At 62.1% G+C, this 57,366-nt stretch carries 49 protein-coding genes (2 of these 49 running past the window's edge); 20 read left to right on the top strand and 29 right to left on the bottom strand.

The features are described 5' to 3' along the window. From AC1Q67_RS21495 to AC1Q67_RS21475, 5 genes are all read right to left on the bottom strand, one after another. On the bottom strand, nt 1-407 hold the 5' portion of the coding sequence (locus tag AC1Q67_RS21495; RefSeq protein WP_492237409.1) for an ABC transporter ATP-binding protein. The gene continues 337 nt to the left of window position 1, outside the view; only the first 407 of its 744 coding nucleotides appear in the window; the start codon lies at nt 405-407; its stop codon lies beyond the left edge, outside the window. After that, a complete protein-coding gene (locus tag AC1Q67_RS21490; RefSeq protein WP_024573770.1) occupies nt 404-1,333 on the bottom strand; it encodes a branched-chain amino acid ABC transporter permease in 930 nt (309 codons plus the stop codon). Before AC1Q67_RS21490 ends, AC1Q67_RS21495 begins: the two co-directional genes overlap by 4 nt. A 1-nt stretch (nt 1,334) precedes the next feature. Next, nucleotides 1,335-2,189 carry a branched-chain amino acid ABC transporter permease gene (locus AC1Q67_RS21485; RefSeq protein ID WP_006019625.1) on the bottom strand — a complete coding sequence of 285 codons (855 nt, stop codon included), beginning with the start codon at nt 2,187-2,189 and terminating at the stop codon, nt 1,335-1,337. A gap of 106 nt (nt 2,190-2,295) precedes the next feature. After that, entirely contained in the window at nt 2,296-3,513 is a 1,218-nt protein-coding gene (locus AC1Q67_RS21480; RefSeq protein ID WP_492237410.1) for an ABC transporter substrate-binding protein, read from the bottom strand. Between the two features lie 249 nt (nt 3,514-3,762). After that, nucleotides 3,763-5,169 carry an aminotransferase-like domain-containing protein gene (locus AC1Q67_RS21475; RefSeq protein ID WP_492237411.1) on the bottom strand — a complete coding sequence of 469 codons (1,407 nt, stop codon included), beginning with the start codon at nt 5,167-5,169 and terminating at the stop codon, nt 3,763-3,765. A gap of 125 nt (nt 5,170-5,294) precedes the next feature. On the opposite strand from AC1Q67_RS21475, the gene AC1Q67_RS21470 reads away from it, so the two are divergent. The 3 genes from AC1Q67_RS21470 (at nt 5,295) to AC1Q67_RS21460 (ending at nt 8,972) form a co-directional block, all read left to right on the top strand. Next, nucleotides 5,295-6,578 (top strand): hydroxymethylglutaryl-CoA reductase, degradative, encoded by a 1,284-nt coding sequence (locus AC1Q67_RS21470; protein ID WP_492237412.1) that lies wholly within the window; start codon nt 5,295-5,297, stop codon nt 6,576-6,578. Between the two features lie 55 nt (nt 6,579-6,633). Continuing rightward, a complete protein-coding gene (locus AC1Q67_RS21465; RefSeq protein ID WP_492237413.1) occupies nt 6,634-7,854 on the top strand; it encodes an ABC transporter substrate-binding protein in 1,221 nt (406 codons plus the stop codon). Nucleotides 7,855-8,198: 344 nt separating this feature from the next. Beyond that, the gene (locus AC1Q67_RS21460; protein ID WP_492237414.1) at nt 8,199-8,972 is read left to right on the top strand and encodes a ferredoxin--NADP reductase; all 774 of its coding nucleotides are present in this window, start codon (nt 8,199-8,201) and stop codon (nt 8,970-8,972) included. A gap of 99 nt (nt 8,973-9,071) precedes the next feature. On the opposite strand, the gene AC1Q67_RS21455 is transcribed toward AC1Q67_RS21460, so the two are convergent. After that, nucleotides 9,072-9,989, bottom strand: coding sequence for a response regulator (locus tag AC1Q67_RS21455; protein WP_492237415.1), 918 nt, complete (start codon nt 9,987-9,989; stop codon nt 9,072-9,074). Further along, a complete protein-coding gene (locus AC1Q67_RS21450; RefSeq protein WP_492237416.1) occupies nt 9,979-13,365 on the bottom strand; it encodes a hybrid sensor histidine kinase/response regulator in 3,387 nt (1,128 codons plus the stop codon). The genes AC1Q67_RS21455 and AC1Q67_RS21450 overlap by 11 nt, the downstream gene beginning before the upstream one ends. Nucleotides 13,366-13,525: 160 nt before the next feature. On the opposite strand from AC1Q67_RS21450, the gene urtA reads away from it, so the two are divergent. From urtA to AC1Q67_RS21415, 7 genes are all read left to right on the top strand, one after another. Then, complete coding sequence (urtA, locus tag AC1Q67_RS21445; protein ID WP_492237417.1) at nt 13,526-14,788, top strand: urea ABC transporter substrate-binding protein; 1,263 nt, start codon at nt 13,526-13,528, stop codon at nt 14,786-14,788. Between the two features lie 108 nt (nt 14,789-14,896). Further along, on the top strand, nt 14,897-15,823 hold the full coding sequence (gene urtB / locus AC1Q67_RS21440) for an urea ABC transporter permease subunit UrtB (protein ID WP_024573779.1): 927 nt from the start codon (nt 14,897-14,899) through the stop codon (nt 15,821-15,823). A gap of 13 nt (nt 15,824-15,836) precedes the next feature. Further along, entirely contained in the window at nt 15,837-17,045 is a 1,209-nt protein-coding gene (gene urtC / locus AC1Q67_RS21435; RefSeq protein WP_492237418.1) for an urea ABC transporter permease subunit UrtC, read from the top strand. Between the two features lie 9 nt (nt 17,046-17,054). Continuing rightward, nucleotides 17,055-17,810 (top strand): urea ABC transporter ATP-binding protein UrtD, encoded by a 756-nt coding sequence (gene urtD / locus AC1Q67_RS21430; RefSeq protein ID WP_024573781.1) that lies wholly within the window; start codon nt 17,055-17,057, stop codon nt 17,808-17,810. 11 nt (nt 17,811-17,821) lie between these two features. Then, nucleotides 17,822-18,511: an urea ABC transporter ATP-binding subunit UrtE gene (gene urtE / locus AC1Q67_RS21425; protein ID WP_024573782.1), complete on the top strand. Its 690-nt coding sequence runs from the start codon at nt 17,822-17,824 to the stop codon at nt 18,509-18,511. Nucleotides 18,512-18,543: 32 nt separating this feature from the next. After that, nucleotides 18,544-19,773: a formamidase gene (gene fmdA, locus AC1Q67_RS21420; protein ID WP_492237419.1), complete on the top strand. Its 1,230-nt coding sequence runs from the start codon at nt 18,544-18,546 to the stop codon at nt 19,771-19,773. An 89-nt stretch (nt 19,774-19,862) separates the two neighbouring features. Next, entirely contained in the window at nt 19,863-20,201 is a 339-nt protein-coding gene (locus tag AC1Q67_RS21415; RefSeq protein WP_492237420.1) for an FmdB family zinc ribbon protein, read from the top strand. A gap of 18 nt (nt 20,202-20,219) precedes the next feature. Here AC1Q67_RS21415 and AC1Q67_RS21410 read toward each other — a convergent pair whose 3' ends face one another. From AC1Q67_RS21410 to AC1Q67_RS21360, 11 genes are all read right to left on the bottom strand, one after another. Further along, entirely contained in the window at nt 20,220-21,815 is a 1,596-nt protein-coding gene (locus AC1Q67_RS21410; protein WP_492237421.1) for a class I adenylate-forming enzyme family protein, read from the bottom strand. A gap of 30 nt (nt 21,816-21,845) precedes the next feature. After that, nucleotides 21,846-22,508 carry an ATP-binding cassette domain-containing protein gene (locus AC1Q67_RS21405; RefSeq protein WP_492237422.1) on the bottom strand — a complete coding sequence of 221 codons (663 nt, stop codon included), beginning with the start codon at nt 22,506-22,508 and terminating at the stop codon, nt 21,846-21,848. Then, the gene (locus tag AC1Q67_RS21400; protein WP_492237423.1) at nt 22,505-23,254 is read right to left on the bottom strand and encodes an ABC transporter ATP-binding protein; all 750 of its coding nucleotides are present in this window, start codon (nt 23,252-23,254) and stop codon (nt 22,505-22,507) included. The genes AC1Q67_RS21405 and AC1Q67_RS21400 overlap by 4 nt, the downstream gene beginning before the upstream one ends. Then, the gene (locus AC1Q67_RS21395; RefSeq protein WP_492237424.1) at nt 23,251-24,240 is read right to left on the bottom strand and encodes a branched-chain amino acid ABC transporter permease; all 990 of its coding nucleotides are present in this window, start codon (nt 24,238-24,240) and stop codon (nt 23,251-23,253) included. The genes AC1Q67_RS21400 and AC1Q67_RS21395 overlap by 4 nt, the downstream gene beginning before the upstream one ends. Next, entirely contained in the window at nt 24,240-25,136 is an 897-nt protein-coding gene (locus AC1Q67_RS21390) for a branched-chain amino acid ABC transporter permease (protein WP_492237425.1), read from the bottom strand. Before AC1Q67_RS21390 ends, AC1Q67_RS21395 begins: the two co-directional genes overlap by 1 nt. Before the next feature lie 88 nt (nt 25,137-25,224). Continuing rightward, nucleotides 25,225-26,526, bottom strand: a complete 1,302-nt coding sequence (locus AC1Q67_RS21385; protein WP_492237426.1) for an ABC transporter substrate-binding protein — start codon at nt 26,524-26,526, stop codon at nt 25,225-25,227. Between the two features lie 288 nt (nt 26,527-26,814). Then, nucleotides 26,815-27,621: a FadR/GntR family transcriptional regulator gene (locus AC1Q67_RS21380; protein WP_024573791.1), complete on the bottom strand. Its 807-nt coding sequence runs from the start codon at nt 27,619-27,621 to the stop codon at nt 26,815-26,817. 232 nt (nt 27,622-27,853) lie between these two features. Next, nucleotides 27,854-28,627, bottom strand: a complete 774-nt coding sequence (locus AC1Q67_RS21375; RefSeq protein ID WP_492237489.1) for a heme ABC transporter ATP-binding protein — start codon at nt 28,625-28,627, stop codon at nt 27,854-27,856. A 17-nt stretch (nt 28,628-28,644) separates the two neighbouring features. After that, entirely contained in the window at nt 28,645-29,739 is a 1,095-nt protein-coding gene (locus AC1Q67_RS21370; RefSeq protein ID WP_492237427.1) for a FecCD family ABC transporter permease, read from the bottom strand. Then, the gene (locus AC1Q67_RS21365; protein ID WP_492237428.1) at nt 29,736-30,728 is read right to left on the bottom strand and encodes a heme/hemin ABC transporter substrate-binding protein; all 993 of its coding nucleotides are present in this window, start codon (nt 30,726-30,728) and stop codon (nt 29,736-29,738) included. The genes AC1Q67_RS21370 and AC1Q67_RS21365 overlap by 4 nt, the downstream gene beginning before the upstream one ends. Then, complete coding sequence (locus AC1Q67_RS21360; RefSeq protein ID WP_492237429.1) at nt 30,725-30,943, bottom strand: hemin uptake protein HemP; 219 nt, start codon at nt 30,941-30,943, stop codon at nt 30,725-30,727. The genes AC1Q67_RS21365 and AC1Q67_RS21360 overlap by 4 nt, the downstream gene beginning before the upstream one ends. 244 nt (nt 30,944-31,187) lie before the next feature. Between AC1Q67_RS21360 and AC1Q67_RS21355 the strand changes: the two genes are divergently transcribed. The 3 genes from AC1Q67_RS21355 to hutX all read left to right on the top strand — a co-directional run bounded on the left by AC1Q67_RS21355 (nt 31,188) and on the right by hutX (nt 34,547). Then, nucleotides 31,188-33,557 (top strand): TonB-dependent hemoglobin/transferrin/lactoferrin family receptor, encoded by a 2,370-nt coding sequence (locus AC1Q67_RS21355; protein WP_492237430.1) that lies wholly within the window; start codon nt 31,188-31,190, stop codon nt 33,555-33,557. A 150-nt stretch (nt 33,558-33,707) separates the two neighbouring features. Continuing rightward, nucleotides 33,708-34,043: a heme-degrading protein HmuQ gene (gene hmuQ, locus AC1Q67_RS21350; RefSeq protein ID WP_024573797.1), complete on the top strand. Its 336-nt coding sequence runs from the start codon at nt 33,708-33,710 to the stop codon at nt 34,041-34,043. A 3-nt stretch (nt 34,044-34,046) separates the two neighbouring features. Next, nucleotides 34,047-34,547, top strand: coding sequence for a heme utilization cystosolic carrier protein HutX (hutX, locus tag AC1Q67_RS21345; RefSeq protein ID WP_492237431.1), 501 nt, complete (start codon nt 34,047-34,049; stop codon nt 34,545-34,547). A 175-nt stretch (nt 34,548-34,722) separates the two neighbouring features. Here the strand turns inward: hutX and AC1Q67_RS21340 are convergent, their stop codons facing one another. Together AC1Q67_RS21340 and AC1Q67_RS21335 are read right to left on the bottom strand one after the other, a co-directional pair. Then, nucleotides 34,723-37,935, bottom strand: a complete 3,213-nt coding sequence (locus tag AC1Q67_RS21340) for an efflux RND transporter permease subunit (RefSeq protein ID WP_492237432.1) — start codon at nt 37,933-37,935, stop codon at nt 34,723-34,725. A gap of 151 nt (nt 37,936-38,086) precedes the next feature. Next, a complete protein-coding gene (locus tag AC1Q67_RS21335) occupies nt 38,087-39,262 on the bottom strand; it encodes an efflux RND transporter periplasmic adaptor subunit (protein WP_492237433.1) in 1,176 nt (391 codons plus the stop codon). 224 nt (nt 39,263-39,486) lie between these two features. Here AC1Q67_RS21335 and AC1Q67_RS21330 point away from each other — a divergent pair, with 224 nt between their 5' ends. Then, nucleotides 39,487-40,083, top strand: coding sequence for a TetR/AcrR family transcriptional regulator (locus AC1Q67_RS21330; protein WP_492237434.1), 597 nt, complete (start codon nt 39,487-39,489; stop codon nt 40,081-40,083). On the opposite strand, the gene AC1Q67_RS21325 is transcribed toward AC1Q67_RS21330, so the two are convergent. Beyond that, nucleotides 40,080-40,895 (bottom strand): HpcH/HpaI aldolase/citrate lyase family protein, encoded by an 816-nt coding sequence (locus tag AC1Q67_RS21325; protein ID WP_492237435.1) that lies wholly within the window; start codon nt 40,893-40,895, stop codon nt 40,080-40,082. The two genes, AC1Q67_RS21330 and AC1Q67_RS21325, sit on opposite strands and share 4 nt — an antisense overlap. 63 nt (nt 40,896-40,958) lie before the next feature. Then, nucleotides 40,959-42,461 (bottom strand): FAD/NAD(P)-binding protein, encoded by a 1,503-nt coding sequence (locus AC1Q67_RS21320; protein ID WP_492237436.1) that lies wholly within the window; start codon nt 42,459-42,461, stop codon nt 40,959-40,961. A gap of 152 nt (nt 42,462-42,613) precedes the next feature. On the opposite strand from AC1Q67_RS21320, the gene hemC reads away from it, so the two are divergent. Then, nucleotides 42,614-43,582 carry a hydroxymethylbilane synthase gene (gene hemC / locus AC1Q67_RS21315; protein ID WP_492237490.1) on the top strand — a complete coding sequence of 323 codons (969 nt, stop codon included), beginning with the start codon at nt 42,614-42,616 and terminating at the stop codon, nt 43,580-43,582. Here hemC and hemE read toward each other — a convergent pair. Then, complete coding sequence (gene hemE, locus AC1Q67_RS21310) at nt 43,579-44,625, bottom strand: uroporphyrinogen decarboxylase (RefSeq protein WP_492237437.1); 1,047 nt, start codon at nt 44,623-44,625, stop codon at nt 43,579-43,581. The two genes, hemC and hemE, sit on opposite strands and share 4 nt — an antisense overlap. A 286-nt stretch (nt 44,626-44,911) precedes the next feature. On the opposite strand from hemE, the gene AC1Q67_RS21305 reads away from it, so the two are divergent. Further along, a complete protein-coding gene (locus tag AC1Q67_RS21305; RefSeq protein WP_024573806.1) occupies nt 44,912-45,925 on the top strand; it encodes an NAD(P)H-dependent flavin oxidoreductase in 1,014 nt (337 codons plus the stop codon). A 116-nt stretch (nt 45,926-46,041) separates the two neighbouring features. Here the strand turns inward: AC1Q67_RS21305 and AC1Q67_RS21300 are convergent, their stop codons facing one another. Beyond that, nucleotides 46,042-47,460 carry a protein adenylyltransferase SelO gene (locus tag AC1Q67_RS21300; protein ID WP_492237438.1) on the bottom strand — a complete coding sequence of 473 codons (1,419 nt, stop codon included), beginning with the start codon at nt 47,458-47,460 and terminating at the stop codon, nt 46,042-46,044. Between the two features lie 81 nt (nt 47,461-47,541). Between AC1Q67_RS21300 and AC1Q67_RS21295 the strand changes: the two genes are divergently transcribed. Next, nucleotides 47,542-47,874 carry a hypothetical protein gene (locus AC1Q67_RS21295; RefSeq protein ID WP_492237439.1) on the top strand — a complete coding sequence of 111 codons (333 nt, stop codon included), beginning with the start codon at nt 47,542-47,544 and terminating at the stop codon, nt 47,872-47,874. A 153-nt stretch (nt 47,875-48,027) separates the two neighbouring features. On the opposite strand, the gene AC1Q67_RS21290 is transcribed toward AC1Q67_RS21295, so the two are convergent. Then, the gene (locus tag AC1Q67_RS21290; protein WP_024573809.1) at nt 48,028-48,741 is read right to left on the bottom strand and encodes an RraA family protein; all 714 of its coding nucleotides are present in this window, start codon (nt 48,739-48,741) and stop codon (nt 48,028-48,030) included. A 180-nt stretch (nt 48,742-48,921) separates the two neighbouring features. Here AC1Q67_RS21290 and AC1Q67_RS21285 point away from each other — a divergent pair, with 180 nt between their 5' ends. Both AC1Q67_RS21285 and AC1Q67_RS21280 read left to right on the top strand, forming a co-directional pair. After that, nucleotides 48,922-49,911 (top strand): hydroxyacid dehydrogenase, encoded by a 990-nt coding sequence (locus AC1Q67_RS21285; RefSeq protein WP_492237440.1) that lies wholly within the window; start codon nt 48,922-48,924, stop codon nt 49,909-49,911. 149 nt (nt 49,912-50,060) lie between these two features. Beyond that, complete coding sequence (locus tag AC1Q67_RS21280) at nt 50,061-50,666, top strand: hypothetical protein (protein WP_492237441.1); 606 nt, start codon at nt 50,061-50,063, stop codon at nt 50,664-50,666. On the opposite strand, the gene AC1Q67_RS21275 is transcribed toward AC1Q67_RS21280, so the two are convergent. From AC1Q67_RS21275 to nikR, 4 genes are all read right to left on the bottom strand, one after another. Then, nucleotides 50,663-51,958 carry an MFS transporter gene (locus AC1Q67_RS21275; protein WP_492237442.1) on the bottom strand — a complete coding sequence of 432 codons (1,296 nt, stop codon included), beginning with the start codon at nt 51,956-51,958 and terminating at the stop codon, nt 50,663-50,665. The genes AC1Q67_RS21280 and AC1Q67_RS21275 overlap by 4 nt on opposite strands. 153 nt (nt 51,959-52,111) lie before the next feature. Beyond that, complete coding sequence (locus AC1Q67_RS21270) at nt 52,112-54,214, bottom strand: S9 family peptidase (RefSeq protein WP_492237443.1); 2,103 nt, start codon at nt 54,212-54,214, stop codon at nt 52,112-52,114. A 142-nt stretch (nt 54,215-54,356) separates the two neighbouring features. Further along, nucleotides 54,357-55,625, bottom strand: coding sequence for a Zn-dependent hydrolase (locus AC1Q67_RS21265; protein ID WP_492237444.1), 1,269 nt, complete (start codon nt 55,623-55,625; stop codon nt 54,357-54,359). Nucleotides 55,626-55,676: 51 nt separating this feature from the next. Further along, nucleotides 55,677-56,132 carry a nickel-responsive transcriptional regulator NikR gene (gene nikR / locus AC1Q67_RS21260; RefSeq protein WP_425993593.1) on the bottom strand — a complete coding sequence of 152 codons (456 nt, stop codon included), beginning with the start codon at nt 56,130-56,132 and terminating at the stop codon, nt 55,677-55,679. Nucleotides 56,133-56,465: 333 nt separating this feature from the next. On the opposite strand from nikR, the gene AC1Q67_RS21255 reads away from it, so the two are divergent. Beyond that, nucleotides 56,466-57,366: the 5' portion of a tripartite tricarboxylate transporter substrate binding protein gene (locus AC1Q67_RS21255; protein WP_492237445.1), read on the top strand. It continues 74 nt past the right edge of the window; 901 of the gene's 975 nt are visible here — the first part of the coding sequence; it begins with the start codon at nt 56,466-56,468; its stop codon lies off the right edge, out of view.

Raw genomic sequence — 57,366 nt, 5'->3', positions numbered from 1 at the left:
ACCGGCTCGGAACCGCGTCCGCCGAGACCGACCTGTTCGAGCAGATGGCGCGCCCGTTCTTCCTTGTCGTGATCCTGATGCGCACGAGGCGACATGCAGGCGACGAGAACATTCTCCAGCAGGTTCATGCCCACAAAAGGACGGCAGAGCTGGAAGGTCCGCGCCATGCCGCGGTTGACAACCTTGTAGGGCGCGAGTCCTTGCAGCGCTTCACCGTTAAATGTGACAGCTCCGGATGTGGGCGCCATAAAGCCGGTGAGCATATTGAACAGTGTGGTTTTGCCCGCACCGTTGGGACCGAGGATTCCGGTGAACTCGCCCTTCTCCAGTTTGAATGTTGCGTTCTTCACGGCGGTGAGGCCGCCGAAGCGCTTGGTGACGTCATTGACTTCGAGCAGCGCCGTCATCGGAAGCGCTCCGTCATCCGGCGCCACAGCGGCGCGACCAGGCCATTGGGAAGGAAGAACAGGATCAGCATCAGCGTGAGCGTGTAGATCCACAGGCGATACTCGCCGAACCCGCGCAGCATCTCTGTGAGCAGCGTGAGCAGGATGGCGGCGATCGCCGCGCCGTAGATCGAGCCGATTCCACCGACGTAGCACATGATGATGACGGTGATGGACACCACGACCGAGAACAGCGGCGGGGAGACCTGTAGCTGGTAATGCGCGTACAGCGCGCCGCCGAGCCCGGCGAAGGCCGCGCTGATGGCGAGCGATGCGATCTTGTAGAAGGTCACGTTGATGCCAGCGGCCTGACAGGTCGCCTCATCGCCGCGAATCGCGCGGAGCAGAAGGCCCCAGTGCGATTGCGCCAGAAGCACCAGCACGATCACGGTGACCACAAGGATCGCCAGCACCAGCCAGTAGTAGTGCAGCGGATTGCGCATCAGCGGTTCGAGGCCGTAGAGACCTTCCTCGCCGCCGGTCTGTTCCCAGAAGATCAGACACAGACGCTGCAGGATCGCGGAGGCTGACAGCATCGCCAGCGCAAAATAGGGACCGCGCAGACGCAGTGTCGGAAAGCCGACGATGATGCTGAAGGCGACCGCGACAATGACTGCCGCAGGCAGGCTGTACCACGGGTTGGCGAACCAGATCGTTGCGAGGAAGCCTGCGGTATAGGCGCCCGCGCCGATGAACAGCGAGTGGCCGAAGTTTTCGCGGCCGGTCAGGCCGGACATGAAGTCCCAGCTCGAGGCCCAGATGCCGTAGATGACGCAGACGGTCAGGACGCCGGTGAGATAGTTGCTGGAGATCAGCACAGGCGCGAGGGCGAGAATGGCGACGACGGCAATCCCGCCGGCGATATCGATCGGTGAAATTTGCCGCATGTCAGAACGCCGCCCGCCGTCCGAGAATTCCGGACGGTCTGATCATGAGGGTAATGACGACAGCGACCAGCGAGACCAGCTCGGTCCACGATGTCGAAATCAGATAGGCCACGATGGTCTCCGAGTAGCCGAGGATCAGCGAAGCGATGATGCTGCCGGGGATCGAGCCCAGGCCGCCGACGATGACGATGGCGAACGCCTTCACCATCGGCAGCAGGCCCATGGTCGGCTGCACCGTGAGAAACGGCGAGACCAGTACGCCGGCGAACGCGGCGGTGCCCGCCGAAATCGCCATCACGATGGAGAAAATGCGGTTGGTCGGGATGCCCATGTACTGCGCTGCCTCGGGGTCCTGCGACACCGCGAGAATGGCTGCGCCAAGCCGCGTGCGCTGAATGAACAGCCAGAGCAGCAGCAGCACCAGCACGCTCATGACCAGCGCGAGCAGCCGCTGTCCGCCGATATCGACGCCGCCGATCGAGATCTTGTCGGCCACGAAGGAGGGGACATTGCGATATTCGGAGCCGAAGGTGATGAACAGCGCCTGTTCCACCGCGAGCGAGACCGCCAGCGTGATCATCAGCACGGCGAGCTGCGACGCGCGCAGCGGCCGGACCAGAAAGCGCTCCATCAGCACGCCGAAGCCTGCGACCAGCAGGACCGCCAGCGGCGCGGCGATGATCAGCGGGAAGTTCAGCAGCGAGGTGAAGACGTAGGCTGCGTAAGCGCCGAGTGCGTAAAACGAGCCGTGGGCGAGATTGAGGATGCGGGCCACACCGAAGATGAGGGTGAACCCCACTGCGAGCAACGCATAGATTGCGCTGGACACAGCACCGTAAATCAGGATTTCGAGCATAACCGCCTGCTGTTCTTGTACGTAAACGTAAGATGAAGGCGGAGCCTCCGGTGACTGCGGCCGGTAAGGTCGTTACCGGCCGCCGTTCTCACGACGTCAAGTGCAGTTAGTTCATCCAGGGCGGCGGGATCATCTTTCCCGTTTCGGAGGCCTTCGGCCACACGACGATGCGTGCGCCGTCCTTCTGCCATTGCGCGAACAGCAGGTTCTGCAGGCCGGGTCCGGTCTTCACGTCATGGACTTCGTCGAACTGGATCTTGCCGGCGATGCCGACATAGTCCGTCTTCTCGAGTTCCTTGATCACCGCATTCGGCTCGACCGAGTTGGCGCGCTTCACGGCATCCGCGTAGACGTAGATCGCGTCATAGGCGCCGACACCGGTGTAGACAGGCGCGGTGCCGTAACGCTTCACGAATTCGTCCCAGAACGGGATCGTCTTCGGCGTCAGTTCGGCACGGGTCGCGAACAGGCCGACAGTCTCGGAGAGCGCCTTGCCGCTCACGCGGGTGAAGAAGTCCGCGTCCTGGCTCTTCACGTCGATGCCGCCGATCGGAATCGGCACCTGCGCGTCATGCCACTGCTTGACGAAGATGTCCGAGGAGGCGTGCGACAGGATCACGATCAGATACTGCGCGCCGCTGGATTTCACCTTCGCGAACAGCGGAGAGAAGTCGGAGGTCGAGGTATCGAAGAATTCGGCCATCGGCACTTCGGTGCCGCCCTCGACCGCGCCCTTCTTCAGGATCGGCACGAGGTCCTGCACCCACTTGGCGTTCTCGCCGACGATGGCGATTTTCTTCAGGCCCATCTCGCCTTTGAGCTTGCCGTTGATGAAGTCCACCAGCGCGCGCGCCTGATGGCCGGCATGGATCGGGGAGACCCGGAAGATGTACTTGTAGTTTTCATAATCGGCCTTCACCTTCGCGGTGATGGCAGGAGAGGCCGCACCGACACCGAGATAGATCGTCTTCGCGTTGGAAATGTGCGGCAACTGGGCGAGTGTGACGCCGCTGGTGTAACCGCCGATCAGCACATCGACCTTGTCGTCGGCGGTGAGCTTCTTGATCGCGGCGATGCCCTGTTCAGGATTTTCGGTCTCGTCCGCAACCACCATTTCCAGCTTGCGGCCGACGAGTCCGCCTTTGCTGTTGATGTCCTCGATGGCCATCTTGATGGCATTTTGCGTATCGCGGCCGACCTGAAGCTGGACCGAGGTCGGGACGCCGATCTTGATGGTTTGCTGGGCGGAGACCGGAGCTGAAGTGAGAAGGGCGCCGGCGCTGACGATGCTCGCAGTTGCGAGCAGGCTGAGAAATGACTTCATGCGTTTCTCCCAAATGCATCTGAATTCGTGTTCGATGCTTTTTCTTTGCGCCGACAGACTGCTGGCCGGACAAGTTCAAGTCAAGCAAAGATCGGATGATTGCAGCGTGGATCTGTTTGAAACGGATTTCGCTTCAGCGCAGCAGGAACATTATTGCTGCGCGTTAATGTTGCGATGCCGAAATTTAGCGATGCCTACGAATTCATCGTGGCCCGTTTGATTTTTATGAGGCGGTTCGGCGGTAGAGCGTTATGGATTGCGATGCTCGGCCATGAAGCTTTCAAACCGCGGATCGCCGACATGCGCGATATTGACGCGCATCGCTGGGCCGGTCGGCGTTGCGTCCGGGTTGAACGCCGAGCCAGGCGCCAGCAGGATGCTGCGTTCGGCGGCGACACGCGACAGCTGCGTGTCGTCGATGTGCTCCGGCAATGCGCACCACATGTAAAATCCGCCGCGTGGCTGGCCGAACACCGGCAGGCCGAGCCGCGCCAGGCTGTCGTTCGCCTGGCGCGTGGCGGCTTCGATGCGGCCGCCGAGCCGCTTGAGGTGCCCGCGATAGCGTCCGCTGGTGATCAGGTCGTAGATGATCTGTTCGATGTAACCCGAGCTGTTGGCGCGGGTGATCATTTTAAGATCGGCGAGCCGCGCAATGGTATCGGCGTTGGCCGCGATGTATCCCGACCGGAGGCTCGCAGAGAGCGTCTTGGCGAAGGTGCCGACATAGATCACGCGGTCGAGCTGATCGAGCGCGGCGAGGCGGGGACTGTTGTTCGAGAGCACGTCGGCGAACGGATCGGAATCGACAATCCGCAGATTGTGCTCGGTCGCCGTGCGGAGCAGGCGATAGGCGACCGGCAACGTGATCGAACAGCCGGTTGGATTGTGCGCGAGCGACTGCGTGAAGAACATCCGCGCGCCGGTGCTCGCGGCCTTGGCGGCGAGATCGTCCGGGTCCGGCCCATCGACGGTTCGCCGCACGCCGATGAGCCGCGCCTTGGCCAGCCGCAGTTTGCCGAACAGCGGATAATAGCCGGGACTGTCGACAAGGACCGGATCGCCGGGCTCGACAAACTGACGGACGATCATGTCGAGCGCGTCGTTGGCGCCCTGAGTCAGCAAAACCTGAGTCGGCTCCGCACCGATCGACCGTTCGGCGAGAAGACCGGCGATGCGCTGGCGCAGCGGCAGCAGGCCGTAGGGGCTGCCGTAACTCTCAGGGAGATTGCGTTGTCCGGGCCGGCTGACCGGCCGCAGATACGGACCGACTTCCGAGCCTTCCATCCAGGCCGCAGGCGGGCGGCCGTCGCCGACACGGACCTCGTAACGCTTCTCTAGTTGCTCGCGCAGCAGCCAGACGCTGTCGACCGCTTCGACCTTTGCCGGCTCAGCGGTTTCTGCGCGCTTCGGGCGATGCAGCGAGACATAAAAGCCGGAGCCCGGCTTGCTCTCGATCTGGCCCGACGCCACCAGCCGCTCATAGGCATCGACGATGGTATTCTTTGATGCCCCGAACAATTCCGATGCGCTGCGGATCGACGGCAGGCGTTCGCCGGGCCGGATGGCGCCGCGTTCGATCCGCGCAATGATCGCATCGACAATGGTTTCGATGCGTGATCGTGCGGGGCCGCCGCCGGAACTGGAAACTGTACCCATCCTGCGGATGGTACGGGCCTTCCTGAAATTGTGCAAAGCGTTCCTTGTGGTGTACCCCCATCACCATACAGTTTCCGCAGCCGAAATCCCCTCAAGAGGACCATCGGTCTGGGAGACGCTGAAGAATGACTGTTGCCAGGCACGGCGCGAACCGCTCATCGCGGATCGCCGGATTTCACCGCAAATCGCCGCAGGAGCGGCTCGATCTCGTCGCTTCGTTCGCCGGCCTCGATGCCGCGACCACGGCGCATCTCGCCGACATGGGCAACCTGCCGCCGCAGCTTGCGGACAAGATGATCGAAAACGTCATCGCCACCATGAATGTGCCGATCGGCATCGCGACCAATGTGAAGGTCGACGGCGAGGATGTACTGATTCCGATGGCGACCGAGGAATCATCCGTCGTCGCCGCGGTCTGCAACGCCGCGCGCCAGACCTATGATGCGGGGTTCACCACGTCCGTATCCGGCACGCTGATGATCGCGCAGGTGCAGGCCGTTAACGTGCCCGATCCTTACGCGGCGCGGCTTCGTCTTCTGGAGAAGCGCGACGAGATCAAGGCGATCTGCGACGCCTGCGATCCGCTGCTGGTGAAACTTGGCGGCGGCTTCCGCGACGTCGAGGTGCGGATTCTCGATACGCTCGGCGGGCCGATGGTCATCACGCATCTCATTGTCGATACGCGCGATGCAATGGGTGCCAATGCCGTCAACACCATGGCCGAGAAGATTGCGCCGCATGTCGCCACATGGAGCGGCGGGCGCGTATTCCTGCGCATTCTCTCCAATCTCGCCGACCGGCGACTGGCGCGCGCGCACGCGGTGTGGAAGCTGGGTGACATCGGTGGCGAGAGTGTCCGCGACGGGATCATCAGCGCGTATCAGTTCGCGGAAGCCGATCCTTATCGTGCGGCCACGCATAACAAAGGCATCATGAACGGCATCAGCGCCGTCATTCTTGCCACCGGCAATGATACGCGCGCAGTTGAAGCCGGTGCGCACGCCTTTGCTGCGCGCGGCGGGCGCTACACCAGCCTGACGCGCTACGAGATCAACAAGGACGGCGATCTGTCAGGCTCGATCGAGTTGCCACTGGCGGTTGGCCTGATCGGCGGTGCGACCAAAATCCATCCGACCGCGCAGGCGTGCCTGAAAATTCTCGGCGTGACCACAGCGGAGCGGCTGGCGCGCATCATCGCGGCCGTCGGGCTGGCGCAGAATTTCTCGGCATTGAAGGCGCTCGCCACCGTGGGCATCCAGTCCGGTCACATGGCGCTTCATGCACAGAACATCGCGATCATGGCCGGTGCTGTCGGCGACGAGGTCGAGGCTGTTGCGAAGGTGCTGGTCGAACGCGCGACGGTGCGTATCGATGTCGCGCAGGAGGTATTGGAAATCATCCGACGCTAAAGCATTTCCGGCGAAGCCGGAGAACCACATAAGAAAATCAAACGGGAGGATAAGAATGATTAAATCGAAATCGGCTTTTCTGGCGGGAGCGGCGATGCTGCTGGCGCTGATGGCTCCGGCCCATGCACAGATCGCCAACAATACGATCAAGCTTGGCGTGCTGACCGATCTTACCGGCATCGCGACCGATTCCACAGGCACGGGCTCGGTTGTCGCCGCGAAACTCGCCATCGAGGATTTCAAGCTTGAGAAGCCTGATATCAAGGTCGAACTCGTTCAGGCGGACCACCAGAACAAGGCGGATATCGGCGGAGCGATTGCGCGCCGCTGGATGGATATCGACAAGATCGATGCGATTCTCGACGTGCCGTTCTCCTCGGTGGCGCTGGCCGTGCAGGAAGCCACGCGCGGATCGAAAACCGCGTTCATTGCATCGGGCCCCGGCTCGTCGCTGCTGACCGGCGAGAAGTGCTCGCCCAACACCGTGCACTGGACCTATGACACCTGGGCGCTGGCGCACGGCACTGCATTGGCGCTGTTAAAGGCGAAGAAGGACACATGGTTCTTCGTCACTGCGGACTATGCCTTCGGCCATTCGCTTGAGAAGGATGCGTCGGACGTTGTGAAGGAACAGAACGGCAAGATCCTCGGCAGCGTGCGGCATCCGCCGGGCGCATCGGACTTTTCGTCCTTCCTGCTGCAGGCGCAGGCCAGCAAGGCCAAGATCGTTGCGCTTGCCAACGCGGTGAACGACACCGTCAATTCCGTGAAGCAGGCGACCGAGTTTGGCATTCAGGCCGGCGGGCAAGAACTGGCGGCGCTGCTGATGCAGGTCACCGACGTCAACGCCATCGGACTTCAGGGCGCGAAGGGCCTCTATCTGACCGAAGGCTTCTATTGGGACTCTAACGACGGCACGCGCAAGTTCTCCGACCGCTTCACTGCGGCGGTTGGCGGCGGAAAGCGCCCGACCGCGATTCAGGCGGGCGTCTATGCCGGCACGCTGCACTATCTGCGCGCGGCGGCCGCGGCGAACACAACCGATGGACAGAAGGTCGTTGCCAAGATGAAGGAGATGCCGTCGAAGGATCCGTTGTTCGGTGAAGGCACGATCCGCGAGGACGGCCGTCACATCCACAATATGTATCTGTTCCAGGTGAAGACTCCCGCCGAGTCCAAGGCGCCATGGGACTTCTACAAGCTGGTGGAGACGATCCCGGCGAAGGACGCTTTCCGGCCGATCGCCGAGGGCAACTGCCCGATGGTGAAGAAGTAAGGCCGGTTTCCGCAGCCGCGCGCAGGTGCGCCGTCGTTATCGGGGCGTTTAGATCGAGTGTAAATTTCCTCCCGGCGGGCTCCGTGCGGGAGGAAATTTCTCTCTTCGAACATGATCTTAGAATGCAACGCCGGTCTGCCCTCGGGGCATGACGCAGGCGCGGTATGTAATTGACCAAAAACGGAAATTCGGCTATTTCACCGGCGTCGTGAATGCTGCCGCCGTCTTCGCCTGCAAGGCAGGCCATCCAGCAAAATTCATCGGCGAGAAGTTCTGCGTGAGGCGTGACCGCCCGCAAGTCCGGCGATTGTGCGCTCACCGATTGCAAGAGCATGGGTCCGGTTATGAGCAACTTCAATCAGGAAACGGTTCTCAGCGTCCATCACTGGACCGACAACCTTTTCAGCTTCACGACCACGCGTGATTCCTCGTTCCGTTTCCGGAATGGCGAGTTCACCATGATCGGATTGAAGGTGAACGAGAAGCCGCTGCTGCGCGCCTACAGCGTCGCGAGCGCGAACTACGAAGAGAACCTCGAATTCTTCTCGATCAAGGTCGCCGACGGCCCGCTGACCTCGCGTCTTCAGCATCTGAAGGAAGGCGACCAGATCATCGTCAGCCGCAAGGCGACCGGCACGCTGGTGATCGACAACCTGACCGCCGGCCGCAACCTCTATCTGATCGGCACCGGCACTGGCCTCGCGCCGTTCCTCAGCGTCATCAAGGACCCTGAGACCTACGAGCGTTTCGAGAAGGTCGTGCTGCTCCACGGCTGCCGCCATGTCCGCGAACTGGCTTACGGCGAACTGATCACCGAGAAGCTGCCGCAGGACGAGATGATCGGCGAGATGGTGAGCAAGCAGCTCATCTATTATCCGACCGTGACGCGCGATCCGTTCCGCAACCGTGGCCGCATCACCGACCTGATCACCTCGGGCAAGTTGTTCGAGGACATTGCATTGCCGCCGCTCGATGCCGCGAAGGATCGCGTCATGATGTGCGGAAGCCCGGCGCTGCTGGTCGATACCAAGAAGCTGCTGGAAGATCGTGGCTTCGTTGAAGGCAACCATGGCGAGCCGGCCGATTTCGTGGTCGAGAAGGCGTTCGCGGAACGCTGAACAGATCGATCCGTCTAAATAAAGCCGCTGGCCATGCCAGCGGCTTTTTTGTTGCGCAAGTAGAATGACGACGCCGCAGCGGCGACTTTCGTCATGCGCTTACATGCGCTGGCGGCTCGCGTTGCTCGCGACCGCCGCCGCCGCCGTCCGGTTTTCGACTCCGAGCTTGGCGTAGATCTGCTCAAGATGCTTGTCGACGGTGCGCGGGCTGAGACCCAGGATCTGCGCGATGTCGCGGTTGGTCTTGCCCTTGCTCAGCCACGACAGCACTTCTCCCTCGCGACTGGTCAACCCCAGCTCCTTGCTGAATTCCGCCGGGGAATCCGAACCGCTATCCCGCGCCAGCCGAAGCAGGAATTCGTTCGCGCCGAGCCTGCCCATGTATTGCAGGCGCAGCTTCTCGTCGCGGAAGGAGATCGCGGGCGGCGATTTCGATTCAGCCATTCCCCGATGCATCTGGTCGAGCCAGTCGAGCCACGGCTCCGGCAGTTCGAACTTTTCGTCGGCGCCTCTGGCGCGCGCCAGCTTCTCAGCCTGCGGGGTTGCCCAGATGATGCGTCCGCGATGATCCACCGCGAACAGGTAACGTCCTGAGACGTCCAGTGCAGCGCGGGCGCTTTGCGTCAGCCGCGCATTGGCGAGGTGAACCTTGATCCGCGCCAGCATCTCGACGATGACAATCGGCTTGGTCACGTAGTCGACGCCGCCGGCCTCCAGTCCGCGCACGATATGTTCGCTTTCGGCAAGGCCCGTCATGAAGATGACGGGGACACCGGCGAGCTTGGCTTCGCGCTTGAGGCGGCGGCAGGTCTCGAACCCGTCCATTCCCGGCATCACGGCATCGAGCAGGATGATATCCGGCACGATCTGCTCGCCGATGCGCAGGGCCGACGCGCCGTCGAGCGCGACCATCACGGTCATACCGGCGCCGTCGAGCGCATCGGTCAGCATGCGCAGGGTTTCCGGCGAATCGTCAACGATCAGCACGGTGTCGCGTGACTTGGCTTCAATGATCATGGCGCTGCACATTCTGAAGGGTTGCCATGTATTGCCCGAGATCGAACCGTTCTACCAGCGAGCGCATTTGTGACACGAAAGCCGCGTGCTCCGGATGGTCCTTGTCGATCTGGTCGAGCTTGAGATGAATGGCTGTGACGTAGCCGATTTGCCCGAGGTCGATCAACTCATCGACATACTGCACCGGCGGAGCGGGATCGTCGTTCGCACTCCATGGAGAGGCTTCGGTCTCAATCGTCTGAACCGGACCGGGCTCGTAAGACCATTCGATCTTGAGCAACTGACCGATCAGTTCCAGCAGGCGCGGCACGTCGATCGGCTTCATCAGGTAGCCGTCGTGGAACGGCTGTGCCAGCGGAGCGCCGTGGGCTTCGAGCGCACTGGCCGAGATCATCAGGATGCGGGCATTGTGATGGCCAGCGGTGCGGAGGCTTTCCGCCACCGACCAGCCGTCGGTCTCGCCCATCGATATGTCGAGCAGGAACATATCCGGCTGACAATGTTGCGCGAGATTGAGACATGTCGCGCCGTCCGGTGCGCTCAGGATGATGAAGCCGAGCGGGGCGAGCACTTCGCGCAGGAGATCGCGATGGGTCGGATCGTCGTCGGTGATAAGGATGGTCTTGCGCGGGCCGTGATAGCCGTAGATAGGCGCGTTGATCGCCTTGATGCGGGTGGGATTGGTGACCTCCGACAGCAGCATCTTGACCTGGAATGTGCTGCCTTTTCCGACAGTGCTGGTGACACGGATGTCGCCGCCCATCACGCCCGCGAGCAGCTTGCTAATGGTGAGGCCGAGACCCGTTCCGGTCTGCGGCTGCGAAATGCCGAGCGCGCCGCGCTCGAACGGGGCGAAGATGCGCTCCAGATCGTCGGCGTGAATGCCGGGGCCGGTGTCGCGCACCTCAAATTCGGCGACGGGGCTGCGATAATGCACGATGAAATGCACGCTGCCGCTCTGGGTGAACTTGATGGCATTCGACAGCAGGTTGATGAGAATCTGCCGCAGCCGCTTTTCATCCGCATAGACGACCGGGGGCAGGGTCTCAGGCCGCTGAAACACGAACTCCACATTTTTCGCGGCGGCCTGCAGGCGGAACATACCGACAAGCTGGTCGAGGAAGGCATGAAGCCGCACTTCGTCGCGCGACAGATGCAATCGTCCGGCCTCGATCTTGGAAATGTCGAGCAGGCCGTCAATCAATCCTGACAGATGATCGGCGCTGCGGCGTACGACGCGAATCTGGTCGCGGGGTTTCGGCTGGATGGTCGCGTCCTGTTCGAGCAGTTGCGCGTATCCGCTGATAGCGTTGAGCGGTGAGCGCAGTTCGTGGCTCAATCCGACCACGTAGCGACTCTTGGCGAGGTTGGCGGATTCGGCGACTTCCTTGGCGCGCTGAAGCTCCATGTCGGTCTGCCGGTGAGCATCGATTTCCTGCATCAGAAGCGTGGTCTGGCGCCGGGTCTCTGCTTCCGCCGCCTGGCGGCTTTGCCGTGCCAGCACGAACAGCCAGGCCACCACACCGATGATGATCGAGAGCGCGAAGAAGACTTTCCACAGCACGTCGGAAAGCTGGATCTGATCGAACCGGATCGCGGTGGAGGTCTGGAGGTAAATCAGGGCGAGCGTGAGCCCGACCAGTCCCGCCGACAGCGCAAACACACCGAGATAGTGCCCGAGCTGCGAATTGATCCGCGCGTAGATGAACTGCGGAAGCATCTTGCCCAGCGTTTCGGAGAACTGCGCCTGCACCCGCGCATGCGGCTTGCACAGGTCGTGGCAGCGGGCGTCGAGTGAACAGCACAGTGAGCAGATCGGACCGGCATAGGCAGGGCAGGAGGCCATGTCTTCCGGCTCGAACGCATGTTCACAGATGCAGCACTTGATCGATTCGAGATTCTGCCAGCTCCGCTTCGGCTTGCGCGCGATGTAATACTTTCCGCCCGTCCCCCATGCGATCACCGGTGCGGTCAGGAAGGCCACGGTCAGTGCGACGAACGGGGCAAGTGCCTTCGCCGTGGTTCCGAAGAATCCGTAGAACGCGCTGATCGAAACGATGGTTGCGATCGTCATCGCGCCGACGCCGACCGGATTGATGTCGTAGAGGTGCGCGCGCTTGAAATCCATGGTGGGTGGGCGCAGGCCGAGCGGCTTGTTGACGATGAGATCGGCGACCAGCGCCCCGACCCATGCGATGGCGACGTTCGAGTAAAGCGCAAGCGTCTGTTCTAGCGCCTTGTAAACGCCGATCTCCATCAGCAGCAGCGCGACCAGCACGTTGAACACCAGCCACACCACACGTCCCGGATGGCTGTGGGTCAGGCGCGAAAAGAAGTTCGACCATGCGATCGAGCCTGCATAGGCGTTGGTGACGTTGATCTTGAGCTGCGACAGGATCACGAACGTGCCCGTCAGCGCCAGCGCCAGATCGGGCTGCGCGAGCACGTAACGAAATGCTTCGAGATACATGTGCGCGGGTTCGGCGGCGTATTCCGCCGTCACGCCGTGCTTGATCGCGAAGAACGCTAGGAACGATCCGGCCAGCATCTTGATTGCGCCGGGTACGATCCAGCCGGGACCAGCGCTGACCATCGCCATCCACCATGCGCGCTTCGAGGTCCGCCGGTCGCGCGGCAGAAACCGCAGGAAGTCGACCTGTTCGCCGATCTGCGCCACCAGCGCGAACACCACGGAAGCCGCGGTTCCGAACAGCAGCAGGTCCAGATGTCCCGACGGATTGCCGTGCTCGCCCGGAAACGCTGTCCACTCCGCAAACGAGCCGGGGCTTTTGATGGCGATGGCCGCGAAGGGAAGAATGTGAAGCAGGATCCAGAACGGCTGTGTCCACAACTGGAAGCGGCTGATCAGTGTGATGCCGTGGGTGACCAGCGGGATGATGACTACCGCGCTGATGAGATAGCCGATCGGGCGGGGGATGCCGAAGCACAGTTCCAGCGCCATCGCGAGAATGACGGCCTCGATGGCGAAGAAGATGAAGGTGAAGGACGCGTAGATCAGCGATGTGATCGTGGAGCCGATGTAACCGAATCCGGCGCCGCGGGTGAGCAGATCGATATCGACGCCGTATCTGGCTGCGTAATAGGCAATTGGCAGGCCGCAGCAGAAGATGATGGCGCTCACCACCAGAATGGCGGCGGTGGCGTTGGTAACCCCGTAGTTCAGCGTGATGGTGCCGCCGATGGCTTCCAGCGCCAGAAACGAGATCGCACCGAGTGCCGTGTTCGCCACTCGCGCAGCCGACCACCGGCGGGCACTCTTGGCCGTGAAGCGAAGCGCGTAGTCTTCAAGGGTCTGATTGGCAACCCATTGATTATATTGGCGCCTGACGCGGTCTATCCGCTGTCGCCCGGCCACTTTGGTCTCCATCGTCACGCGTTGTGCGTCCTGATCCGGTTCTGAAAAATCTACGTCGCGCTTTTGCGGTGCAGTATGCGCGATTTCGCGTATCTGTGCGCTGCACAATCCGGGCCATCTTTTCCCCATCAAGGCGGTTTTCCAGCAAAAAGGGGTGGTCATGTCAGACGACAAAAATCAGGGCTTACAGTCCGCGTTCCGGCGAAAAATGCTGATGGGAATGGCGGCGCTGCCGGCCATGTCACTGGTCTCGAAGCCATCGTTCGGCGCCGGACCGGCAACGTCGGCGGTCAACACCACGGGTCTCGCGGTCACCGACACCGAAGTGACGGTCGGAATCCTGCATTCCGTGACCGGCACCATGGCGATTTCGGAGACGGGATCGGTTCAGGCCGAAAAGCTGGCGATCGAGCAGATCAACGCCTCGGGCGGCGTGCTCGGACGCAAGATCAAGTTCATCCAGGAGGACGGCGCGTCCGACTGGCCGACCTTCGCCGAGAAGGCGAAGAAGCTTCTGGTCAACGACAAGTGCGCATCGGTGATGGGCTGCTGGACGTCGGCGTCGCGCAAGGCGGTGCTGCCGGTGTTCGAGCAGTACAATGGCATGCTCTACTACCCGACCTTCTATGAAGGCCTCGAGCAGTCCAAGAACGTGATCTACACCGGCCAGGAAGCGACCCAGCAGATCATCGCGGGTCTCGACTGGGTCAACAAGACCAAGGGCGCGAAAACTTTCTACTTGCTCGGTTCGGATTACATCTGGCCGCGTACGTCGAACAAGATCGCGCGCAAGCACATCGAGGGCCATCTCGGCGGCGCGAAGGTCGTCGGCGAAGAATACTTCCCGCTCGGCCATACCCAGTTCAACTCCGTCATCAACAAGATCAAGCTGACCAAGCCGGACGTGATCTACGCCATCATTGTCGGCGGTTCGAACGTCGCGTTCTACAAGCAGCTCAAGGCGGCGGGCATCGACCTGTCGAAGCAGACGCTGCTGACCATCTCGGTCACCGAGGACGAAATCGACGGCATCGGCGGCGAGAACATCGCGGGCGCGTTCGCCTGCATGAAATACTTCCAGTCCCTCGACAATGCGAACAACAAGGAATTCGTTGCCGCGTTCAAGAAGATGTGGGGCGAAAAGACCGTGATCGGAGACGTCACACAGGCTGCCTATCTCGGCCCGTGGCTCTGGAAGATGACGGTGGAGAAGGCGGGCAGCTTCGATGTCGACAAGATCGCGGCGGCATCCGCAGGCATCGAGTTCACCAAGGCGCCGGAAGGCTACGTGAAGATCCATCCGAACCACCATCTCTGGTCAAAGACCCGCGTCGGTCTCGCCGGCCTCGATGGACAGTTCAAGGTTGTGTACGAGACCGCCGATCTGGTCGAGCCCGATCCGTTCCCCAAGGGCTACCAGTAAGCCTCGCTCCGATAGCTGAGCTCCCTGGCGTGGATCGTCAGTCCACGCCCGCAGCCCTCGCGCCGCGGATTCGTCTGCGGCGCGAGACTTCCCCGGCGGAGAATTGAAATGTTCGGCGACTATTCGATTGGCGATCTCGGCTCAATCTTTGTGATGCAAGGATTTGCGGGCCTTATCCTGTTCTCTGTCTACGTTCTGATGGCGCTCGGACTTGCGATCATCTTCGGCCAGATGGGCGTCATCAACATGGCGCACGGCGAGTTCATGATCCTCGGCGCCTACGTCACCTGGATGACGTCGAATTTCTTTCAGGCCTATCTGCCGTCGCTGTTCAGCGGCTACTTCTTCCTCGCCATGATACTTGCGTTCATTGCGTCCGGCGCGCTCGGCATGCTGGTGGAATGGGCACTGATACGGCATCTCTACAAGCGGCCGCTCGATACGCTGCTCGCGACCTGGGGCCTGAGCCTGATGTTGCAGCAGGCCTATCGCTCGATATTCGGAGCCCGCGAGGTCGGCGTTGAACTGCCGCAGTGGATGCTGGGCTCGCTCAAGGTCACCGACACCATCGAAGTGCCCATCAACGGCATCTTCGTGATGTGCCTGACGGTGCTGATCACGATTGCCGTCGCCTACATCATGTACAGGTCGCGCTGGGGCCGGCAGGTCCGTGCCGTGGTGCAGAATCGCGTGATGGCCGGCGCGGTCGGCATCAACACCGAGAAGGTCGACCGTTACACCTTCGGTCTCGGATGCGGCATCGCCGGCGTCGCGGGCTCGGCCTTCACGATGATCGGCTCAACGGGCCCGACCTCCGGCCAGCTCTACATCGTCGATACGTTCCTTGTGGTCGTCTTCGGCGGCGCGGCCAGCCTGCTCGGCACCATCGCCTCCGCATTCACTATCTCGCAGGCCCAGTCGACCATGGAGTTCTTCATGTCGGGCTCGATGGCCAAGGTTCTCACGCTGCTCGCGATTGTCGGCATCCTCATGCTGCGGCCGCAGGGCCTGTTCGCCCTCAAGGTCCGGAAGTGAAAAGGCCAGGAAAATGTCCAAGAAAAGCGTAGAGAAAAGCTCCGAGCAAACTGTTGTCGCCAAAGCCGTCCACGACAACCCGCGCTTCGCGAACCGCTCCGAACTTGTCGGCATTCTGGCGCTTGCAGTTCTGCTGGTTGTTGTCCTGCCGTTGACCCTGGATATCTTCCGGCTCAACCTGGTCGCGAAATATCTGACCTACGCGTTTGTTGCGATCGGCCTCGTTATCTGTTGGGGATATGGTGGCATTCTGAGCCTCGGGCAGGGAGTGTTCTTCGGCCTCGGCGGCTACTGCATGGCGATGTTTCTCAAGCTGGAAGCATCCAGCGTCGCCAACACCAAGATCCAGTCGACGCCCGGCATCCCGGACTTCATGGACTGGAATCAGCTCACGCAACTCCCTTTCTTCTGGAAGCCGTTCCACAGCCTGACTTTCACGATCTTCGCAATCATCGCGGTTCCGGCGATCTTCTCCTTCATTATCGGCGCTGCGATGTTCAAGCGGCGGGTCGGCGGTACGTATTTCGCCATTATCACCCAGGCGATCGCCGCGATCCTGACCATCCTGATCATCGGTCAGCAAGGTTACACCGGCGGCGTCAACGGCATCACCGACCTGCGCACGCTGAAGGGCTGGGATATCCGGACAGACAACGCCAAGTTCATTCTCTACTTCGTGGAAGTGATCTTGCTGTTCGGCTGCATCGGCGTCGCTCTTTTCATCCGGCACTCAAAGCTCGGGCGAATCCTGGTCGCGATGCGTGAAAAGGAAGATCGCGTCCGGTTCTCGGGCTACAGCGTCGCCAACTTCAAGATATTCGCGTTCTGCGCGGCGGCGGTGTTCGCCTCCATCGGCGGCGCTCTGTTCGCCCTCGAAATCGGCTTCATGTCACCGTCCTTCGTCGGCATCGTGCCGTCCATCGAAATGGTGATCTATGCCGCTGTCGGCGGGCGCCTCTCCATACTGGGCGCGGTCTACGGCACGCTCCTTGTGAACTTCGCCAAGACCAGCCTGTCGGAATCCTTCCCCGAATTGTGGCTGTTCGGCCTTGGCGGGCTGTTCATCGCGGTGGTGCTGGCCTTCCCGAATGGCCTTGCCGGGATCTGGCGCGATCACTTTCAGTCCCACATCGATCGCCTGCTCTCACTCCGCAAGCCGAAGGCGGGCGGCAAGAACGGCTGGACCGGCGGCTCGGTCGCCGACGGCGCACCCGCGGAATAGGAGCACATCATGCTTGTCGGTCATCAGCCCAAGGAATTCCTGCTCGCGGTCGAAGCGCTCACGGTGTCGTTCGACGGCTTCAAGGCGGTCAACGACCTGTCGTTCTACGTCGATGAAAACGAGATCCGCGTCATCATCGGCCCGAACGGCGCCGGCAAGACCACGGTGCTCGATCTGATCTGCGGGAAGACCAAGGCCACATCCGGTTCGATCCAGTTCCGTAATCAGGAACTGACCAAGATGAAGGAGAACCAGATCGTCCAGGCGGGCGTCGGCCGAAAATTCCAGACCCCGTCGATCTATGACGACCTCACGGTGTTCGAGAATCTCGAGATCTCCTATCCGCGCGGACGTACGGTGTTCGGCGCACTGACATTCCAGCGCGATGCGACGGTGCGCGACCGGGTCGAGGAGGTCGCGGAGATGATCTTCCTGAAGGACCGCCTCGGTATGAGCGCCGAACTGCTCAGCCATGGCCAGAAACAGTGGCTGGAGATCGGCATGCTGCTGATCCAGGACCCGGACCTGTTGATGCTCGACGAGCCGGTGGCCGGCATGAGCGTCAGCGAGCGGATCAAGACCGCCGAATTGCTCAACCGCATCATCAAGGACCGCTCGGTGCTGGTGATCGAGCATGACATGAAGTTCGTCGAGGATATCGCGCACAAGGTGACCGTGCTGCATCAGGGCAGAATCCTGTCGGAAGGTTCGATGGAAGCGGTGCAGAACGATCCGAAGGTTATCGAAGTCTATCTCGGCCACTAAGGAAACACGCAATGCTCGCGATCTCGGACCTTCACGTCGCATACGGACAGAGCGAAGTCCTGCACGGTCTCAACGTTTCCGTCGCGCCCAACGAGATCGTCGCGATCATGGGCCGCAACGGCATGGGCAAGACCACGCTGATGAAGTCGCTGATGGGGATCGTTCCGACCAAGAGCGGTTCGGTCACGATGGAAGGCAGCGAACTCAGCAAGCTCAAGAGTTACGAGCGCGTCGCCAAGGGGCTCGCCTATGTCCCCCAGGGACGCATGATCTTTTCGACCATGACGGTGAAGGAAAATATCGAGACCGGACTGGTGGCGTCGGGCGAGAAGGAAGTGCCCGGTGATCTCTATGAACTGTTCCCGGTGCTGCTTGAGATGAAGAGCCGGCGCGGGGGCAATCTCTCCGGCGGCCAGCAGCAGCAGCTTGCGATTGCGCGCGCGCTTGCCACCAAGCCGAAGGTTCTGCTGCTCGATGAGCCGACAGAGGGAATCCAGCCATCGATCATCCGCGAGATGGCGCGCACGCTGAAGCGCATCCGAGACGAGAAAGGCCTGTCGATCATCGTCTCCGAGCAGGTTCTCAGTTTCGCACTCGACGTCGCCGACCGCGTTCTGGTGATCGAGAACGGCGAGATCGTCCGCGACGAGAAGCGCGACGGCATCGATGCCGCGCAGGTCGCCAAATATCTTTCAGTTTAACGAAGCCTTTTGTAACCAGGGGAGCATCCTAAATGCCAGATACACTGATCAAGGTCGATCTCAACCAGTCGGCCTACGACAACGACAAGGTTCACAATCGCTGGCATCCGGATATCCCGATGGTGGAGTGGGTCAGTCCGGGCGACGATTTCATCATCGAGACCTACGACTGGACCGGCGGTTTCATCAAGAACAACGACTCGGCCGACGACGTGCGCGACATCGACCTGTCGATCGTGCATTTTCTGTCGGGGCCGATCGGCGTCAAGGGCGCGGAGCCGGGCGATCTTCTGGTGGTCGATCTGCTCGACGTCGGCCCGATGAAGGAGAGCCTGTGGGGGTTCAATGGCTTCTTCTCCAAGCAGAATGGCGGCGGGTTTCTGACCGACCATTTCCCGCTGGCGCAGAAGTCGATCTGGGACTTCAAGGGCATGTACACGTCGTCGCGCCACATTCCCGGCGTCAATTTTGCAGGCCTCATTCATCCCGGCCTCATCGGCTGTCTGCCCGATCCGAAAATGCTGTCGATGTGGAACGAGCGCGAGACGGCGCTGATCGCAACCAACCCGACGCGCGTGCCGGGTCTCGCCAATCCGCCGTTCGGTCCGACCGCGCATATGGGTCGCCTGAAGGGCGATGCCAAGGCGAAGGCCGCGGCAGAGGGTGCGCGCACCGTTCCGCCGCGCGAGCATGGCGGCAACTGCGACATCAAGGATCTGTCGCGCGGTTCGAAGATCTATTTCCCGGTTTACGTTCCGGGGGCAGGCCTTTCGATGGGCGATCTGCACTTCAGCCAGGGCGACGGCGAAATCACCTTCTGCGGTGCCATCGAGATGGCCGGCTGGCTGCACATCAAGGTCGACGTCATCAAGGACGGCATGGCGAAATACGGCATCAAGAATCCCGTGTTCAAGCCGTCGCCGATGACGCCGAACTACAAGGACTTCCTGATCTTCGAAGGTATCTCGGTCGATGAAGCTGGCAAGCAGCACTATCTGGATGTGACGGTTGCCTATCGTCAGGCGTGTTTGAACGCCATCGAGTATCTGAAGAAGTTCGGGTATTCCGGCGCGCAGGCCTATTCCATTCTTGGAACGGCCCCGGTGCAGGGACACATCTCGGGTGTCGTGGACGTACCCAACGCCTGCGCCACGCTGTGGCTGCCGACGGAAATCTTCGACTTCGACGTCATGCCGTCGTCGGCAGGGCCGACCAAGCACATCAAGGGCGGCATCGACATGCCGCTGTCACCGGACAAGTAACCCGCGAGGTGATGCAGGGGCGGTGCGTATCTTGCCGCCCCTGCATCCGCCGGGATCGCGATAACAGGACAAACCGAGGGAGACGGGCTGTGCCGGTTTACGAGTATCTTTGCAACGACTGCGGACCATTCACCGATATGCGGCCGATGTCCGAATACGATGCGCCGCAGGATTGCCCGCATTGCGCGATCGCCGCGCCGCGGGTCATTCTGACCGCGCCGCGCTTCTCATGCATGCCGGCGGACAAACGCAAGTCGCATGCGATCAATGAGCGCAGCGCCAACGCGCCGAAAACGCTCGGCGAGTACAAGGCGTCACATCAGCCGGGCTGTGGCTGCTGTTCGAACAAACCGTCCCGGTTTGTCACCAAGAGCCGCAGCGGAGCCAAAGGATTTCCGACTGCACGGCCGTGGATGATCAGTCACTAGAAGTATTGCGCGTTTTGCTCAGGACTCGACAAGCGCGTCGCGCAGGTTCTTCTTCATGACCTTGCCGTTGGCGTTGCGCGGCAAGGGGTCGGTGCCGATCGCGATGGTCTCCGGGACTTTATAGTCGGAGAGACGCTCGGCGCACCACGCGCGCAAGGTGGGCTGATCGATATTCGAGCGCACGACTACGACGGCGTGAACGCGCTCGCCGAGCACCGGACACGGCCGCGCGACGATGGCGCTTTCCACGACGTCGGGATGACTGGCCAGAACCGACTCGACCTCCGCTGAATAGATTTTCAGTCCGCCGCGGTTGATCATGTCCTTCTGCCGATCGAAGACGCGAACGAAATTTTCCTTGTCGATGGATCCGAGGTCGCCCGAATGCCAGTAGCCGGCGGTGAAGCTTTCCGCCGTTGCACGCGGATTGTTCCAGTAGCCCTTGATGACCGAGCCGCCGTGAATCCAGATTTCGCCGATCTCGCCGCGCGGCAGTTCGCGTCCGGATGAGTCGACAACAATGATATCCGCACCGGGACAGGGCAGGCCGACGCTGTCACTGTGGCTGGCGGTAAACGCAGGTGGCATGATGGTCGATGGCGACGAGGTTTCGGTCGAACCGTAGGCGTTGACCAGTTTCAGCCCGGGAAGTTTTTGCGCCAGCTTCTCGATGGTCGCAACCGGCATCGGCGCGCCGCCGTAGCCGCCGACCCGCCAGGCGGAAAGATCGAAATTATCGAAATCAGCTTGCAACAGGCAGAGGTTGTACATCGCAGGCACCATCACGGTCTGCGTGACGCGCTCGCTCGCTGCGATCTTGAGGTATTCCGCCGCCTTGAACTCGGCGACGATGATGAGCGCACCGGCGCAGCGCGCCATCGCCATGATGTTGGCGGCAATGCCGGTGACATGCGCGAGCGGAACGGCGGCGATCGAGCGGTCAGATTGCGTCAGTTCGAGGCAGGCCTCGTAGATCATCGCCGAATGGATCAGGTTGCAATGGGCGAGCATGGCGCCCTTCGGCTTACCCGTCGTGCCCGACGTGTAGAGGATCATGGCGGTGTCTTGTTCATCGACAGCCACCGGCACCTGCGACGTCTCGGTCGCGACCAGATCCTGAAACGCCAGCGAGCCATCGGTTACGCCGATCGAGACACGATGAAGCAGGGTCGGAATCTCGTTGGGATCGGGCAGCCGGTCCGCCATTCTGTCTTCATGGATAATCAGCGCCGCGCCGCAGTCGGCGAGAACGTAGGCGATCTCGGGCTTTTGCTGCCGCGTGCTCAGCATCACACTGACAAGCCCGAGATGCGCCGCGCCATAGAGCGCGAGCACGAACTCGATGCGGTTGCCAAGCAGCAGCGCGATCCGGTCGCCGGGTTTCAGGCCGATTTCCTTGAAACCGGCCGCGATCTGCGCGGATTTCTGCGCGACCTCGCGCCAGGTCATCCGCTCATCGCCGCAGACCAGCGCTTCGCCATCGGGGTTGCGTGCGGCGGCATCTGCGACCATGTCCCAGATGTTCGCGGGGCGGGTCTCGAAGGCGGGCACGATACGGTCGCCGAAGCGGGTTTCCAGCCGCATTGCAGGAATCGGGTATTTCGACCAGTTCATGGATCCTAGCTACCTGTCCTGATCGTTGCGTCAGGTTGAAAAATTGGCCCCGCGCTCGATCACAAATTCTGTATCAAACAAAGTATGCGAGTGATTCAAATCGGACTGCGACATCAACACTGTTAACCCCTTGCCCTTGAGCGAGGCAAGCACGTCGGAGATTCTCTCGGACAGGGCAGGTGCGATCCCTTCGAATGGCTCGTCGAGCAGCAGGCACCGGGTTCCAATGCCCAATGCGCGGCCCAGCGCGACCAGTTTCTGCTGTCCGCCCGAAAGTAATAGTGCCTTGCGATCGCGCATGGCGACGAGTTCGCCGATCACCTCGTAGACGAAGTCCAGCCGCGCCTTGCGGTCGACGTCCTTTGCGACCCATAGCGGCAGCAGAATATTCTCTTCCACCGTCAGTTGCGGCACCAGTCCGCGGTCTTCCGGCATGTAGCCGATACCGAGACCGGCGCGGGCGTGACGCGGCAGGGCTGCCAGATCCTCGCCGCCGAAACGGATCGTGCCGCGCTTCGGCGTAAGGTGACCCATGATCGAGCGCATCAACGTTGTCTTGCCGGCGCCGTTGCGGCCAACCAGACTGACCATGCCGCCCTCGGTGAGATGCATGGTGAAACCGCGCAGCGCCGGCATCGACTGGATTTCGACGGCGAGGTTGTCGATTTCGAGCAGGGAGCGGGAAGCGGTCATTTTGCGCCTCCCGTCACATAACGGCGGACTTCATTGTCTTTCAGCACCGTTGACGGCTCGCCGTCGGCCAGGATGCGGCCGTTGTAGAAGGCGACGACCCGGTCGGCATACTTGCTGACGATATCCATATCATGTTCGACGAAGACGATGGTGGCGGCCTCTTCCGAGACGGCGTGGATGACGCGGTCCATGGTGGCAAATTTCTCTTCGGCCGAAACGCCGGACGTCGGCTCGTCCAGCAGCAACAGTTTCGGACGCCGGGCCAGCGCCATGGCGATGTCGACCAGCTTGCGGACGCCCCCGGCCAGTTCGGACACCGGCCGATCGGCGTGCCCCTTGAGACCGAAGCGATCGAGCAACGCCAGCGCTTTGTCATGCCGATCGCCGGCTTCCGCCGGAACCGTCAGCGACAGCCGTCCACCTTCCGCGCTGGAGACGGCGACGGTCAGATTTTCGGCGGCGGTGAGTTCGATGAACAGCTGCGGAATCTGGAACGAGCGCGAGATCCCGAGCTTGGCGACATCGCGCGGCGAACGCCGGCCGATCGGCGAGCCGTCGAGTTCGATCGCGCCGCTGTCGGGCTTCATGTAGCCCGTCACCATGTTGACGAACGTGGTCTTGCCGGCGCCATTCGCGCCGATCAGGCAGAGCTTTTGGCCCGCCGGAATGTCGATGCTGACATTGTCGGCGGCGACCACCGCGCCGAAACGCTTCTGGAGACCGCGCACGGAAAGGACGGGCTTCATGATGCCGATCCTTTCCCAGCGGCGACGGGTTCCGGTACTGGCTCAGAGGTCCTGCGCTTTCTTCCGCTCCAGAGCGAACCGATGCCCCGCGGCAGAAACAGGATGACCGCCAGCAGGAACACGCCGAGCACGAGCTGCCAAGTGTTCGGCATATAGAGATTGGAGAACGAGCGGACCAGCTCAAGCACAAGCGCGGAAATAAACACCGCAGCGACGCTTTGCGTGCCCGCGAGCACCGCGATGAAGACGAATTCACCAGACGTCGTCCAGTAGGCGAATTCCGGATCGATGTGCCGCTGCGCCATCAGCGCGAGCGCGCCGCTGGCGCCTGCGAATGTCGCCGCGATCACGAAGTTGATGGTGACGATGCGGTTCGCGGAGGTGCCGAGATACTCGACGCGGAGGTTGTTCTCGCGCACAGCGAGACTCGTCAGTCCGAACTGTGAGCGGAACAGGATCGTTGCGAAGATACCCGCAAGTCCGGTGGCGACGACGGATACCGCATAGAGCATGAAGTCCGCCTCGCGCGGGTCGTTGAACACTGCGCCGAACAGGGTGGGGCGGCCGACATTGAAGCCGTCCGACCCGCCGAGAATGGTTGTCTTGACCAGCGCGCCGTAAAGCACCATCGACAGCGCCAGCGTCAGCATGCCGAAGAAGATGCCGGTGTAGCGGGCAATCAGCGGGCCAATGATCAGGCCGAGCAGGCCGCCGAACACTGCACCGATGATAACCTGTGCCACGGCGTCGGTGACGCCGAACGTGATCGCGATCAGCGCCACGCCGTAGCCGCCGCCGGCATAGAAAAGGCCCTGTCCGAACGAGACGTTGCCTGTCCGCGCGAGCACGACAATACCGAGCGCGACGAGCGCCTTGGATGCGGCGACGGTGGCGAGCGACAGCGTCCATGCCGGAATGATGCGGCCGAACAGCACCGCGAGAACGACAACGCCCACAAGAGCGAGAGGGTGCGTGGCGTACTTCATCAAATGCGCCTCGCGACTTCACGGCGGAACAGGCCTTCGGGCCTGAACATCAGGACTGCTGCCATAATAAGATAGATCATGAACAGTTCAGCCTGCGGCAGCAGGTGGACCGAAGCGGCCCGCGCCATGCCGACGAGGATGGCGCCGACGGCCGCGCCTTCGATGCTGCCGAGGCCGCCGATCACCACGATGGCGAAACTCAGGATGATGATTTCCGAACTCAAACCGGGCTGCACGGATATCTTCGGCGCGGTAAGTCCGCCGGCCAGTGCGGCCAGCATCACGCCGAAGGCAAAGGCGAGCGCGTAGACGCGGTTGATCTTCACGCCCATGCTGGCGCTCATTTCGGCGTTGTGAATCACGGCGGTGACAATCTTTCCGGTGGTGGTCCGGTTGAGCGCAAACCACACCGCAAAACCGATGACCGCCGAAAACGGGATCAGCATGAGATCGTAGCCGACGTAGAACAACCCGGCGAACTCGGCATTGCCGAACAGTTCATAGGGCTGGTTGGCATAGATCGGATTGACGCCCCAGATCAGTTTGGTCGCGTCCTCAAAAATCAGAAACACCGCGTAGGTCACGAGCAGCAGCACGACTTCATCGCGGCCATAGAACAGCTTGATCAGTCCACGTTCCATCAGCAGGCCGACGACCGCGGCAATCGCGGCCACCGATACCAGCATCAGTACGAACCCAAGTGCCGGGGGGACTTTATGCGCCGCCGCCATTGTGACGGCGGTCGCCGCGAGATAGCAGCCGAGCGCGTAGAAGCCGCCGTGCGCGATGTTGAGGATCTTGAGCACGCCGAAAACGAGCGTCAGGCCCAGCGCCACAACAAAGAGCCACGATGCCTGGATCAGGCCGTCGAGGATGACCGTGAGAAACGTATTCATGAAGGTGATCAGGCCGGAGTTGCAGCGAAGAGAGAGGCGGCGCGAGATTCACATCGTCGCGCCGCCCGGTGGCCTCAAGCGCAGGGGATTACTTGCACTTGTCGTTCTTCATTCCGCCCTTGATCCAGTCGATCGCCTTCACGCCCGGAGGCGGGTTGACGCATTCGGCTTCGAAGTTGACGATATCCACCAGATCGACGCGCTTCTTTTCGGCGTTGTACTTGGTGCGGCTGAACGAGATTGGCTGGATGGCCTGATGGCCGTCGCCGTTCTTCATCTGGATCAGGCCGCCCGGGCTCTGCCACTCGGAGCCGGTCATCGCAGCGACCAATTCATCAGCGCTCGGCTTCTTGCCGCCGTTCTTCGCCATCGCCTTCTCGACCGCACTCTTCACGCCGAGGATCGACTGCGTGACGCGATAGGCGGCCTGCACGGGATAGGTGCCGTGAGCCTTTTCATAGCCGTTGAAGAACCACTCGTTGAGCGGGGTCTTCGGCGACATCAGACCATAGGAACCGCGTGCGCCGATAATGACGCCATCTGGCATCTTGTCGCCGAGTGGCGGCAGGACGTGGTCGGCGGCGCTGAGGACGAGCTGGCTGCGCTTGGCGAGGCCGCGTGGCACCGACTGCAGAATGAAGGCCTGCAAGTCGCCGCCCCAAAGGCTGGAATAGACGACGTCAGATCCGGCGGACACCAGCGCCGAGATCTCGGTGCCGTACTGGCCCGCGCCGAACTTCGGCAACAGATCGGCATTGAGCTTCGCATTTGGATAAAGCTGGGCCGCAGCCGCGACGAAGTCGGCCCGGCTGTCCTGGCCCCAGGCGTAATCCTGGTTGATGGCCGAGAACGTATCCATCTTGATGTTCTTCAGCTTCATGTAGCGGATCAGCCCGACGTTATCCTGGGTGGCGTGGGCCGCCGTGCGGAAGACGTAGTTGTATTTGGCTTCCTCGAAGATGCGCGGCGTTCCGCAGTCGAACAGGAACAGCGGCTTCTTTAGTTCTTCCGCGATAGGTGCGACGGCGAGGCAGTCGCCGGAGCCGATATAGCCGATGACGGCATCGACATTGTCGCGCTGATAGAGGTTGCGCAGCTCCTGCACCTGCTTGGTCGCGCCGCCGTTCTCGTCGATGACGATGGGCTCGATCTTCATGCCACCGAAGCCGACTTTATTATAGGGGGCCGGTCCAGCGCCCTTGTTCAGTTCGCCGATGACGAATTCCGCAGCCTTGCCGGCGGGGACACCGAAGCTTTCCGCTGCGGGACCCGACAGGAATGTGACAATGCCGACCTTGAAGCTTTCCTGTGCCGATGACGGGCCGGTAAACGCCAGTGCAGCGGCGGAGCAGGCCGTCAACAAGCCAAATGTTCGCGTGAAGCGCTTCATGCTGTTCCTCCCGAATTGTCCGGTCATGCCGGTTCTTTGTTTCCGCATCCGTTTGCCGGATGTCAGTGGTTCAATGGCAGCTTAAGCGGGCTTTTGGCGCGCGTCTACGATCCCGGTTCCTGAAGCGTGCGACGAAAGCTTGCATGGGCGTTGGTGCGAACAGACGTTGCAGAATTTGCACAGGAGGTTTTGCATCGATGCCAGTGAGGGTAAGCATCCCTCGCAGACGCAGCGCAATATGCCGGTTCGTATGGCGAACCGGATCGCGGGTACAGATTGCAATCCGCGTCACGCGACGCGTTTCTTCCTGAGCTTGCCGTTGACCGTCAATTTGCGCGGCGAGATTTTCGCGTTGCGTCCGTATTTCCTCTTTGTCGACAGCTTGAACTGCGTGTAGCCGAGCACCTGCTGCATCGCGGCGCGGGCTTTCTCGGCATGGCCCTCATCAATGGCACGCGCGGCTATGGCGTGGTTCGGCAGGTTCTCGTTGAACCAGCCCGGGCTGCCGGTGGCGACCATGAACACGGCGCTCAGAATGGTGTCGATGGCGCCGCGAAAACCTTGCAGCACCGGATTGTGCGTGGCGTCGATGATCGCGAGATGGAACGCCTTGTCCGCGATGATCGCGGTCGGCACGTCGTGCGAGGCTTCCATTGCTGCGAGCGCTGTCATGATGCGCCTGCGATCCTTCGCCGTCGCGCGCTCGGCGGCGAGGGCAGCGGCGGCTGGCTCGATGATCAGGCGCACTTCCTGCAGCGCGAGCAGAAGATCGCGATTGGGTTCTTCCTTGCTGATCAGCCAGCTCAGCACGTCGCGGTCGAGCAGGCTCCAGTCGCCGCGCGGACGCACATGCGTGCCGTGGCGCGGACGGACGCTGACCAGTCCCTTGGCCGCGAGTGTCTTGATTGCCTCGCGCACCACGCCGCGGCCGACGCCGAAGCGGCTTTCGAGATCATGCTCCGGCGGCAGCGCCGAGCCGACCGGAATCAGATCCTGCGCGATCTCGCTGCCGAGCGTCCGCAACACGGCCTGAATGCGGCCGGGTTTGACGAGCTTGCTGGCGGCTTTCGGGCGGGATTTTGCTGGCGACTTCATTCACTAAAGCTAGCACACAGGCGCTCGCGGCGACAATCATCCGATGTTAAACATCGGATGTTGCAGCTTGCTGCAATGCAGGAGGCCGGAGGTGAACCTCGATCAGACATAACGGAAGCGGGCTGAAACGGCAATCGGCTGCGCGTGCGCCGCAGTATCCGCCGCGTTGAATTCGATGTGCGGAATATGAAAAACGCGAAGGCTTAAACCGCCCTGGCCGTCACAGTGGCTGTTACTGCATGCGCTGAAGCAGCACGAAAGGCTGGCCGTCCTCGGAGCCAATATTGGTCTCCACATCGAAGACGTCGCTGATCATCTTGTTGGTAATCGTCTCGGCAGGGCTGCCGTCGGCGGCGACCGCTCCCTTGCGCAGAACGATGATGCGGTCTGCGAAGCGGACCGCAAGATTGAGGTCGTGCAGCACCGCGACCACGGCCGTGCCGGTGCGCGCCCTGCGCTTGGCGGTTTCGACCAGATTGATCTGGTGGCGCAGGTCGAGGCTCGAGGTCGGCTCGTCGAGCAGAAGAACGCCGGGGCCATGCTCGGCTTCGCCGCAGGCCAACTGAACAAGAACCCGTGCGAAATGCGCGCGCTGCTGTTCGCCGCCGGACAGGGTCGGCAGTTCCCGGTAGCGGAACGGTGACAGGTCCAGTTCGGCAATGGCTGCGTCCACCAGCGGCGCGGCGACAGCGCGCGGACGATCACCCGCGCCCATGGCGACGATCTCCTCGACAGAGAACGGGAAGGACACGTTGACATGCTGGGACAGCATGACGCGATGGTTGGCGAGATCGCGCGAGGAGAACGACGCGAGGTCGCGGCCCTTGAGACGGACGCCACCGCCGGTGCAGCGCAGGTCGCCGGACAACAGCCGCAGCAGCGTTGACTTGCCGGCGCCGTTTGGCCCGACGATGGCGACGGTTTCACCGCCGCGAAGCCGCACACTGACGTTATTCAGGAGCGTTGCCTGCCGCACCTTCATGCAGACCGCATCGGCTTCGATCATGGCAGGGGCGAGCGCGCTCACGATGCTATCAGCCTTCGTTGCCGCAGCAGGATGAACAGGAAGAACGGCGCGCCGAGCGCAGCGGTGAGAATGCCGATCGGCACTTCGGCGGGCGCCGCCAGCACGCGCGCGATGGTGTCGGCCAATATCAGAAGAATGGCTCCGAGGAAAACCGAGGCGGGCAGCAGCAGCCGGTGGCCGGGGCCGATCACCATCCGCAACAGGTGCGGCACCACGATGCCGACGAAGCCGACCACGCCGCAGATCGATACGGCAACGCCGGTCATTGCGGAAATCATCACGATCGAGATCTTTTTCAGCCGCTCGACATCGATACCGGTGTGAAAGGCTTCCGCTTCACCCAGCACCAACACATCAAGACCGCGCGCGATCAGCGGGATCGCCAGCACCGCAAGCAATGCGACGGGTGCGACCATTCCGGCTTTCGGCCAGGTCGCGCCACTCAACGAACCAAGCAGCCAGAAGGTGATGTCGCGCAACTGGCGGTCATCGGCGACGAACACGAGGAGCCCGATGCCGGCATTGGCGATGGCTGCGATGGCGAGGCCCGCGAGCAGGAAGGTCGCAACCGAGGTGCGGCCCTCGCGGCTGGCGATCTTGTAGAGGATAGTGGTGGTCAGCAGCGAGCCCGTGAACGCCGCGATCGGCAGTAGTTCCAGTTGCATAAAGCGGAGGCTTGCGCCCCATGCGCTGTCGGAGATCACGATGGCTGCCGCTGCTGCAAATGCGCCGCCGCTCGAGACGCCGACCAGCGCCGGGTCGGCGAGGGGGTTGCGGAACAGGCCCTGCATGATCGCGCCAGACAGCGCGAGCAGACCGCCGATCATTCCGGCAATCGCGATGCGGGGAATCCGGATCGACCACAGCACGAGTTCGTCGCGCGCAAGCAAAGCGGGATCGACACCGGCGATGTTCAGTCCGAGTGCCGCAGCAAAACGAGGCAGCGGAATGCCCGCCGCCCCGACGGTCACCGCCAGCAGCGCGACCGCCAAAACTCCGGCAATCAAAGCGGCGTATACGGCGATTGCGGAGGGGCGCATCGATCCACCAGCCTTGGCGGAAGCCAATGGCGTCGCTTCTGTCACCGTCATTTATGGCAGTCGACGGAAAGCGCCGCCGGCTTCCACGTCGCGGCCTTCTCATTGAGATCGGGATAAAGCGACAGTGCGAGATCGCGGGCGGCGGCGGCGGTGCGCGGACCGAAGCCCAGCAGATACAGCCCGTCCATCGCGACAAACGATTTCTTCGCGGCAGCGGGCGTCAACGCGAACGACGGATTGGCGAACACGGCCTCTGCCTCAAGTTGCTCGCGGCCTCGCTGCATGGTGAGAATGACGTCCGGCTTGGCGGCGACGATGGCCTCGTCATTGACCGGCTTGTAGCCGTCAAAGCCTTCGACGGCATTGACGCCGCCGGCGAGCTTGATGATCTCGTTCGCGGCCGTCTTCTGTCCGGCGACCATGGCGCGGCCGTTGAGGAACGACATCACGAACATCACGCGCACGGGCTGTTTGACACTTTCGCGGAGCTTCTTCAGTTCAGCAAGATCGCTGCTGACTGCTGCAGTGAGGCATGCGCCGCGTGCGTCTGCATCCATCGCATGCGCAACCAGCTTGATCTTGTCGAGCAGACCTTGCTCCGTGTGCGTCTCCGGGAAAGACACGAACGGAATTTTCGCGGCGTCGATAACGTCGAGGGTTTCCTTCGGGCCGGAGCCTTCGATCGCCAGGATCAGTTGCGGGTTGAGGCCGAGCACGCCCTCTGCGCTGAGTTGTCGCATGTATCCGACGTTCGGCTTTTCGCCGAGCGCCTTCGGCGGATAAAGACTCGTGCTGTCGATGCCGACGATCTTGTCCTGAAGACCGAGCGCATAGAGGATCTCTGTGATCGCGCCGCCGACCGAGACGATGCGCGACGTGTTGCCGATGGTCACGTCGCGGCCGCGGGCGTCGTGGATAATGATACCTTCGGCGCGTGCTGCCGCGAGCGGGGCCGCACTGACGCAAAGACCCGCGGCGAGGGCGAGCGTGACGCCAAACGTCGCGCTGATCGTTCGGGAAGCGGGGATTTTGCTTTTCATTTGGTCAGGATCAGCTTGTTCTGCGCAGTCAGCCGCAGGCGATAGGTGTCATCGCCGTGCGTGATGATGATTTCACGCGAGGAGACGAACAGGTCACGGCTGTTGATGCGGTTATCCGACAAACGGATCGAACGCTCAATTAGAGCCGTTCTAGATTTATCGCCGGCATCTTTGCCCGAGGAGCCGTCGGGATCGTGAGGAGAGCCAGCATTCATCCGTTTTGCGCGTCCTGTTTGTAAACTCCCGTTGTTCTTAAGTTTGTCGGCGCGCGAATTCCAACACTCCAGTTTACAATAGGTTTAAACTGATCGTTCATTGGCTTGACCCAGCCGGACCATTTTACGAAAAGTGGCAATACGTTGGCAGTGACCAACGGGATTCTACGACAGCCAGCCAGCCGCCTTCGGGCGATGCCCGCCAGCCGCATCACGCAAAACAAAGTTGAGATTTGGGGCTGTCATGCTGGGGCTGAATGCGCGCGCGTGCGCGCTACTATTATCCGTGTCTGTTGTTGCGCTGGGGGGAGTGGTCGCGGCCACGCCGGTGCATGCGCAATCTGCCGATGCTTCCGTGCAACCTGCGAAGCCGAAGCCGATCAAGCGCAAACGCGCGAGCGCGCCGATGGCGGAAGTGCCGGTGCCGAGCAATCCAATGAATGCCAACGCGCAGATCGGCCAGCCGGTCTATCAGTCGCTGGATGAAATCACGGTTGCCGCGTCCAAAACCCAGGAGCGCGCGATCGATGCGCTGGCGCCGGTCAGCGTCATGACGCTGGAGCAGATTCAGGGACGTCAGGCCACGCGCATCGGCGATCTCGTCTATACCATGCCAGGTGTCTGGATACAGGATCGCGGCGACGATCCATCGACATCGATCAACATTCGCGGCTTGCAGGACTTCGGCCGCGTTGCGGTCGTGGTCGATGGTGCACGCCAGAACTATCAGCGCACCGGCCACAACTCGAACGGTTCGTTCTTCCTCAATCCCGAACTGATCGGCGGCATCGATATCGTGCGCGGCCCGACAGCCAACATCTACGGCTCGGGCGCGATCGGCGGCGTGGCGTCGTTCCGGACCAAGGACATCCAGGATGTCGTGCGTCCCGGCGAGCGCTGGGGCGTCGATACCAATACGATCTTCGGCACCAACCATGGCCGCGCACTCGGCTCGATCTTCGGCGGTGTCCACGTCAATCCGAACGTTGATGTGTTCGCTGGCGGCACCTATTCGACGCAGGACAACTACAAGGACGGACTCGGCATTCCCGTGGAGAACACCGCACAGCGGCTCTCAAGCGGCATTGCAAAGCTGACTGTCCGTCCCGCGGATGGCCACGAAATCAAGCTCGGCGGAATCTTCCAGGAAGACATCTACAATGTCGGACAGCCCCGCCGTCCGCTGGGGCAGCCTTTCGCGCAGCCGGGCTCTGCGGGCAACGGCACCTCAGTCTATGCGACCAATTTGAAGAACTACACCACAACGCTTGGCTGGAAGTACTCGCGGCCCGACGATCAGATCTTCGATTGGGACGCTAAGATTTACTGGAATCGTACCGACAGCCAGCAGGTCAAGACGCTGCACAATTCAGCACTGGCCACGGGCAATTGCACCGGCGGCCAGCCGGGCAACAGCATCACCGGCTGCGTCGGCGACCAGCGCAGTTATCTGATCGACACCTTCGGTTTCGACGTTCACAACACGTCACGCTTTGAGACCGGCGACTGGCGTCATGCAGTGACCTACGGCGGCGACGGTTTCCGCGACGACGTTTCGACCGCCGACAGGAGCGGAAATTCCAACAAGACGACACCGGGCGGCGAGCGCACGGTCACCGGTGCGTTTATCCAGTGGAAGACCAACTACACCTCATTGCTGGAGATGGTCGGCGCTGTCCGCTACGACAACTATCAGCTTAGTTCGTCTGCAGGCTCCGCCAGCGGTGACCGCTTGTCGCCGAAGATCACCATCGGGCTGATGCCGGCAGCCGTCATGACCCCCTACATCAGTTATGCAGAGGGCTATCGCGCGCCGTCGATCACTGAAACGCTCGTGAACAGTGCTCACGTCGCGACCGGCACCGGACAGGGCGACTTTTCGATCTGTCCCGATGGCACGCGCGGCTATTTCTGCTTCCTGCCGAACCCCAATCTGCGTCCAGAGGTCGGCAAGACCAAGGAAGTGGGCGTCAACATCAAGCAGAACGGCCTGTTCAGAGCCGGCGACAGCTTCCGCGGCAAGTTCAACGTGTTCCGCAACGACGTCGACGACTATATCGACAGCGTCCAGTTCACCGGACCTCCGTTCAATTCCTTCCCGCCGATTCCGGGCGCGTTTCCGACCACGTATCTTCAGTATCAGAACATCGCGCATGCCCGGATCCAGGGCTTCGAAGCTGAAACGATGTACGATGCCAACGACTTCTTCGTCGGTGTGTCGGTGACGCTGCAGGAGGGCAAGAACACCCAGACCAACATCGGCTTGTACAGTGTGCAGCCGCAGAAGGTGACGACAACCGCGGGCCTGCGCTTCCTCGACAATCAGGTCGTACTGTCGGCGATGTGGACGTCGGTGAAGAGCAATACCGACATCCCGGTCACGTATCTGCCCGGCACGTCCTACGATCTGGTCAACCTCTACCTGCAAGTTAAGCCGACCAAGGATTTCGCGCTGAACTTCTCGGTCGAGAATCTTCTGAACCAGTACTACCGGCCTTATGCCATTCCGCGCGCCGCCGACTTCACGTCTCCGCAGAACGACGTGCTGTGGGCCAGCGCCGGCGCGGGCATCGTCTACAAGGCCGGGCTCAAATACCACTTCGGAGGAAGCTGAACGCAGAACGATCAGTCACTGCTTTTTGAAAAGCAAAAAGAGGTTGCCGCGCGGAGCTTTTCTGCGCGGCTCGCTGCGTCTTCAGCGCAGGCTCTCATGAACGACACTTTGGCCATTCGGCTTTACAATGAGACAAACAGGAGAAGACCAATGTTTATCGCGATGAACCGTTTTCAGGTGAAGACCGGCTCCGAGCAGGCGTTCGAGACCGTGTGGGCGACGCGCGAGTCCTATCTCAGCGAGCTTGCAGGCTTCATCGAATTCAATCTGCTGCGCGGGCCGAAGGCTGACGATCACACGCTGTATTCAACTCATACGTTGTGGGCGGACAAGGCGGCGTTCGAGGCCTGGACCAAGTCTGAGCAATTCCGCAAGGCGCATGCCCGCGCCGACAACCAGACCGGCGAGAGCCTTTATCTCGGCCATCCGAAGTTCGAGGGCTTCGAGATCATCCAGACCGAGCGCAAGTCCAGCGCAGCAGCCTGAACCATGCCGAACACCAATCTGGCCGATCTCAGGAAGCACATGGCTGAGAACCCGGGCGGCGTCATTGAGGACGTCGCGCGGGAGAAGAACGTCACGGCGCGCGCCGTGATCGAGGCGCTGCCGGAGGAGATGCGCAGCTTTGCGCCTGGCTCGGCCTTCGTGCCCGCGATGCAGGACATCGCGACATGGGGCGAGGTGACGCTGATCATCCACACCGAGGACGGCATCTTCGAGGTCACCGAGCCGGTGGGTGGCGGCGAGATCGGGCGTGGCTATTACAACATTATGAAGCCGAAGGGGATGCACGGCCATCTGCGTCATGAGCGCTGCGGCGGCATCGCCTTCGTCGAACGCCCGTTCATGGGCAAGTCGTCTGCTTTCGTGGCGTTTCTCAACGTCGACGGCGGCGTGATGTTCAAGGTTTTCGTCGGCCGCGACGAGAACCGCGCGCTCAAGACCGACCAGCTCGAGAAGTTTCGCGCTTTGGCGAAGACGCTGGGCTGATTCCACTTACAGCTTGAATAAAAAATGGCCGGGTCATCCCCGGCCATTTCTTTTGCGGAAGTTGCGACTGAAGCGATCCGGCTTGGAGGGGCAAGGACCGGATCGCTTCGTCGCAGGCGCATCGCTGTCACGGGCAATGCAGCTGTGCGCCATCTCGTGACCCGCATTCAGCGGGTTATTCGGCCGCGTCCTTCAGCGCGTGAGGAGCATGTCCGGCCGGCGCCAGCTCGATCGAGCTTGCGCCATGCTGGACCAGCGGCTTGTTGCCGGTGAGGCCGCGCAGCAGGACATAGAAGACCGGCGTGAAGAAGATGCCGAACGCGGTGACGCCGATCATGCCGGAGAACACCGCGATGCCCATGGCGTGACGCATCTCCGCGCCTGCGCCGACCGACGTCACCAGCGGCACCACGCCCATGATGAAGGCGATCGACGTCATCAGAATCGGCCGCAGTCGCAGGCGGCTGGCTTCGATGGCTGCCGCAACCGGCGAGCGCCCGGCAAATTCCAGTTCGCGCGCGAACTCCACGATCAGAATCGCGTTCTTTGCCGACAATCCCACCAGAACGAACAGGCCGATCTGGGTGAAGATGTTGTTGTCGTTGCCGGTGATCCAGACCCCGAACATCGCGGCCAACAGCGACATCGGCACGATCATGATGATCGCCAGCGGCAGCATCAGGCTTTCATACTGCGCGGCGAGCACCAGGAACACCAGCAGCATCACGATCGGGAAGATGTAGAGCGAGGTGTTGCCGGCGATGATCTCCTGATAGGTCAGGTCGGTCCACTCGAAGCCGATGCCCTTGGGCAGCGTTTCGTTGGCGATACGCGCGACCGCTGCCTGCGACTGGCCGGTGGAATAGCCCGGCGCGGTATTGCCGTTGATGTCCGCCGCAAGGAAGCCGTTATAGCGCATCGCGCTTTCGGGCCCGGCGGCGGATTGCAGCTTCAACAGCACGGAGAGGGGGATCATTTCGCCGGTCGTGGAGCGAACCTTCAGCTGGCCGACGTCTTCAGGCCGTGCGCGGAACTTGCCGTCGGCCTGCACACGCACCGAGTAAACGCGGCCGAACTTGTTGAAGTCGTTCACGTAGTACGAGCCGAGGTAGACCTGCAGCGTCTCGAAGATACTGGTGATCGGCACGTTGAGCTGGCGCGCGCGGGTGCGGTCGATGTCCGCGTAAAGCTGCGGGACGTCGACCTTGTAGCTCGAGAATAATCCGGTCAGCTCCGGCGCCTGCATCGCTTTTGCGAGGAAGGCCTTTTTGGCTTCGTCCAGCGCCTCGTAGCCGAGGCCGACCTGATCTTCGAGCTGAAGCTTGAAGCCGCCGGTGGTGCCGAGGCCGTCGACCGGCGGCGGCGGCAGCATGGCCACGAAGGCATCCTGAATGACCGTGTACTTCTTGTTCAGCTCCGCAGCGATGGCGGTGGCGCTGAGCGAAGGATCCTTGCGCTCGCCGAAAGGCTTGAGCGTCGAGAACACAATGCCCGCGCTCGACGAGTTGGTGAAGCCGTTGATCGACAGGCCTGGAAACGCCACGGCGCTTTCAACGCCGGGCTGCTGCATGGCGATCGCCGACATCTGACGCATCACCTCTTCGGTGCGGTCGAGCGTGGCGCCTTCCTGAAGCTGGGCGAAACCGATCAGATACTGCTTGTCCTGCAACGGCACGAAGCCGCCGGGGACGACCCTGAACAGGACCGCGGTCACGCCGATCAGCACCAGATAGACACCCATCACGGCAGCCTTGCGCGAGATGACGCGCTTGACGCCAACGCTGTAGGAATCCGAGGACTTCTGGAAGACGCTGTTGAACCGCCGGAAGAAGCCGCCGAGCACCTTATCCATGCCGCGGCTGAGCGCATCCTTCGGCTGATCGTGCCCCTTCAGCAAGAGCGCTGCGAGCGCCGGGGACAGCGTCAGTGAGTTGATCGCGGAGATCACCGTCGAGATTGCGATGGTCATGGCGAACTGCTTGTAGAACTGGCCGGTGAGGCCGCTGATGAAGCCGAGCGGCACGAACACCGCGACCAGCACCAGGGCGATCGCGATAATCGGCCCCGACACTTCGTTCATGGCCCGATAGGTCGCATCGCGCGGCGACAACCCTTCCTCGATGTTGCGTTCGACGTTCTCGACCACGACGATGGCGTCGTCGACCACGATGCCAATGGCGAGCACGAGACCGAACAGGCTCAGCGCGTTGATCGAATAGCCGAACAGCAGCAGCACCGCGAAGGTGCCGATGATCGAGACCGGCACCGAGATCAGGGGAATGATCGACGCGCGCCAGGTTTGCAGGAACAGGATGACGACCAGCACCACCAGCGCGATGGCTTCCAGCAGGGTGTGGATCACGGCTTCGATCGAAGCGCGGATGAACCGCGTCGGATCGTAGGCGATGCGATAATCGACGCCCTCCGGCATGTTCTGCTTGATCTGCTTCATGACCGAGTGGACTTCGTCGGCGATCGCGAGCGCGTTGGCGCCGGGTGCCTGGAAGATGCCGATGCCGACCGCGGATTTGTTGTCGATCTGGGAACGCAGCGCATATTCGGACGCGCCAAGCTCGATCCGGGCGACGTCCCGCAGGCGGGTGATTTCGCCGTTCTGCCCGGTCTTGATGACGATATCGCCGAATTCCTGCTCGTCCTTCAGGCGGCCCTGCGCGTTGAGCGGCATCTGCAACGTGACGTCCGCGGAGTTCGGCGCGCCGCCGACGGTGCCGGCCGCGGCCTCGACGTTCTGGGCCTGGATTTCGCGGGTGATGTCACCGGGTGACAGACCGAGCTCGGCGACCTTTTGCGGGTCGAGCCAGACGCGCATCGCGTAATCGCCGGCGCCCCAGATCTGCACCTGGCCGACGCCGCGGATACGGGCGAGGCGGTCCTTCACATTGAGCACGCCGAAGTTGCGCAGGTAGGTGGTGTCGTAGCGGTCGTTCGGCGACAGCAGATGCACCACCAGCGTGATGTTCGGCGAGCTTTTCACCGTGGTGATGCCGAGCTGGCGCGTCACCGCCGGCAGCCGCGACTCCGCCTGCGAGACGCGGTTCTGAACCATCTGCTGCGCAAGGTCCGGATTGGTGCCGAGGCGGAAGGTGACGTTGAGGGTCAGCACGCCGTCGGTGGTCGCCTGGCTGTTCATATAAAGCATGTTCTCGACGCCGTTGATCTGCTCTTCGAGCGGCGTCGCGACCGATTCGATGATGACCTTGGGGTTGGCGCCGGGATAGAGCGCGCGCACCGTCACGATCGGTGGCGCGACCTCCGGATATTCGGAGATCGGCAGCGCGGGCAGCGACAGCAGGCCCGCAAGCAGGATCAGCGCCGACAGCACGCCGGCGAAAATCGGCCGGTCGATAAAAAATCTCGAGATATTCATGACGTCATCTCATTATTGGTTTTGTTGCAGTCGACTGTCTGATGCCGTCATTGCGAGGAGCGTAGCGGCGAAGCAATCCAGCTTTTCTTTTCTCAGCGACGGATTGCTTCGCTTCGCTCGCAATGACGTTGTTGATGGGGAACGCTCTGCGTCAGTTCGCGTCCATCGCAATCACTTCGGGTGCGACAGGCGCGCCGGGGCGAATGCGCTGCATTCCCTTGACCACGATCTGCTCGCCCGGCTTCAGGCCGGCGGTGACCACGCGCAGGCCGTCGATAGCGACGCCGAGCGAGACTTCGCGATACTCGGCCTTGTTCTCCTTGGTCACGACCATCACGTACTTCTTGTTCTGGTCGGTGCCGACGGCGCGCTCGTTGATCATCATGGCGCGTTCGGTCTTGGGCTGGCCCATCTGCAGGCGGACGAACTGTCCGGGTATCAGGCGGCCATCCTTGTTGTCGAAGATGGCGCGGACCCGCACCGTGCCGCTGCGTGCATCGACCTGATTGTCGATCAGCTGCATCTGGCCCTCGAACGGCAGGCCATGGCTGGTCGCGGTGCCCATCTTGACGGGGATGCGGCCGGTCTTCGATGCGGCGTCGTCCTTGCCGAGCGCGTCGAGCGCACGGAGCACGACCTGCTCGTCGGCGCTGAAGCTGGCGTAGATCGGCGAGGTCGACACGATGGTGGTCAGCAGCGGCGACCCCGGACCGGCGGCGATCAGGTTGCCGACGGTGATCTCGCGCTTGCCGACCCGGCCCGTGACGGGCGCGCGGACTTCAGTGTAGCCGAGATTGAGCTGCGCGGTCTTGAGAGTGGCCTGTGCGGCCTTGAGGTTGGCTTCCGCCTCGCGATAGGCGTTGATGCGGTTGTCCTGATCGCGCTGGGAGATGGTCTGCGATCCGGTCAGCTGCTGGCCGCGCTCGTAGTCACTCTTGGTGAAGACGAGACGTGCCTGCGCAGCTGCGACCTGAGCTTCCGCGCGGGCGACTTCCGCGGCGTAGAGCGCCGGATCGATCACGACAAGAACGTCGTCCTTCTGAACCAACGCGCCTTCGCGGAAACGGATTTCCTGGATGGCGCCCGCGACGCGCGAACGGACTTCAACCTGCTCGATGGCTTCGAGGCGCCCGGAGAACTCGTCCCAGATCGCGGTTTCCCGCTCCTTGACGTCCGCGACCGAAACCGGAGTTGCCGGCGGCGGTGCGGCGGCGTCAGCCTTGGCGCGGTTGTTCGAGGTGGTTGAGATCAAGGTTCCTGCGGCCGCCAGAATAGCCAGACCAACGCCGGCTCCAATCAGGCTCGCTCTTTTTGAAAGGCTTTTCATTATGGACCCCACTTTTGCGCTTCGCGCTCCGAGCGCAAATCGCTGCTATTTCAACACGTTGCGGGGGATCGTCGTCTGACGAGAGAATAAAGTTCCGATTTGCCCCGAAGTCGCAGTGTTTTATTGCTGCACTGCAACTGTAACGTTCGGTATAAATGGGACTTGGACTTTCGCCGTCAAGGGACATATCTAACGAAAGGTACAAATTCAGAAAGGTTCTTACTGTGGCCATGGGGCGTCCCCGTGAATTCGATCTCGACCAGGCTCTGGAAAACGCGTTGCACGTGTTTTGGGCGAAGGGATACGAGGGCGCGTCGATGGCGGACCTGACCGAAGCGATGGGTATTACCAAACCGTCGCTCTATGCCGCGTTCGGCAATAAGGAAGAACTTTTCCGCAAAGCGTTCGATTCCTATGTCGACGGTCCGGCCGGTTACACCAAGCGGGCGTTGCTGTTGCCGACCGCACGCGCCGTTGTCGAGAACCTCCTCTACAGCGAAGTGGACGCGGTGACCGATCCGGAATGCCCTGCAGGCTGTCTCTCAATCAACGGCGCATTGACGGGCGGCGATGCGGCTGAATCAATCAAGCAGGAACTGCGGGTGCGCCGCAGCCAGTTCGAGAGCGATCTGCGCGCGCGATTCGAGCGCGCGAAATCCGAAGGCGATCTCCCCGACGCGGCGGACCCCGCGGCGCTGGCGCGCTACATCGCGACGATTTCGCAGGGGCTTGCGGTGCAGGCCGTCGGGGGAGCCAAGCGCGACGAACTCAAGAAGATCGTCGAGATGGTTCTGATGACCTGGCCTCCGGTCGCGGCCTAGCCTCTCGCAGAGTCGCAGGCCTTTGCCGCGGCGAGAATCCGCTGTGCCCGCAGGCGAACCGGTGCATCGACCATCATCCCGTCGACGGAGACCGCGCCATCTCCGGAGTTCGCGATCCTTGTCGCCCAGTCGATGTCTTTTTGCGGCGGCCGGAATCCAGCCAGCGTCGGCGCGATCTGCTTGGGATGAATGCAGAGCTTGCCGCCGAAACCCATCGACGCGGCATAGCGCGCGTCATCTTCCACCAGCGCGGGATCGTCGAACGACGGCGTCACGCCTTCGAGCGGTGGCAGCAGTTCAGCCAGCCTTGATGCGAGTACGATCTCTGCGCGGGCCATCAGCAGCGCATCGCGCTCCATGCTGCAACCGACATCGGCGCTGAAATCGATATAGCCGAATGCGAGCCGGTCGGAATGCGCGGCGACCTCGCGGACGCCCGCGACACCATGCGCCGATTCGATCAGCGATATAACCGGCAGGTCGCCGAGCACCGCGCGCACGCTTTCGAGGTGTCCGGCGGTTTCCGCTTTCGGCAGCATGATCCCGGCAATGCCGAGTCCCTTCATCGCCACCACGTCCGCCTCGTGCCAGCGCGTTCCGAATGCGTTGACGCGGACGATGGAATTGGGCGGCAGGGATGCACCAGCCAGGGTCGCGCGCGCGGCGTCCTTCTCGTTTGCCGCTACGGCATCCTCAAGATCTATGATGACGCCGTCCGCGCCGGACGCCGCCGCCTTGAAATAGCGGTCGGGACGGGTGGCTGGAACGAACAGGGGCGCAAGAAAACCGATGCGCGCGAGGGCGGATGTCATTGCATCTCCGGCAGGCTGATGCGCGGCGCGGAGCGGAGCGCACCTGCACATGATAGCCCCGTTTTAAGCTTGGATGGGATACGGAGGCAACCGCGTCGCGCGGATATCCGCGTGCGCGATGGTTTCGGCGATGTTGCGGGCATGTCGTGCGAGATCCGGCGCGCCCATGAGTTCGCCGAATGTGCCGCGCGCCAGCGGGCCTGCGACGTACAGGTTTTCGGCGCTTTGTCCATTCCGGCCGATAGCGCGGCCTTGCAGAGCGACATCGATGCCGAGGCCGAGGGGATCAGGGCGGGCGAGGCCGTCGCTGCCGATCTGTCCGAGCAGCGGATTGCTCTCGAACACCGTGTCATGGGCGGGGCCGGTTGCGATCACGATGGCGTCGAACGATACCGGTTCCCATGTCCGGCTGCGCCGCGCGCGCAGTTCGACAGACAGCTCCGTGTCGTCTTGCGATGTGCCAGCGCGGACCGACGCCGCGCGGATCGCAAGTGTGCCGTCAGTGATCCGGCCCACGATCACATCGTCGACCTGAGGAGCGATGCGGAACCGATAGGTGTCCCAGAACGGACGCAAGTGCCGGATCAGCCTGGCGCGTTCGTGCAGCGATAGTGCGCGCCAGATATCAAAGCCCTGCAGCCGCAACTGATCGAGCACCGGATGCCACGATTGTCCTTCGCGCGCGGCTTCCGCGATGGCGCGCCTGATACAGCGCAGCAGCGAAAGTGTGGTGCGTGAGGGATTGCTGACAAAATCGCCAACGGGATCGCCGAATTGCGCGGCATGGGTTTGCGAGCGCAGACCGCGCCGCGAGATCGCGGTGATCTTGCCGCGATGACCCTGACGGTCGAGTGAGGCGACGATATCGGCCATGGTTAGTCCGGTGCCGACAATCAGCACGCGATCGTTCGGCGCGATGCTGCGCAGCGCGTCCGTCTGCCACGGGTTGGTGACAAATCGCGGATGATGGCGCAGCGACGCGATTGATGACGGTACTTGCGGCGGCGTGTGGCACACGGCCAGCACCACGGCATCGGCGTGAATGTCCTCGCCGTTCTCGCACGGTACGCGGTAGCCACTCTCAAGTTGAACGACGGCGCGGGCTTTTGTCTTGTGGTGCGCGACCGCTTCGCCGAGTTCGCGGACATGGGCGTTGACATAATCGCCAAAGGCCGCGCGTGTCGGGAACAGGTGCACATCGGCGATTACTGACTTGGGGTCGCGCGCGGGATATCCCGATGCAATCAGCCATTGCTCGAAATGGCCTTCCTCGTCGAAGTCGAGGTTCATTTTCAGCGCCGGCACATTGATCCGGTGCGCCGGATCGCTGCTGTCGTAGGCGAGGCCGCGGCCGATCTCATCGCGCGGCTCGATGATAATGATGTCGTGGCGGTGGGGCGCGGTGCGGTGCAGATGCCACGCCAGCACAGCGCCGGAAAACCCGCCGCCGATAATGACGACACGCGGCTTCTCGCCGGTGGATGACGGGGCGCGCTGGATCATACCCGCATCAAGACCGAATGATGCGTCCGGCGTCCAGAGCCTGAAAGCATCGCTGCCCGTCATTTTCGATGCCCATGCGTTGCATTCGGGGGACCGCTCGCCGTATTGTGCGCCATCCTGTATATGACCATGATCGGAGCGGAAACGGTTTCCGTTTTTCCGGATCGTGCTCGAATAATTCGCCCCCAGATGGAGCAGACGTGGCAGCAATTTCCATGCGTATCGGAACGCGCAAAAGTACCATGGCGCTTGCGCAGACCGAGGAAATCGCACGCCAGCTTACCGCTGCTGCGCGGGATCTGAACGTCGAGATCGTCAAGTTCGAGACGCGCGGCGATCAGGATCAGACCGGTTTGCTGCTGCCGCACGGAGGCAAGGGCGGCGCATTCGTCGCCGAAATTCGCGAGGCCGTGATCGCCGGAAAGCTGCACGCGGCGATGCATTCGCTCAAGGACATGCCGGGCAACGAGGATACGCCGGGCCTTGTGATCGGCGCGACGCTGTCGCGCGATCCGCCGACCGATGCGCTGGTGCTGCGCGCGGGCGTCACGTTCGACGATCTGAAGCGTACCAAAGGCAAGGGCTTCAAGATCGGCACCAATGCCGTGCGGCGTGCCGCATACGCGCGGCGGCTGTTTCCCGAGATCGAAGTGATTCATTTCCGTGGCGCGGCCGATACGCGGGTGCGAAAGCTCGACAACGGCGAAATGCAAAAGCTCGCCGGCGGCGGCGAGGTCGGCCCGGCCGATGCGCTGATCATGGCGCGGTCCGGACTGGAGCGTGTCGGGCTTTCCGGTCGCATTGCCCATGAGTTCACAGCGCTGGAGATGCTTCCGGCTGCGGGGCAGGGCATTGTCGCGGTGGAATGTGCCGCGAATGATTGGCGGTCGCGGCAGTATCTCGCGCTGATCGATGATCCCGCCGCGCATCTGTGCGCCGACGCCGAGCGCGAAGTGCTCTGGGTGCTGAACGGCCATTGCAATTCACCGATCGCCGGATTCTCTACGATCGATGGCCGCGAGATGTCGCTGACCGCGTCGGTGCTCGATCTTGAAGGCGATCAGTTGTTGGAGGCGACGCGCACCGGACCCGCCGACAAGCCGCGCGAGCTTGGCCGCGCGGTGGCGTTCGATCTGCTGGCGAAAGGCGCAGCAGCGATCATCGAACGGTCGCGGCCGGCTTAGCCCTGATACCCTCGCACGCGCTTCAGCATCTGCTCCACATGAGCGATGGGCGTTTCCGGCTGGATGCCGTGGCCGAGATTGAAGATGTATCGGCCCCCAGCGTAGTTCGCCAGCGCATCATCGACGGCGCGATCCAATGCTGCGCCGCCGGCGATCAAGGCCAGCGGATCGAGGTTGCCCTGGACGGCGACATGGTTCTGCACGCGCTCGCGGATCAGTGACGGGTCCGCCGCCCAGTCGATGCTGACGCCGTCGACGCCCGTGCGTCCGACATACAGCGGCAACTGTGCGCCCGCGCCGCGCGGGAATCCGATGATCTTCGCGCGCGGTGCTTTTGCGCGCACGCCTTCGACAATGCGCCGCGTCGGCTCGACCGACCAGCGCTGGAACTCGTGTGGCGGCAGCACGCCTGCCCATGTGTCGAAGATCTGCAGCGCATCGGCGCCCGCCTTGAGCTGTCCCAGCAGATACTGAATTGAATTTTCCACCAGTACGTCGATGATTTTCGCAAAGGCATCGGGCTCGCGGTAGGCGAGCATCCGCGCGGGTGCCTGATCCGGCGTGCCTTGCCCGGCGACCATGTAAGTCGCGACCGTCCACGGCGCGCCGCAGAAACCGATCAGCGCGATTTTTGGATCGAGTTCGGCGCGAACCCGGCGCAGCGCCTCAAAGACGGGCTCGAGTTTGGTGAAGTCAGCAGCCGTCGCCAGCGTGTTGATCTTTTCCGGTGTGTCGAGCGGGTCGAGGCGAGGTCCTTCGCCCGCCTCGAAGCGTACGGACCGTCCGAGGGCGTGCGGGATCACCAGAATATCGGAAAAGATGATCGCCGCATCGAAGCCGAACCGTCGGATTGGCTGCAGCGTCACCTCGGCGGCCCACTCCGGATTGAAGCAGAGGTCGAGAAAGCTGCCGGCCTTGGCACGCAATTCCCGGTATTCGGGCAGATAACGGCCAGCCTGCCGCATCATCCATACCGGCGGCACGCTCTGACGGCTTCCGGCGAGAACTTCGAGAAAAGGCTTAGTGGGCTGCGGCTGGCTCAAGCGGAAATTCCGTTGCGGGATAATGGAGTTATCGCCGCCCTGATACACGCTGCTTCGGGGTTTGGCCACCAGTGGCCGCTGAAATGATACGAATGTCAGAACCGGATCGCAGGTTGACGCTATGGTTCATCCTGATACGTTCCATTTCGGAACGGATGGCATGGCAGCCTTGCCCGGCCAAACCATTGTCGGGCCGCGAGCAGTTGCGCTAACGGTGTAAACCGATCAGCCCGCTTGCGGAAGCGCCGCAACGAACTTCGATTGAAGACACCAGGAGAGGGAACACATGAAAACGGCAATTACGGAACTGTTCGGCATTCAGCACCCGATCATCCAGGGCGGCATGCACTATGTCGGCTTCGCGGAGCTTGCGTCGGCCGTGTCGAACGCAGGCGGTCTCGGCATCATCACCGGCCTGACCCAGAAGACGCCGGAGCTTCTGGCCAAGGAAATCGCCAAGTGCAAAGACATGACCGACAAGCCGTTCGGCGTGAACCTGACCTTCCTGCCGACGTTTTCGGCCCCTCCGTATCCCGAATATATCGCGGCCATCAAGGAAGCCGGTATCAAGGCGGTTGAGACCGCCGGTCGCAGCCCCGAGCAGTACATGCCCGCGCTGAAGGCCGCCGGCATCAAGGTGATTCACAAGTGCACTTCGGTTCGTCACTCCCTTAAGGCTGAGGCCATCGGCTGCGACGCTGTCAGCGTCGATGGTTTCGAATGTGGCGGTCATCCGGGCGAAGACGACATGCCGAACATGATCCTGCTGCCGCGCGCGGAAGAAGAGCTGACAATTCCGTTCGTCGCCTCTGGCGGCATGGCCGATGCGCGCAGCCTGGTTGCTGCGCTCGCGATGGGCGCGCAGGGCATGAACATGGGCACCCGCTTCATCGCCACCAAGGAAGCGCCGGTGCATGACAACGTGAAGCAGGCGCTGCTCAAGGCGACCGAATTCGACACCCGGCTCGTGATGCGCAACCTGCGCAACACCGAGCGCGTTCTCACCAACAAGGGCGTCGAAAAGCTGATCCAGATCGAGCAGGAAAAGGGCAAGAGCATCAAGATCGAGGATATTCTCGAGGAAGTCGCGGGCGTTTATCCGAAGGTCATGATCGACGGCAACATGGACGCCGGTGCATGGAGCTGCGGCATGATGGTCGGCCTGATCCACGACATCCCGACGGTCAAGGAACTGATCGATCGCATCATGGCGGATGCCGAATACCTCATCCGCAAGCGCCTCGCCGGATTCCTCGATGGCAATTACGTTGCCGCCACGCCGCGCAAGAAGGTGGCCTGATTTCAGGAGTCATTCCGGGGCACCCGCTTTCGGGCGAGCCCGGAATCCAAAATCGGCCTTGATGAAGTTAACTGGATTCCGGATCAGCCCGCTGCGCGGGCTGTCCGGAATGACAGTCAAATCAGCCCATACGCCTCGCGCATCTCGTCGATGGCCTGAAGCTTGGTGTGAAACACCGACCAGTCGTCATTGTCAGCGATCGGCTTCCAGATCGCTTCGACTTCTTCGATCAGCATCGAACATGCGGCCGTCTTGCTGAAGTACGGGTGGCTTAGGTCAACGCCTTCGCGCGGAACGAAGTCTTTCAATGCGTTGCGGACGGCAGCGAACGCCGTATTTACATAGTGATCCTTCGACGGGCTATTCGCCGCGCGCTCGGCGCTCGCAAGGCCGCCAAACCAGTCGAAGAAGGTCTGCTCGAATGGTGCTTTCGTCTCCGACAGGAATATCCAGAGTGCGCGCACCAGTTCATTGTCGCTCACGGCATCGCGCGGCTGGACGCCGAGCCGTCTTAGCATCGCATCGGTGAACTCCTTGCGAATGGCGGGCTCGAAAACGCCCAGAGGCTTTTCGAGGCTGGGCTGATCCGCAAGGCCGAGCAGACATTCCGCCAGCCGCGTGACGTTCCAGAACAGTGCATCAGGTTGTCGGCCATAGGCGTAGAGCCCGGTCTCGTCGAAATACGCGGCGGTGAAGCCCGGCTCCAGCACGGGAACAAACCGCCACGGGCCGTAATCGAAGCTCTCGCCGGTGACATTGATGTTGTCGGTGTTGAGCACGCCGTGGACAAATCCGGCGGCCATCCATTGCGCGCCGACCCGCGCGACGCGGTGGCAGACCTCTTCGAGAAATGAGATGGCGCGCGCCGCTACATCGTCGCGCCACACCGCGGGCATGTACGTCCTGATCGTGTAGTCGAGTAGTTTCTGGATATTTTCTGTGCTGCGGAGAAACGCCTGGCGCTGGAACGAGCCGATCCGGATATGCGAGTGGCTCAGCCGCACCATCACGGAGGATCGCGTCGGCGATGGCTCGTCGCCGCGCACCAGCGCCTCGCCGGTCTCGATCAGGCTGAAGGTTTTCGAGGTATCGACGCCGAGCGCTTCCAGCATCGCGGTCGCCAGCACCTCGCGCACGCCGCCCTTGAGGGTTAGCCGTCCGTCGGCAGTGCGCGACCACGGCGTCTTGCCGCTGCCCTTGGTGGCGAGATCGAGCAGGCGGCCCTTGTCGTCGTACAGTTGCGCGAACAGGAAGCCGCGTCCGTCGCCAAGCTCCGGATTATAGGTGCGAAACTGATGGCCATGGTAGCGCAGCGCCAGCGGCTCCTTGAAGTTTTCGGCCAAGGGCTGAAACCGACCGAAATGCGCGATCCATTCCTCGTCGCTGAGCGTATCGAGCCCGACACTCTTCGCGGCGCGTTGATTGCGATAACGCAGGATGTGATTGGGGAAGGCGGCCGCCGCGACCACATCGTAGAACTCGGGACCAAGCGCGGCGTGGCTGGTCGAGGCGCGGTATTGAGGTGAGACAGGCATTCAGGACTCGGGTAATTTATGCGGCGGGTGAGTGGAGCATAACGGACCACGCAGCGTTCGGGTTCAAAAAGAAAGTCGAACATGACCGACCGGCAGCAGAAAGAGCCGCGCGCCAGCAAGGAGCTCTCCCGTCACATTCTGCCTACTTCCGCGACGATGATCGGCGTTTGCGTGACGCTGGTCGGCCTCGTCAAGGTGGTGGAAAGCAGAAGCGGACCGAGCCATGTCGACGAGTATGCCGCGCTCGCCGCGATTCTGTTTCTCGTCAGCGCGGCGGCGTCCTATCTGTCCATCCGCTATGCGGGTCAGAGCCGCGCAAGCGAGCGTTATGAGCGCATCGCAGACGTTCTGTTTCTGGTCGGCCTGCTCGGCATCACCGTTATCGCAGTGTTGTTCGCCTACGAAGCGGTCTGAGGACGAACGGCTAGAACGGAAGATGACCGGTCTTGAACCAGGTCATAGCGAGGAATCCGATCACCAGTCCGACGATGACGCCGAGCGCGACTTTCATGGCACAAACCTTCCGTTGATTGCGTGTTGCGAGAAGGCTTGCGCCATCGTCTCGCGTTAGTGAATCTCCGCGGCTTTGGCCAGCGCTTCCTTGAGCTTCTCCACGGTGAAACCGGGATCGCGGGCGATGCCGAGGATCGGCTCCTCGCGGCGTTCACACAGCCGCGCGGCATCGGGGAGTTTCGCTGCGACATTGGCCGGAATCACGACCGCACCATGACGGTCTGCATGAATGAGATCGTCCGAACTCACCGTCATGCCAGCGACGGACACTGTTTCACCGAAGCCCGCGAGATGAACGAACGCATGCGACGGGCCGATGCTGCCGGCCAGCGCCTGGAATCCCGGCGCCCACGCCGGTATATCGCGGATCGATCCGTCGGTGACGACGCCGAGGCAGCCGAGCGCCTTGTGGACCGAGCTGTTGACCTCGCCCCAGAAGGCGCCGAAGCCGATGTTCGCGCCGTCGAGATCCTGAATGATGCTGATGCGCGGGCCATGACCCGTCCCGCAATATTCGTAATAGGCGACGCGCTGGGCGCGCTGATCCGCCGCCGACAGGCTCGATGGCGAGGTGGCGCGGATTGTTGCGGTGCGGGCATAGCCGACCATCGGCGGCAGGTCCGGGAACGGGCAGACCAGTGGCTTTGTCGTGTACCCGATCAGGCGGCGTTCCGGCGCGACCACTTCCAGCGCGTTGCAGATGGTTGGTGTGTCCCAGCGCGCCAGTGTTTCGAGCAGGGATGCGGGGTGGGGCGCGGACTGGGTCACGGGTTGATCTCCTGTTGTTGATGTTTGAGGCCGGCTGGAGCGCGGCGCGGGGAGTGTGCCTTTGCAGCGTCGCGGCGGCAAGAGCGAGCTTCGGCTTCTTCCCGGCTTGCGGGAAGAGGTCAAACGAGGCGATGATGGACGCTCGCGCCGAACGAAAACCAACAAACATCAGGGGATGAAATGGCGACCAACAAGAAGAAACTGCTGATCGTGGAGACCATGTCGCCGGGCGGCTGGGCCCTGTTCCGAGAGCGCAGCGACATCGAGGCCATCGAGTTTCCCAACACGATTTCCGCGCCGGATTTCAACGAAATGCTGCGGCAGCATGCGCCGGTGAATGGCGTGGCGCTCGGCGGCACCGGTTTCGGCGCCAACGAGATCGCGTCTTCCGGGGAGATGATGGTGGTGGCGCGGATCGGCGTCGGCTACGACGCGGTGGACGTGAAAGCCCTGAGCGGCAAGAAAATTCCCCTGATGACCACCGGCATCGCAAACTCACCGTCGGTCGCCGAATGCGCGCTGTTCATGATGCTGTGGCTGGCGAAGCGTTCCACCGAACTCGACCACATCGTCAAGAGCGGCAACTGGACCAAGCGCCTCGGCGCGATCCCGTATGACCTGCTCGGCAAGACCGCGCTGGTGGTCGGCTTCGGCCGCATCGGGACGCGGACGGTCAAACGGCTGGTGGCGATGGAGATGAACGTCCTGGTCTACGACCCGTTCAAGTCCGCGGCCGAAGTCGAGGCGGCTGGCGCGGAATATGTGACCGATCTCGACACGGCGCTGCCGCGCGCCGATTTTGTCTCGATCCACTGTCCGAAATCGCCGGAAACCGTCAATATGTTCGGCGCGGCGCAGTTGCAGTGGATGAAGCCGACGGCCTATCTCATCAACACTGCGCGCGGCGGCATCGTGGATGAGGACGCGCTTCATGCGGCGCTCACCTCGGGCAAGATCGCAGGCGCAGGCATTGACGTGTTCGCGCAGGAGCCGCCGCGACCGGATCATCCGCTGTTCAAGCTCGACAACGTCATCACCGCGCCGCATCTGGCGGGCGTGACCCGCGAGGCGCTCGATCGCATGGGCCTGCAAACCGCGAAGAACATTCTCAGCGCGCTCGACGGCAAACCGATCCGCGAGAATGTCATCAATCAGGATGTGCTGAGCTAGGGAATTGATCGCTTCCAGCGGTTCATCGGTTTCCGGGTGGCTTGATATTCCGTGGTTCGTCATTGCGAGTTGCGCTAGCGACGAAGCAATCCATTCTTCTTACGGTGGATTGCTTCGCTTCGCTCGCAATGACGGAAAGGGATGAGCCTATGCCGCTGCAAAACCGCGTGTCGCCGTTCGGCGAGATCGTTGCGACCGCGCATCGCGGCCGCTTCACCGGCAATCGCGGCATCATTCACGATCCGGCGACGAAGACGCTACTGAACCGGCGCTGGTCGTCAAAGGCATGGATCACCTGCGTCTGCGAATTTCGCGGACGCCGGCGCAAGGTGATGGACGGGAGAAGCTGGACCGAGCTGTTCTTCCTCGATGAGGCGACCTCGTTCGCCGCGGGGCATAGGCCTTGCTTCTATTGCCGCCGGGATGATGCGACGGCGTTTCGCGACGCGTGGGCCAAGGGCAATGGCCGCGCAAAGCCATATGCGACCGACATGGACGCCGTGCTTCATGGCGAGCGGCTCGATGGCCGCGAGAAGCGGCTGCACCCGCTGTACACCGCAGCGCTCCAGTTGCCGAATGGAGTAATGGTGACCAGAGGCGGCGAGAGTTATCTGATCGCAAACGGTGAAGCGTGGCACTGGTCGTTCGCGGGTTACAGCCGCGCATCGACAAGTCTCGCCGATGCAAGGCTCGTAACGCCACCGTCGATCGTCAATGCATTGCGCGAAGGCTATCCGGTGCAGATCGGGCTTTAGGCCGGTTTCGCAATCCGGTCCATGCGGCCCGCAACGGCGCGGACCTTGCCGGGCGAAGCAAGCCAGATCGAGGCGGCGGACAGTGCGCTGACCGCTATGCCGATGATGAAGGCCAGCGTGTAGTCTCCGTAGATGTCGTGCAGGATTCCGGTCACCCATGGGCCTGCGGCGCCGCCGGCCAGTGCGGTGAAACCGATGGTGCCGAAGATCGTGCCAAAGTGTTTGCCCTGGAAGATTTCGGCCACTACCGCGCCCATGATCGAGGTGAAGCCGTAGCCGAGGAAACCCTGCACAACGACCATGATGTAAACCAGCAGCAGTGTCGGTGTGAATTGCAACGCAATCAGCGCCGCGAAACAGATCGCGAATCCCAGTGAGGAAATCGTCCAGATCCATTCGCGGCCGATGCGGTCGGAGAGATAGCCGAGCGCGATCTGTCCCGGAATGCCGATCAGGCTGACCATGCCCAGCGCCCATGCCGCCGAGCTCGACGTGAATCCGATTTCGACGAGATACTTGGTCTGATGCACCTGCACGGCGTACCAGACATAGAGGCCGCAGAAGTAACCGAGCGAGATCCACCAGAACCGCGCGGTACGAACGGCGAGACCGAGCGTCCAGTCGGTCGCTGCCCATGCCGGATCGACGATATTCGAGGGCGGTACGACGGTCGTGGCGGTCGGCGCTGCATCTCCATCCGGCAGCAGTCCGATGTCTTCCGGACGCTTGCGCAGCAGCAGGTTGAGCGGAATCAGCGCAACGAGCACGAGAATGCCCATCGCCCAGCTCGCGGCACGCCAGCCGCTTCTGTCGATCAGAAACTGCACCCACGGCAGAATGATAATAGAGCCGATGCCGACGCCGGCGAAGGCGAGGCCGACCGCGAGCCCGCGGCGTCTGACGAACCAGTTCGGCAGGAACAGCGACTGGCCTGAATAGCCCAGACAAATGCTGCCTGCGCCGACAAGACAGCCGATGGTGACGTAAAGATGCCAAGGCTGTGTCGTCAGCGGCGCGAGCAGGAGGCCAGCGCCCATCAACAGAATGCCGAGCTCCATCACCGTGCGCGGGCCGGAGCGGTCCATCAGCTTGCCCATCAGCGGGCTGAGCAGCGCCGAGACCAGAAAGCCGACGGAGAATGCACCTGCGGTGACGCCGCGATCCCAGCCGAACTCATCGACGATCGGCGAGAAGAACAGCGAGAACGAGGTGCGGGCATTCACGCCGATGCCCATGGTGATGAAGGTTACGGCGACAATGATCCAGCCGTAATAGAAGGGCAGGCGGCGCATGCGGGACTTCCGGGCAACAGGCGAGTGAGTGGCATTGAAGTATGGGCGGAGAACGGCAGCGCGTCATGACGCGCTGCAACGCAATCCGCAGGTGCATCATGCATGGCTGACGGCAGTGCTTAAATTACCTTTGAGGTAAGTGGAGAAAGCTTTTCAGCCTTCGCCGTCAGCCAGCTCCACCGCCCACAACGCAAACGCGTAAACAATCGCGATCTCGTCCAGCCGGTTGAAGCGGCCGGACGCGCCGCCGTGACCTGCGCCCATGTTGGTGCGCAACAGCACTGGCCCGCCGCCCGTCATCACGGGGCGGAGCCGTGCGATCCATTTCGCCGGCTCCCAGTAAGTGACGCGCGGGTCGGCGAGGCCGCCCATCGCCAGAATCGCGGGGTACTCTTTCGCCGCGACGTTGTCATACGGCGAGTACGACAGGATGGTCTTGAAATCGGCCGCACTTTCGATCGGGTTGCCCCACTCCGGCCATTCCGGCGGCGTCAACGGCAGGGTGTCGTCGAGCATGGTGTTCAGCACATCGACGAACGGCACCTCGGCGACAATGCCCGCGAACAACTCGCCCGAGCGGTTCGCGACCGCGCCCATCAGCATGCCGCCGGCGCTGCCGCCGTGGCCGACGATCTTTTTCGCCGAGGTGTATTTCGCGTCGATCAGCGCGCGGGCTGCGGCAGCGAAATCGTCGAAGGTGTTGGTCTTCTTTTCCCGCTTGCCGTCGAGATACCAACCCCAGCCCTTGTCCGAGCCGCCGCGGATATGCGCGATGGCATAGACGAAGCCGCGATCGACCAGCGACAGCCGGTTGGCGGAGAACGATGCCGGCATCGAACTGCCGTAGGAGCCGTAGCCGTACAGCAGCAGCGGCGCGCTGCCGTCGCGCTTGAGATCCTTGCGATGGACGATGGATACCGGAACCTGCGCGCCGTCATGGGAGGTCGCCATGATGCGGGTGGTGACGTAGTCGGCAGGGTTGTGGCCGGAGGGAATTTCCTGGCGCTTGCGCAGGGTGCGCGCGCGGCTGGCCATATCGTAGTCGAACACTTCCGACGGCGTGGTCATCGACGAATAGGAAAACCGGATCTGCGTGGTGTCGAACTCGTAGCCGCCGATGGTGCCGAGCGAATAGGCCGCCTCGTCGAAGGCGATGGCATGTTCCTGCAAGGTCGCAAGATCCCGGATGACGATGGAGGGCAGCGCATTGGTTCGCTCCATCCGCACCAGATGGCCGGAATAAAGTTCGATGTCGATGATGTAGGTGCCGGGCCGATGCGGGATCAGGTCGCGCCAGTTCTTGCGCGCGGGCGATGCCAGCGGCGCGGTGACAATCTTGAAGTCGATGGCCTCGTCCGCATTGGTCAGGATGAAAAGCTGATCGCCGCGGTCGGCAATCGAATACTGCACGCCTTCTTCGCGCTTCGCGATCAGGCGCGGCGGGGCCTCGGGTGCGCTCAGATCGATCAGGCGCTGTTCGGACGTTTCATGATCGCCACCCGCGATCACGCAAAAGCGTCCGCTGGCGCTTTCATGAATATGCGTGAACCAGCCGGAGTCCTGTTCCTCGTAGACCAGCGCGTCATCCGACTGCGCGGTGCCGAGAATGTGGCGATAGACCTGCATCGGACGGTGGTTGTCGTCCAGCTTCACGTAAAAGAATGATTTCGAATCTGCCGCCCAGACGATGCCGCCATCGGTCTCCTCGAGAATATCGGCAGAATCCTTGCCGCTCTCCCAGTCGCGCACGCGAATGGTGAAATATTCCGAGCCGCGAACGTCCGCGCTCCACGCCTCCAGCCTGTGATCGGGTGAGTGACGCGCGCCGCCGAACCGGAAGTACTCGGTCTGCTTCGCCAGTTTATCGCCGTCGATGATGAAACGGGCCTCGCCGCTGCCGTCGCGCGCTGTTCGTCCGATCTGCTCGTGCTGGCCGCCCTCATTATACTTCTGGAAATAGGCGAACGGTCCGTCCGGCGAGGGGACGCTGGAATCGTCTTCCTTGATGCGGCCGCGCATTTCCGCGACCAGCTTCTTCTGCAACGGCTCGGTGTGGCCCAGCACCGTATCGGCATAAGCGTTTTCGGCTTCGAGATAGGCGCGGATGTCCGGCTTGAGCACCGACGGATCGCGCAGGACTTCCTGCCAGTTGTCGTCCTTCAGCCACGCATAGTCGTCGGTCACGGTGACGCCGTGATGCGTGAGGCTGTGGGGGCGGCGCGGCGCGACGGGAGGAGTGGCAACTTTTGAAGTCATGCGGTGCGGGCTTTCAATCGACGGAAAATTCCGGGTCGTCACCGCGAAAGCGGGGACCCATACTCCCTGTCGCGAGACATTACGTGGGATGTATGACGTACCTTACTGTCAGGCTAGGGCATATCTCCCGCTTTCGCGGGGGCTAGCCGCCGACCTTCGGCTCCGTCGCAACGCCAGCGAGCGAGAGAACCGTATGCAGCAGCACGTTTGCGCCTGCGGTGCAGTCGGCCTGCGTCGCATCCTCCAGTTCGTTGTGGCTGACACCGTCCTTGCAGGGCACGAAGATCATCGCTGCCGGAACCACGGCTGCGAGGTTGCAGGCGTCATGTCCCGCGCCGGACGTGATGCGGCGGTGGCTGTAGCCCATTTCTTTGGTCGCGGTTTCGACAGCATCGACCAGTTTTGTGTCGAACACCGTCGGCTCCTTGCGCCAGATCTGCTCGATCGTGATCTTGACGTTGCGGCGTGCGATGATTTCTGCGACCGCGCGTTGCAGCGCGTCGTGCAACTTGTCCAGCGTGGCCGACTCTGAACTCCGAATATCCACGGTGAAGGTGAGGTCGCCGGGAATGACATTGCGCGAGGGATTGTCGATCCTGATTTCGCCGACGGTGCCGACCGCATTCGGCCCGTGATCGCGCGCGATCCTTTCCACCGCAAGCACGACTTCGGAGAACGCTGCCAGCGCATCCTTGCGCAGCGGCATCGGGGTGGTCCCTGCGTGGCTGGCGAAACCCGCGATCGTGCCGTCATACCACATGATGCCCTGGCCGCGATCGACCACGCCGATGGTCTTGTTCTCGGCCTCGAGCAACGGGCCCTGTTCGATGTGCAGTTCGACGAACGCGCTGAACTTCTGCTGTCCGACTGCGTCCGTACCGCGATAGCCGATGGTGTCGAGCGCTTGCGCAACGGTAATGCCATCGGCGTCCTTGCGGCCCAGGATGTCGTCGGTGGTGTAGTCGCCGGCGTAAGCCGCGGACGCCATCATCGCCGGCGCGTAGCGCGAGCCTTCTTCGTTGGTCCAGTTGCACACGCAGACGGGATACTCGGTTTCGATGCCAGCGTCGTTCATGGCGCGGACGACTTCGAGCGCGGCGAGGGTGCCGAGAATACCGTCGTACTTGCCACCGGTCGGCTGGGTGTCGAGATGGGAGCCGATGCCGATCGGCGGCTTCGACATGTCGCGGCCGGGCCGGATCGCGAACATGGTGCCCAGCGCATCGACGCTCACCTCGCAGCCCGCGGCTTCGCAGGCGGTGCGGAACCAGTCGCGCACCTGCTTGTCCTCGGGCCCGAGCGTCAGCCGCTTGACGCCGCCCTTCGGCGTTGCGCCGAATTTCGCGGTTTCGTGAATGTCGCCCCAGAGGCGCGCGGAATCGATCTGAAGATTGGATCTGGCTTTTGTCATGATGGATCGATACCGCAGGTTGGCGCCGGAAACATCTCCGGAAAAGGAGGGTCAGGTGTGCCGATGGACGTGCTTTTTGCGCGCGCCCGAAGGCTTGGCCCCGGCTTCGGTCGGGATCATCACCACGCGGCCGTAGCGCACGCCGCGCTCCGCGATGACGTGGTCCGCCAGATGCTGCACGTCCGCCGTCCGGCCCTTCAGCGCGGTGATCTCCATGCAGTTGTCGTTGTCGAGATGCACATGGAGCGTCGCCAGCGACAGGTCGTGGTGGTCGTGAAAATTGTTGACAAGGCGGCTGGAAAGATCGCGCGCCGCGTGGTCGTAGACATAAACCAGCGCGGCGACGCAATCGCCACCGCTTTTTCCGGCATCCTGCGCCGCCTGCTGCATGCCGGCGCGGGCGAAATCCCGGATCGCCTCCGAGCGGTTCTGGTAGCCGTGCTCCTCGATCATGCGATCCAGTTCGGCCATGAGATCGTCGTCGAGGGTGATGGTCACGCGCTGCATTGAGAGGGCTCCGTTCCGGCCGCGGCTGATGGTTCCCTGAGCATAACCGATCCATCCGGACTGTTGGGCTGATGATGCGCTCAAAACCGGCAGATTTCCCGATGGGCAGGGCTTGTTCATTCACAACTTGCCGTTTCGCAGGGCGAACGCAAGGCTGCCGTGAGACAGGATATTTTGGGACCTAATGACGCATCTGCCGGATGCGTCGCAATAACTGCGTCCCGCACGCGTCTCCTTGCTTTTCTTTCGCGCCGATTTCGGGGATCATCGCCGCATAAACAAAACAACACGGGCTCGGACATCGTCATGAGCCGCCAAGGGGAGGGACGTTCAATGGCTTATCGAGCCGGATTCAAAACCGTTTTCGCTGCGGCCGCGCTGGCTGCGTTGTCCAGTGTCGCAGGGGCTCAGGATTATCCGACCAAACCGATCACGCTGATCGTGCCGTGGCCCGCAGGCGGTTCGACCGATATCTCGATGCGCGCGATTGCTGAAAGCGCGTCGAAGGTTCTCGGCCAGCCGATCGTCGTGGACAACAAGGCGGGCGGCGGCGGCACCGTCGGGCCGGCAACCATGGCGGCGACGGCGAAGCCCGACGGCTACACGATTTCGCAGATACCGATCACGGTGTTTCGTCTGCCGCTGATGCAGGACGTGTCGTGGAACGCGGACAAGGACTTCACCTACATCGTTCATCTGACCGGCTACACTTTCGGCGTGACCACCAACGCAGAGTCGCAGTTCAAGACCTGGAAGGATGTGGTCGATTTCGCCAAGGCCAATCCCGGCAAGGTGACCTACGCAACGCCGGGCGCGGGAACCTCGCTGCACATCGGCATGGAGCAGATCGCGGGCAAAGCCGGCATCAAGCTGACACAGGTGCCGTTCAAGGGCGGTGCGGAAACTAACGCTGCCGTGCTTGGAAACCACACCATGCTTCAAGCGGATTCGACCGGCTGGCGTCCGCTGGTCGATGCCGGCAAGCTGCGCCTGCTGATGGTCTGGACCTCGAAGCGCTCGCCGAACTTCCCCGACGTGCCGACCCTCAACGAACTCGGCTATTCGATGGTGTATGACTCGCCGTTTGGCATCGCCGGCCCGAAAGGCATGGACCCCAAGATCGTTGCCAAACTTCACGACGCCTTCAAGAAGGCGATCGATGACCCGGCAGTGATCGCGACGCTGGCGAAGTTCGACATGGTGGCGAACTACAAGAACACCGAGGACTACAAGA

The organism is Afipia sp. GW823-FHT06G09, from assembly GCF_058794875.1.
Note: the sequence above shows the minus strand (reverse complement) of the source record. Positions and strands in the feature narration are given on the sequence as shown.

What these genes read in the sequence shown, in the direction of transcription:
- AC1Q67_RS21380 (WP_024573791.1), bottom strand. Translation starts at nt 27,621, where the DNA reads ATGAAGTCGCCAGCAAAATCCCGCCCGAAAGCCGCCAGCAAGCTCGTC.
- urtA (WP_492237417.1), top strand. Translation starts at nt 13,526, where the DNA reads ATGTCAGACGACAAAAATCAGGGCTTACAGTCCGCGTTCCGGCGAAAA.
- AC1Q67_RS21395 (WP_492237424.1), bottom strand. Translation starts at nt 24,240, where the DNA reads ATGAAGTACGCCACGCACCCTCTCGCTCTTGTGGGCGTTGTCGTTCTC.
- AC1Q67_RS21390 (WP_492237425.1), bottom strand. Translation starts at nt 25,136, where the DNA reads ATGAATACGTTTCTCACGGTCATCCTCGACGGCCTGATCCAGGCATCG.
- AC1Q67_RS21300 (WP_492237438.1), bottom strand. Translation starts at nt 47,460, where the DNA reads ATGCCTGTCTCACCTCAATACCGCGCCTCGACCAGCCACGCCGCGCTT.
- AC1Q67_RS21490 (WP_024573770.1), bottom strand. Translation starts at nt 1,333, where the DNA reads ATGCGGCAAATTTCACCGATCGATATCGCCGGCGGGATTGCCGTCGTC.
- urtC (WP_492237418.1), top strand. Translation starts at nt 15,837, where the DNA reads ATGTCCAAGAAAAGCGTAGAGAAAAGCTCCGAGCAAACTGTTGTCGCC.
- hmuQ (WP_024573797.1), top strand. Translation starts at nt 33,708, where the DNA reads ATGTTTATCGCGATGAACCGTTTTCAGGTGAAGACCGGCTCCGAGCAG.
- AC1Q67_RS21460 (WP_492237414.1), top strand. Translation starts at nt 8,199, where the DNA reads ATGAGCAACTTCAATCAGGAAACGGTTCTCAGCGTCCATCACTGGACC.
- AC1Q67_RS21370 (WP_492237427.1), bottom strand. Translation starts at nt 29,739, where the DNA reads ATGACGGTGACAGAAGCGACGCCATTGGCTTCCGCCAAGGCTGGTGGA.
- hemC (WP_492237490.1), top strand. Translation starts at nt 42,614, where the DNA reads ATGCGTATCGGAACGCGCAAAAGTACCATGGCGCTTGCGCAGACCGAG.
- fmdA (WP_492237419.1), top strand. Translation starts at nt 18,544, where the DNA reads ATGCCAGATACACTGATCAAGGTCGATCTCAACCAGTCGGCCTACGAC.
- AC1Q67_RS21270 (WP_492237443.1), bottom strand. Translation starts at nt 54,214, where the DNA reads ATGACTTCAAAAGTTGCCACTCCTCCCGTCGCGCCGCGCCGCCCCCAC.
- urtB (WP_024573779.1), top strand. Translation starts at nt 14,897, where the DNA reads ATGTTCGGCGACTATTCGATTGGCGATCTCGGCTCAATCTTTGTGATG.
- hutX (WP_492237431.1), top strand. Translation starts at nt 34,047, where the DNA reads ATGCCGAACACCAATCTGGCCGATCTCAGGAAGCACATGGCTGAGAAC.
- AC1Q67_RS21325 (WP_492237435.1), bottom strand. Translation starts at nt 40,895, where the DNA reads ATGACATCCGCCCTCGCGCGCATCGGTTTTCTTGCGCCCCTGTTCGTT.
- AC1Q67_RS21335 (WP_492237433.1), bottom strand. Translation starts at nt 39,262, where the DNA reads ATGAAAAGCCTTTCAAAAAGAGCGAGCCTGATTGGAGCCGGCGTTGGT.
- AC1Q67_RS21480 (WP_492237410.1), bottom strand. Translation starts at nt 3,513, where the DNA reads ATGAAGTCATTTCTCAGCCTGCTCGCAACTGCGAGCATCGTCAGCGCC.
- AC1Q67_RS21285 (WP_492237440.1), top strand. Translation starts at nt 48,922, where the DNA reads ATGGCGACCAACAAGAAGAAACTGCTGATCGTGGAGACCATGTCGCCG.
- AC1Q67_RS21355 (WP_492237430.1), top strand. Translation starts at nt 31,188, where the DNA reads ATGCTGGGGCTGAATGCGCGCGCGTGCGCGCTACTATTATCCGTGTCT.
- AC1Q67_RS21410 (WP_492237421.1), bottom strand. Translation starts at nt 21,815, where the DNA reads ATGAACTGGTCGAAATACCCGATTCCTGCAATGCGGCTGGAAACCCGC.
- AC1Q67_RS21485 (WP_006019625.1), bottom strand. Translation starts at nt 2,189, where the DNA reads ATGCTCGAAATCCTGATTTACGGTGCTGTGTCCAGCGCAATCTATGCG.
- AC1Q67_RS21470 (WP_492237412.1), top strand. Translation starts at nt 5,295, where the DNA reads ATGACTGTTGCCAGGCACGGCGCGAACCGCTCATCGCGGATCGCCGGA.
- AC1Q67_RS21305 (WP_024573806.1), top strand. Translation starts at nt 44,912, where the DNA reads ATGAAAACGGCAATTACGGAACTGTTCGGCATTCAGCACCCGATCATC.
- AC1Q67_RS21475 (WP_492237411.1), bottom strand. Translation starts at nt 5,169, where the DNA reads ATGGGTACAGTTTCCAGTTCCGGCGGCGGCCCCGCACGATCACGCATC.
- AC1Q67_RS21465 (WP_492237413.1), top strand. Translation starts at nt 6,634, where the DNA reads ATGATTAAATCGAAATCGGCTTTTCTGGCGGGAGCGGCGATGCTGCTG.
- AC1Q67_RS21265 (WP_492237444.1), bottom strand. Translation starts at nt 55,625, where the DNA reads ATGACAAAAGCCAGATCCAATCTTCAGATCGATTCCGCGCGCCTCTGG.
- nikR (WP_425993593.1), bottom strand. Translation starts at nt 56,132, where the DNA reads ATGCAGCGCGTGACCATCACCCTCGACGACGATCTCATGGCCGAACTG.
- AC1Q67_RS21365 (WP_492237428.1), bottom strand. Translation starts at nt 30,728, where the DNA reads ATGAAAAGCAAAATCCCCGCTTCCCGAACGATCAGCGCGACGTTTGGC.
- AC1Q67_RS21360 (WP_492237429.1), bottom strand. Translation starts at nt 30,943, where the DNA reads ATGAATGCTGGCTCTCCTCACGATCCCGACGGCTCCTCGGGCAAAGAT.
- AC1Q67_RS21405 (WP_492237422.1), bottom strand. Translation starts at nt 22,508, where the DNA reads ATGACCGCTTCCCGCTCCCTGCTCGAAATCGACAACCTCGCCGTCGAA.
- AC1Q67_RS21280 (WP_492237441.1), top strand. Translation starts at nt 50,061, where the DNA reads ATGCCGCTGCAAAACCGCGTGTCGCCGTTCGGCGAGATCGTTGCGACC.
- AC1Q67_RS21320 (WP_492237436.1), bottom strand. Translation starts at nt 42,461, where the DNA reads ATGACGGGCAGCGATGCTTTCAGGCTCTGGACGCCGGACGCATCATTC.
- AC1Q67_RS21385 (WP_492237426.1), bottom strand. Translation starts at nt 26,526, where the DNA reads ATGAAGCGCTTCACGCGAACATTTGGCTTGTTGACGGCCTGCTCCGCC.
- AC1Q67_RS21455 (WP_492237415.1), bottom strand. Translation starts at nt 9,989, where the DNA reads ATGATCATTGAAGCCAAGTCACGCGACACCGTGCTGATCGTTGACGAT.
- urtE (WP_024573782.1), top strand. Translation starts at nt 17,822, where the DNA reads ATGCTCGCGATCTCGGACCTTCACGTCGCATACGGACAGAGCGAAGTC.
- AC1Q67_RS21295 (WP_492237439.1), top strand. Translation starts at nt 47,542, where the DNA reads ATGACCGACCGGCAGCAGAAAGAGCCGCGCGCCAGCAAGGAGCTCTCC.
- AC1Q67_RS21375 (WP_492237489.1), bottom strand. Translation starts at nt 28,627, where the DNA reads ATGATCGAAGCCGATGCGGTCTGCATGAAGGTGCGGCAGGCAACGCTC.
- AC1Q67_RS21340 (WP_492237432.1), bottom strand. Translation starts at nt 37,935, where the DNA reads ATGAATATCTCGAGATTTTTTATCGACCGGCCGATTTTCGCCGGCGTG.
- urtD (WP_024573781.1), top strand. Translation starts at nt 17,055, where the DNA reads ATGCTTGTCGGTCATCAGCCCAAGGAATTCCTGCTCGCGGTCGAAGCG.
- AC1Q67_RS21275 (WP_492237442.1), bottom strand. Translation starts at nt 51,958, where the DNA reads ATGCGCCGCCTGCCCTTCTATTACGGCTGGATCATTGTCGCCGTAACC.
- AC1Q67_RS21400 (WP_492237423.1), bottom strand. Translation starts at nt 23,254, where the DNA reads ATGAAGCCCGTCCTTTCCGTGCGCGGTCTCCAGAAGCGTTTCGGCGCG.